The following is a 57,671-nucleotide window of genomic DNA, read 5'->3' as shown; positions in this document are numbered from 1 at the left end:
AGCGCCCTTCCGTATGCAACTCTATGGAGACTCTGCTCGTACATGAGCAGTTTGCCGAGCGCCATCTGACAGGATTGCTTGAAGGATTTGACACACATCGTGTTGAACTGCGCGGCTGCGAGCGAACAATCGCCTATGCGCCATGGGCTAAGAAAGCATCCGAACAGGATTATGCAACAGAATATAACGACTATGTACTGAACGTGCGCGTCATTGACTCGCTTGATGAAGCACTTGAGCATATCGCTCGCTATGGCACGAAGCACTCCGAATGTATCGTGACCGAGAACAAAGACCGTGCCAGCCGTTTCTTAAGGGAAGTTGATGCTGCTGCTGTCTACCATAATGCATCAACGCGGTTCACAGATGGGTTTGAATTCGGATTTGGTGCTGAGATCGGCATTAGCACACAGAAACTACATGCAAGAGGTCCAATGGGCCTACCTGCCCTAACGTCCACGAAGTATCGGATATATGGCAAAGGTCAAATTCGCGAGTAACATCGCACGCCAGTGCTATTTTCCATTTAAGTGTTGGCAAGAAGGGAGAGGAATGGACATCATGAATGAAATAAAAACACAAGAGAAGGACACATTCCGGTCTCTTCACTTTAGTATTTTCGGTGCAGGATCAATTGCCGAAGCGATTGTGAGAGGAGTACTTGCGAAGCAGCTGACTGAGCCTTCGCAAATCTCCATGATCAATCGCAGCAATAACGAACGGCTTCTGCAGTTGAAGCGAAAGTATGGCGTCACGATAGAGCTCTCATCAGAAGGCAAACAGCAGCTCTTGCAGGAAGCAGATGTCATTGTATTGTGCATGAAGCCGAAGGATGCCGCAGGAGCACTTCATGAGTTGAAGCCGCTTCTCCGTTCCGGAACGCTTATCATTTCTGTGATTGCTGGTCTATCGCTTCATGCCATTGAGCATATTCTTGGTCCAGTTGCCGCTGTTCGCACCATGCCGAACACATCGAGCACGATTGGTCTCGGTGCGACTGCAATCTGCTGTTCGGATGCGGTCAATGACACACAGCGCGCCATCGCGATGGCGATGTTCGAAGCAGTCGGCATCGCAGTTGAAGTTGAAGAGCAGTACATGAATATCGTGACCGGATTATCTGGCAGCGGCCCTGCTTATTTGTACTACGTCATGGAAGCGATGATACAAGCAGCTGTAGATGGGGGACTTACAAAAGAGGATGCGCGGGATTTAACCGTCCAGACTGTTCTAGGTGCGGCTGAAATGGTACGGCTAACGCAGGAAGAACCTGCTGAGCTGCGCCGCAAGGTGACCTCCCCTGGCGGCACGACACAAGCTGCAATAGACGTCATGAATACCCATCATGTAGGCAGAACCATCGTTTCTGCTGTGCACCGCGCTGCAGAACGATCTCAGGAAATGGAACACCAAATTGGGAGGGAAATCGAATGAAAGATCACTGCGTCGCCACCTATCGGCTGTTCGATGATCGTGCAGACTTTCATAAGAAGGCCGAAGGAATTGCCGTTGGATTGACGGTCGGGAGCTGGACCGAGCTCCCTGAGGCGAGAAAGGCCGAGATGTCGAAGCATCTCGGCAAGGTAATCTCGATTGAGGAACATCCATCAGATGTTCTTGGGGAACGCTACGCGGATATTGCAATTGCTTATCCGGACATTAACTTTAGCCCTGACATTCCTGCCCTGCTCGTTACAGCCTTCGGCAAGCTGTCCATGGATGGTCGGATTAAACTTCTGGATATTGATTTTTCCGATGCATTTACAGCTTCATTTCAAGGACCTAAGTATGGAATCGATGGGGTTCGCGAACTGCTGGGGGTCCATGACCGCCCACTGTTAATGAGCATTTTCAAGTCTGTCATCGGTCATGATCTAGCAGCTTTGAAGGAGCAGTTCTACCAGCAAGCACTTGGCGGAGTTGATTTGATCAAGGATGACGAGATTTTATTTGAAAATCCCCTCACACCGATCGACATGCGTGTCCGCGCATGTATGGAAGCTGCCGCTCGTACCGAACAAGTGACAGGCAAGAAATTGCTATATGCCGTAAACTTAACAGGGTCTACGTTCTCCCTTCGTGAACAAGCACTCCGTGCAATCGAAGCTGGAGCAAATGCCCTGCTCTTCAACGTATTAAGCTACGGGTACGATGTCCTGCATGGATTGAGCCAAGATCCTGATATTACCGTTCCAATCGCCGCTCATCCTGCACTTGCCGGTGCCTACTACCCAGCGAGGGAGCATGGAATTGCCGCCCCACTTCTGCTTGGCAAGCTCATGCGATTAGCTGGTGCCGATCTCGTTCTCTTCCCTTCTCCATATGGTTCGGTCACAATGCCGAAGGAAGAGACACAAGGGATCCGCCACGCTCTGACCAGTGTAAATGATTCATTTGGAGCGATACATAAGAGAAGCTTCCCTGTGCCATCCGCAGGTATACATCCTGGCTTGGTTCCGCTCATTCTTCAAGATTTCGGCAACGATGTTGTCGTCAATGCAGGAGGCGGTATTCACGGCCATCCAATGGGAACAGCTGCAGGCGGGCATGCGTTTGTCGATGCCATTGATGCCATCTTGAAGGGTGACACCTTAGAAGCACGAGCTGCTATTTCTGCACCATTGGCTGCCGCAATTGGATTGTGGGGTGTGAAGAAGTGAGCATCGAGAAGAAGCTTCGAGTTGTCTTTTGTGATTTCGACGGAACGATAACTGAAAATGATAACATCGTGTCGATTATTAGACATTTCGAACCGCCTGGATGGGACAAAATCGTGCAGGACGTCATCCATGAACGCAAGTCGATTCGTCAAGGGGTCGGGGAAATGTTCGCCTTGCTCCCTTCTTCATTGCAAGAAGAGGTTGTTCAATACGCCGTAACACAGGCACGTATTCGCCCTGGTTTCGAGCAATTTGTTCAGTTCTGCCAAGCAGAAGGGATCGAATTATATATTACAAGCGGCGGCATCGATTTCTTCGTGTATCCGCTGCTGAAGCCTTATCAAATATCTATCGATCACATCTATTGCAATGGCAGTGACTTTCGTGGTGATAAGATTCAGATTACATGGCCGCATTATTGTCAGCCGCCATGTACGAATGATTGCGGGATGTGCAAAACAACTATCGTGCGCCGCTTCCCTAAGGATCAGTATGAGCGTATTGTCATTGGCGACAGCGTCACTGATTTTACTGCAGCCAAGCTAGCTGATTTCGTGTTTGCCAGAGCGCAATTAATCGAACGATGCGATGAGCTTCAGCTCCCATATGCGCCGTTCCAGACGTTTTATGATATTATTGAACATTTGAGTCATTCCAATACACATATAACGCATCCGTAGATCGGATGATGAAGTGGATGAAGTGAAGGGAGCCAACCTATAGAATGAATACGCATACGCTCACTTTAGAGCAGAAGCAGCGAGCACTTGCAGAGCTGCGAACAATCAAAGAGCAATTTGCCAGCCGCCACTGGTTCCCAGGAACAAGCGGTAACCTCTCCGTTCGTGTTGGTGACATCCAGCAAGAACACTTCCAATTTGCCATCACAGCCAGCGGCAAAGACAAATCGATCCATACTCCCGAAGATTTCCTGTTCGTCGATGAGAATGGCCGTGCAACGGAAGCCACTCATCTCAAGCCTAGTGCCGAGACCTTAATTCATTGTGAAATCTATCGACTCACTGGATGTGGTGCCATCTTCCACATACATACGGTATTCAACACGATCGTATCTGATTTATATGGAGATCGTGGTGCTGTACCCGTCGAAGGCGTGGAATTAATTAAAGCGTTTAATATTTGGGAGGAAGACGCAAAAATTCACATCCCTGTTGTACCTAACTACGCTGATATCCCCCGTATCGTACCCTGTGTTACAGCGTCTCTTGACCCCCGTATTCCGGGTATTCTGCTGCGGAAGCACGGTATATATGCTTGGGGTGCCAATGCCTTTGAAGCCAAACGTCATCTGGAGGCATTCGAATTTTTGTTCGAATATGTATACCGCAAACAAGCACTTCATCAATAAATTCTAGCTATTGTTCCATAAAACTGATAAGGCCCTCAGTCACAATAGACAGAGGGCTTTATCATTCATGTGTAGGAATGACATCATTTATACGCAAGGAAACCACATATCCCAATAAGGTTGATACGTTGGAAATAAATCCAGCGTATCTGGTTGATAACTACGATAATGACGCATGTAGCCCGCTAAATATGAAAAGGATGAGGAATGTGGTCCAATAAAATAAGGAGCATGAATACATACAAGCCAATCGACCAGCGCTTGTTCCTCTAGACATAAGGAATCAAATTTCTGCTTCAGTTTTGGGCTTCCTTCTAACACTATTTTTTTATTATAAATCATAATATCCCCGTTTTTTTCCTGTATCCCTTTTGCGATCGCTGCATACTCTTCATCCAATAAACCGGATGCTAAATATATGGCTGATACCTTTTGCTTAGCCTCCATACAAGCATAAATACAGTGAAGCTGACTTTCCGCATAATGTTCTAGCCCCATACTTTTTATATCGGAAATTAGCAATAAATCTTTTTCAATTCTTAGATGAGCCGCTATCCACTGATGCTTCTCGGACATAGAAGCGATAATGAAATTAGATAATTCTACGATGTGCTTAGCGAAAGGAAAGGCATTGGCAATGAACAATCCGCTATTTTTATTTTCGATTGCTGACATCTGCCGGATCGGATACCTTTTACAGTTAACCGCTTGATTACGTACTTCTGCTTGTACTTCTTCAGCACGTTTCACATCAATCTGTCGACTTGACAGTAATTGCTGCAACGCATGTACATCAACGAAGCAATCGATTGCTATGCTTCGAAAATACGGAGTAACATCAAAATCAACCGAGGTTCTCGTTTGAACATTTTGTAAAAGGATTCCTGCAGGAGAGCCCTCGCTCGCATGATATAACGCTTCACCAACGGCACGAAAAACGGACATTAACTGATTGCAAAGTCCTTCTGATCCTTCTGCACTATTTTGAAAATAAATCATGCGTTGTTCCTCCATAGCGATCTAACAAAACTCACATATAAGCTGAATGAGAGCTCCAGATTGAATATATCGTCGTTTCGAATAACTAAAGGAAAGTCAACAAATAAAGGTAAAGATCCAGATAAGAACAATATATGTAGAGGCTATATCAAATGAGAAGTAAAAGGCGGAGATTTTTTAAACATTTCCATATCAAGGTCAATATCAAGCTATCCGTGTTCGTCCATTGATACATGATCGTAGAACCAGAACCGAATAAGATTATTATCTGAGATTGCCGCCGAAACACCATTACAGCCTCTCTGCAGCAACCTCAAAATTATTTTCCCATGCAAACTTACAGGAGCTCATACCTCATCTTCCACTAGAACGGAATTTCTGTGTATAAGCCTTCGCATCTTCAATCGAGCGAACGCGGTTGCGGCTCCATTCCAGCAGGATGCGATCCACATAGCGGAAGTGCACCTTGCCTGCAAAGACGGCTTCCTTCAACGCCAATAAGATCAGTTCCTCTGGATAGTGATCCTGATCAATCCACCCAGCTATCGTCTCACATTCCATTGGTGAAAGAGGACGACCGAATTCCTTCTCGAATATATTGAACAGATTCGGCTGATCCGAATCCGTTAAGGCAGATGATTGTCTGAGTCGCTGACGTTCCGTTCGTATCTCTTCCGTCAGGAGCACAGCCATTTTCTCCCATAATCCAGTCAGATTATAACGCTCATATTGAATATCCGTAGCCGCATCGATCTCCTCATCAATGCTGATAAAGCCATCTTTCAACAGGCGCTGAAGTGATTTGATCACAAGTTCTGGAGCTGTTCCCATTCGTTCCTGCAGCTCATCAATCGTCGGAAAGTCCTTCATTTCCTGCTGCTTAAAGCCTATAAGCTGAATGAGCAGCATAGCCTCCGTATCGTTCAGCTTCAACTGTCGATAACAGCGCAGCAGATGGTACGGCACACTGATGCTGCCTGATTGCATGCCTAGCGCCATCCCTTTAGCAAAGGTGCGAAAAGCGTCTCCACTCATACAATAAATCCCCTCTCCGCTTCACTACCCCTCTATTGTCTCATACGAACGGCTATTTGATAAGCACTAAATTGGCAACGTTTTCAAACAGTAGAAATAGGGCTTTGTCACTAGTGAAAAAAACGCCCCGCATCGCTGTTGCGATACGGGACGATCTTCATAAACTGTAAATCCAAGCAATATGCTTATGGGTACAAGCGATACAGCAAGCGAGGGAACGGAATTGTCTCACGGACATGATCCAACCCACAGATCCAAGCTACTGTACGTTCCAACCCGAGTCCAAATCCGGAATGTGGAACTGTACCGTATTTGCGCAAGTCCATATACCATTGGTACGCTTCTGGAGACAGTTCATGCTCCTTGAAGCGCTCTTCCATTAAGGCAGGATCATCAATACGCTGAGATCCACCAATGATCTCTCCGTAACCTTCTGGAGCGATCATATCCGCACACAGAACAACTTCTGGACGGTTCGGATCCGGTTTCATGTAGAACGCCTTGATGTTCGTTGGATAATGCGTGATGAATACAGGCGTCTCATACTTCTCAGCGATTGCCGTTTCATGCGGTGCACCGAAGTCCTCACCCCAAGGAATATCGTATCCTTGCTCTTGCAAGAATTTGATTGCTTCATCATACGTAATGCGTGGGAATGGCGCTACACATTTCTCCAGCTTGGAAGTGTCGCGGCCAAGCGTCTCCAGCTCTGGACGGCAGTTCTCCAGCACAGATTGTACGATATGCGATACGAATTGCTCCTGTACCTTCAGGTTCTGTTCATGATCGACGAACGCCATTTCCGGCTCGATCATCCAGAACTCGATCAGGTGACGGCGCGTCTTCGACTTCTCAGCACGGAACGTCGGTCCGAACGAGTATACCTTACCGAGTGCCATAGCAGCAGCTTCCATGTACAACTGACCACTCTGTGTCAAGAATGCATCTTCTTCGAAGTATTTGGTATGGAACAACTCTGTCGTCCCTTCACAAGAAGAAGGCGTCAGGATCGGAGGATCCACCAGTGTGAAGCCCTTCTCATCGAAGAATTGCTGTACCGCGCGAATGATTTCTCCACGGATCGTCAAGATGGCATGCTGCTTCGGTGCACGCAGCCACAAATGACGGTGATCCATCAAGAAATCAACACCGTGTTCCTTCGGTGTAATTGGATAATTCTCTGTAATCTGAATGATTTCCACATTCGTTACAGTCATTTCAAAACCGGACTTGGAACGTGGCTCTTCACGAACTGTCCCGGTTACATACAAGGAGCTCTCTTGTGTTAAGCTCTTCGCCGCTTCCCAGACTTCCTCCGGCACTTCACTTTTCACTACAACACCCTGGATGAATCCAGTACCGTCACGCAGCTGCAGGAATTGAATCTTGCCACTGGAACGCTTGTTGTGCAGCCAGCACCCCATGCGGACTTCTTCGCCCACATGACGGCTAACTTCGCGGATGACACAAGTCGTCGTCATCGATCGCTCTCTCCCTTACGCATTAATTATTTCGATCTTGTACAAGGCGGTAAGTATCCCGTGCAATCATAAGCTCCTCGTTCGTAGGAACGACAAGAACTTGAACCTTGGAATTCGGAGTCGAAATGAGACGCGGCTCTTTCGAACGAATCTTATTCAGCTCCGGATCAATTTCAACGCCCAAGAACGTCAGCTTCTCGCATGTTGCTTCACGGATTACGATGGAGTTCTCACCCACACCTGCCGTAAATACGATCACATCTACGCCGTCCATCGCTGCAGCATATGAACCGATGTACTTGCGCAGGCGATATACATACATTTCGAATGCCAAAGTAGCATTTGGTTCGCCCTCAGCCATTGCATCCGTAATTTCACGCATGTCGCTGGACAAGCCAGAGATTGCAAGCAAGCCGCTATGCTTGTTCAACATGGAGTTGACTTCGTTGACCGTCAAGTCTTCCTTCATCATTGTGAATGGTACGACAGCTGGATCCAAGTCACCGCTGCGCGTACCCATCATCAATCCTTCAAGCGGAGTCATCCCCATCGAAGTATCGATCGATTTGCCGCCTTCAACCGCTGTCAAGCTGCCGCCATTACCGATATGGCAAGTAATGATCTTCAAGTCTTCGAGCGGGCGTCCAACAACTTCAGCCGCACGTTGGCTTACATAGTTGTGGGAAGTCCCGTGGAAGCCGTAGCGACGAACTTTGTGCTTCTTATAGAGCACCTTCGGGATCGCGTACATGTATGCCTTCTGAGGCATCGTTTGATGGAAAGCAGTATCGAATACAACTGCTTGCGGTACGTCCGGCAAGTTCGTTTCTACTGCCTTAATTCCCATCATGTGAGCAGGGTTATGCAGTGGAGCCAAATCGAACAGACGACGGATTTCCGCTTTGACTTCGGAGTCAACCAATACGGAATTGCTGAACGATTCACCGCCGTGAACGACACGGTGTCCAACAGCTTCAATCTCATTGATCGTCTTAACTACGCCAACCTTAGCATCTGTCAGCTTGTCCAATACTTTACGAATCGCAATCGTATGGTCAAGAATTTCGCTTACTTCTGTAATTTCATCCGTGTGATGCGGTTCGTGAATGAGAATGGAGGAATCCATTCCGATACGTTCTACACGGCCTGCTGCCAGTACCGATTCGTCCTGCATATCATACAGCTGATATTTAAGTGAGGAGCTGCCTGCATTGATTACGAGTATTTTCATAGTCTATCCCCATCCTTATCATACTTGAAAAATCCGACGCCCGATTTCACGCCGAGGTGGCCTGCGCGCACCATTTTTTTCAGCAATACGGACGGACGATATTTAATATCGCCGAACTCGCGGAACATACGCTCCAACGCTGCAAGTATGGAATCCAAGCCGAAACGGTCAGCCATTTCAAGCGGCCCGTATTGGAAATTATATCCGATTCTCATCGCGCTGTCGATATCTTCTGCAGAAGCGACGCCTTCTTGCAATTCATGCAATGCCTCATTGATAAGAAGGCAGATCATGCGTGAAGTCACAAAGCCTGGCGACTCATATACCATGATGCCTTTCTTTTGCACAACTTCTTCAACGAAACGTTTTGTTTCATTGAAAGTAGTGTCAGAAGTTTTCAACCCGCGGATAATTTCCACGAGATCGACTTTGGAGACCGGATGAATAAAGTGCATGCCAATAACACGCTCAGGATACTTCGTTGAGCTTGCCATTTCTGTCAAGGACAGTGTTGATGTGTTGCTCGCCAAGATAATGCTGCTTGGACATACGCGATCCAGTTCAGCGAAGACCAATTTCTTCGCTTCCAGATCTTCAGATATTGTTTCAATTACCATATCGCATGCACTTAGTTCCGCCAGATGCGTCACTTTATGTATGCGCGAAAGAATTAATTTTTTTTCGGCCTGTGTGATTGCCCATTTTTCAAGCTGCTTATCCAGGCTCGTTTCAATCATTTCATACGCGTGGTCCAGCTTCTCCGGCGATTGCTCCACCAACAGCACGTCCAAGCCTTTGACAGCAAGCATTTCTGCAATGCCTTGGCCCATTGTACCGCCGCCGATGACGCCGATCTTTTTGAAAAACATGGTTTCTTCCACCTTTCTTGTTGCTATGCTCTGCATAGTGTACCCGAGATGATGGTTTCGTTATCAGTGCATAGGTACCTCACCTTATCTTATCATGAATATGAGAGCAAAAAAGAAAAACCAGCGTGAAATCACGCTGGTAATTGTTTCTTGTCACATAACAGACACCGGAACGTATCTCCGTTCACCAATTCCTCTTCCAACAGACGCTGCAAACATCGCTCAAAAGCATCTCGGTGCTGTTCCAACAATTCACGCGTTCGATAGGTCAAATCTACCATAATCGTCTGCGTTTCTTTTGTCAAGACATCTGGTGAGAGATGTTTCAAACGTACAATGCCGAGATCCGTCAATCCTGCATTCACCATCGTCTCTACAATGTTGAGTGCTTGATCGAAGTCCCCCTGTGAGCCCGTACTACGGTTGCCGTAGAACAACTCCTCTGCTACCGATCCGCCCAGCGCAATGATGATTTGCTCCTCAAGAAATGGCTTTGTATACAGGTAGCGATCTCCCTGTGGTTGATGTCGAACATAGCCTAATGCTTGGCCGCGAGGGCTTAACGCAACTTGAGATACGCTTCCCGGTCGGACAAGCTCTGCGGCTATCGCATGTCCAAGTTCATGAATCGCCACCCGGCGTCGTTCTTCCTCATTCGTCTCTCGATCACTCTTCTCTCCCATTAACGTCTTATCAATCGCAAGCGAGAGATGCTCCATCGTAATCGCCTCTTGCTCCTGACGCATTGCATAAATAGCCGCCTCATTCAGGACGCTCTCTAATTGAGCGCCTGAGAAGCCGAACGTTTCTTCTGCGATTTGCTCCAGACTTACTTCTTCCGCCAGTGGCTTATTCGTAGCATGCAGCTCCAAAATATGCTTGCGTCCCTTCTTATCCGGCATATCTACTTGGATATGACGATCAAAACGGCCTGGGCGCAGCAATGCACTGTCCAGCATCTCTTTACGGTTTGTGGCGGCCATTACCAGAATACGCGGTGACTCATCTGCGTACAGTCCATCCATCTCCGTCAACAGCTGGTTGAGCGTTTGATCATACTCTTTTTGTTGCCCACCTTCACGCTTGCCGCCGATCACATCAATTTCATCAATGAAGATAACTGCATTTTGTTTTTTCTCTTTCTCTGCACGCTGTCTTGCTTCCTTGAACAGCTCTCGTACACGTCCCGCTCCGACACCGACATACATCTCAACAAACTCACTGCCTGACACACCAATAAATATCGCGTCTGCATAATGAGCAGATGCTTTCGCCATTAATGTTTTCCCCGTCCCTGGGGGGCCTGTTAACAATATCCCTTTCATAGGACGAATACCGAATTTACGAATGTCATCTGGCCGTACCAGAAAATCAAGAGCTTCAATCAATTCATTCTTGGCTCTATCCTGCCCGCCAATACGCTCGAAGCTCATTTCACTAATCTGATTATTGCCTGACTTCACACGCCCTGACGAACGCGCCAAGCCAGCTTGTCCTCTGCGATTTACAAACAGCAGAAGAGCACTGATCGCGGCAACTGCCGCGATGACCGGCCATATATTAACTCCAAGATAACTGACAAATAATATCGCTGGGATTACGATCCCTAATGCCAATTCCCAACTACGAACGGATTTCCGTTGCTTTTTCATTAGGCCATACCCCCACAGGCGATGCTTGCAAAGGAAGCAATACGGTCTTGCTTCCTTTCTCATCCTTGAGTTGAATATACACATATCGTGAATCCATTTCCGTTTGGATCTGAATACCTGGATTTTGCTGCTGCAGTTCCTTCAACCTAACAGGAATATCGCTGTATTTCTGATGTACCATTGCATCTGCAATGTCGAACATTGCACGTGACCATAACTTATCGATAAGCGGCGTGCTCTCATCATTCAAGTATTCCAATTGTACTTTTTTCCCGCTCGAATTCTGTTGCAGCTCGTCCGACACTCTTTCAATCAGGGTGCTAATATTGGTGCCATCCTTGCTCTTCAGCTTCACTTGCAGCGCATCAGGATACCATTGAACATCATACTGCGTAATTTCAGCATGCTGCTTCAATACTCGTTCCACAGGCTGCTTCACGAAATTACGTTCATACAGTGTCCAACCTCCAAATAGTGCAACAGCTGTCGTGACCATAATGAGCAAAGTAGGCATGATTCGAATCTTTTTCGCCATGCTGAAACCTCCTGTTGCAAATATATATATCAATACCCCTAGTAATCTCTTTCTGATATATCAAGAGTATATCACATATGTTACTTCAACTATGGATGTAATGTGTACCATGATTGCCATCGAAATGGAGCTGCTACAATACAAAAAGCGCTGCTGCTTCGCATAGCGTACAATATGTACGTCATATGCAAAGCAGCAGCGCTGCAAAATCGCCTATTACTCGTTATTGGCTAACATTGAATACGTTATTTATTAGGCAGCGTATAGACATCCCCTATTGAGGAACCATTCGCAAATGAATAGAAATGATAGAAGTAATGAACAACCCCTTGTTCATCCTTGCGTTTGACCAATGCCTGCCATACATATTGATCATCCTTAAATGCTGGCGTAATGCGGATTACATCCGCATCCGGATATTGGGCTTCTATCTGGGCTTGAATCGTCTCTTTAGAGGTTGATTCCGCCATAGGAGTTACCTTATCAGGGAGTACCCACACGGTCTGCTCCTTACCATGTTCGTCAGTTCCCCGCACCATGTATACGACTTGATCCCATACACCCTTCTCCACTTCTGTCACATTTACGAGCTTCACTGCTTCATTCGCCCGCTTTATTATTTCCGCTTCCTTGACCCGTTCGTCCTTATTGATGTATTGCACATACTGATAAGTGGCGAAGAACAATCCGACTAGAAATAAGAGAACGAGTACCGGAATCAACCACTTCCAATGCGACCTCCGGCGTACGCGTCTTCTCTGCATGAATTCTCCTCCTGCCTATCTTGCCAGCAAGCCATCAAAGCATTGCTGCGCCTCGCGAAGGATTCGTTCTTCATCCATCGTCAAACATTCCCCATTCTTCACAACCTGCTTGCCGTCAACCCATACATGCTTGACATCTTTCGCAGACGCTGAATATACCATGTGGGATACCAAGTCGGTATGTGGCAGGAAATGAGGCTGATCAATATCTACCGCAACGAAGTCAGCCTTCATGCCTACTTCAAGCGCTCCAATATCGTCAAGACGAATGGTCTGCGCGCCATAGATCGTACCCATGCGCAGCGCCTCTGCAGCAGGAACCGCAGTTGGATCGCCGGACACCCCTTTATGAATCAAGGCCGTAAGGCGAATTTCTTCGAACATATCCAGATTGTTGTTGCTTGCTGCACCATCCGTACCCAAGGATACAACAACACCCGCACGCAGCATCTCAGGAACACGAGCGACACCGCTCGCCAGCTTAAGGTTGCTTCCTGGATTGTGGGACACCGCAACTTGATACTTCGCAAGCGTCTCAATCTCTTCGTCCGTCAAATGAACAGCATGCGCAACGAAGGAAGGACGGGAGAAGAATCCGAGCTTCTCCAAATGCGCAACCGGACGCAGTCCATAATCCTTCACATTCTGTTCAACTTCTGCCTTTGTCTCTGACATATGCGTGTGCAATGGCAAATCCAGATCATGAGCAGCCTGTACGAAGCTCTCAATAAAGGCTGGAGGACAAGTATACGGAGCATGCGGCGCCATAATCGTACGAATGCGGCCATCTGCCTTCCCATTCCAATCCTTCGCGAATTGAATCGCCTCATTCAGCTTCTCGCGCTGTACATCCTCTGGGCATAAGCCAATCGCACCGCGCATAAGCGATGCACGGATACCGGATTGCTCACATACCTTCGCTACTTCGTCCATGTAGTCATACATATCTACGAAGGTTGTTGTACCGCCCTTCAGCATTTCGATCACAGACAGAGCTGTTCCCCAATAGACATCATTGGCCGTGAACTTGCCTTCCATTGGCCACATTTTCTCCTGCAGCCATGTCTGAAGCGCCAAGTCATCCCCATACCCACGAAGCAGAGACATTGCAGCATGCCCGTGTGTATTAACAAGGCCTGGAATGAAAAATAGACCTTTGCCATCGATGATTTCAGCATCAGCTGCTGCATATTGCTCAGGCAGCTCCGATCCAATATGAACGATGCGATCATTCTCAACAACCATGAACCCATGGAATGAGGACTGCTTCGCAGTTGGAGACAAATCGGCGAACATGCCATTTTTAATAATGATTCGGTGTGTCATTCGGCGGGTACTTCCTTTCCATTATCAGATAAATAATAGGCCAAACTGAACAAATCCGTTGTAAAATCGGCAGTATGCACACGGATATTCGAAGGAACCCTCAAAATGACAGGCGCAAAGTTCAAGATCGCTTCTACTCCCGCCTCTACAAATTGATCAGCTACATACTGAGCTTCTGTAGCAGGAACCGTGATAATCCCGATACGGATTTGCTTCTCGCGTACCGTCGTAATTAGGTCAGACATCGGCTGAACTTTCAGGTTATTTATCTCGGTATTGATTTTGGATTCCTGTGCATCGAACACTGCAACGATCTTCATATTATCTTTCAAGTATACGGTGTAGTTACAGAGTGCGTGACCTAATTTACCTGCACCGACCAATCCAACATGGATAACTTGATCCAGTTTCAAAATATGTCTGATTTGTTGAATCAAATACGATACATCATACCCAATGCCCTTGCGGCCGAAGTCGCCGAAATACGCTAGATCCTTCCGAATTTGCGCAGGATTCAAGTTCAGCTTCTGTCCCAAATCTTGAGAAGAAACTGTGAGCACTTCTCGCTGCTTCAATTCCAATAGATGGCGTAAATACACGGGTAATCGCCGAACGACAGCTTCTGATATCTTTAGTGCTTTCATTCTAACAAGCCCCTCTCATCGCTCTCCAATGCCTCTTTGATTATGGTCTAGCCACGTATCAATACGTGGTACAAGTTGTTCTGTTGCCATATGCTCCATTTTTGGGCCAGGCAGCGAGTAAAGAAAATGTTTGCCGTAGCTTGTCTCTATTACACGAGTGTCATAAATGATGACAATTCCCTTATCCTGCGTCGTACGCACAAGGCGGCCGAATCCTTGCTTGAAGCGAATTACAGCCTGTGGGACGGAATATTTGCGGAATGGATTCTGATTCATCCGCTTCAGCCGATCGCACTTCGCTTCCACGAGTGGATGATTCGGTGGCTGGAATGGCAGCCGTACAATCGCAAGACATGTCAACGCATCTCCTGGAATATCAACGCCTTCCCAGAAGCTGCTCGTTCCTAGCAGGACTGAATTCGGCTGATCTCGGAATCGGCGTGTCAGCTTGCTTCGGTTGCCGCTGTCAATCCCTTGTCCCAGCACTTGAATGCCATGCAGGCTAAGCGCCTCCTTCAGCGGTTCATACACATCCCGCAGCATGCGGTATGACGTGAATAAGACAAGCATACGTCCTTCTGTTACCTTGGCTACATCAGCCAAGGACTGCATCAGCGTCGAGTTAAACTTGGCATCTGATGCTCCCTTCACACTAGGGAAGTCACGCGGGATGACAACAAGTGCTTGTTCCCGGTAGTTGAACGGCGACGGAAGTATGACCGTATTTAGACGGCCATCCCGCTGCGCATCCTTCAAGCCAAGCTGTTCAGCTACGAATTGGAATGATTTATCAACGGACAATGTAGCCGAAGTTAAGATTACGCTCTTCTTCGGCTCGAAGAAGTATCGCTTCAGCGCTTCGCTTACATCGACAGGGACCGCATACATTTGCATTGATTTATGCTTGTATTGGAGATTGCCTTCCATCCAGTAGACGGTATCCGCATCCTTGCCTTGCATAAATTCACGGAATTCATCGCGAAGCTGCCCTATGTCCTTGAATAAACCTGTCACATCAGCCGTGACGCCCTGCACTTCATCATCATCATAATCCTTCCATTCATTGACGAGCTTCTCCCCCGAACGAACAATATCACTTAAACGCGTGTGAATATCGCCTTCGAGCTCCGATACGGAGCTCCATCCATCAGGACGATTGCCAGATGGCAGCCGGAGAACAGCTTGCCCGCCTTCCGCCTGCCCCGCTTCATTCATGGAAGGAAGCATTTGATAGAGTAGCTCATGCAGCCGATCCCATTGATCCTTAACATCGACAAGCTGTGTTAACAGCTTCTCGATCCCTTCAGCCCATACGAGCGCTTTTTCATTGCCTGACAAGCGAAGACGCAGCTGCAGCAATACAAGCGCACCATTCTTGCTGTCTTTGAACAATTGGGTCAGCGGATGAATGAGTGAAAAATATTGCAAGTGAATGCCTAAATGTTTGCCTGCCGTTTCTTCGAAGTGATGTGCTTCGTCTACGACAAGCTGCTCGTATGCGGGGAGCAAACGATGCTCCGCAATCACGTCCGTAAACAATAGGGAATGATTCGTTATAATAATGTCCGATAAATTCGCATCATTCTTCGCCCGGTGGTAGAAGCACCGACGGAACCAAGGACATGCGCGATTCAGACAGGAATCACTATCACTGGCAACGGTATCCCAGAAGTCTGCACCCTTATGAACGAAATGCAGTTCTTCGTCATCTCCATGCTCCGTCTGACTGAGCCACACCAACATTTGGGCAGCTGTCAAACTATCATCGCGTGCATGTACATACTCTCTATTACTTATTTTATGTTCAAATTTTCTCAAACACAAATAGTGACTGCGGCCTTTTAATACGGATGCCTTAAATGGAACCGGCACAATCTTCTCCAAGAGCGGCAAATCACGCTGTCTCAGTTGTTCTTGCAGATTGATTGTGTGTGTGCTAACAATCACTTTGCTCTCTTGAGAAACACTCTGATATATGGATGGCAGTAAGTACCCAAGCGACTTGCCGGTACCAGTACCTGCTTCGATTAGCAGGTGATGCTCTTGTTCGAAGCACTCCATCACTTCATTGAACATCTGCTCCTGCGATTCGCGCGGCTCATAATTATCCAAACGGCTTGCCAGATTCGTCTTAACCTGATCTAGGAACTGAGCGAAGGTCACTCCCTTAAGTGGGTTCTCTGCTGAAGAATCACGCGGCGCCTCCGTCTCTGTCCAATCCGTTTGCTTCAACGTCAATTGGCGGAACGGATAATACCCTTCTTCTTCTGTCCAATCAGACACCTCACGCTCCTGAAGCTTCTCTGCAAGCAGCCATTTCAAATCCCGCTCCTCTTGATCGCCAAACACATCAACGACGCGCTGTAGCGTCAATAACGGAAGCTGGTCAATCGCTTCTAAGCAGCGAATAAATATATCTGCTGTCGCCCTCGCATCACTGTCTGCTTGGTGCGGGCGATCATGAACAATCCCCATCTCATGTGACACAGAACCAAGCTGGAAGGAAGGCAGCGATGGAAAGAGGATGCGAAGCAGTTCAATTGTATCTAATATACGACCTGTGAACGGCAAATATCCTGTCTGTTCCAGCGCCCTGCATAGGAATTGATAATCGAAGGCCACATTATGGCCGACCAGTACGACATCCCCTAGCAAAGGGACAAGCCCCGTCATGGCATCATCAATATCCGGAGCATCCTTCACATCTTCCCCGGTAATGCCAGTGAGCTGCGATATAAATTCCGGTATGGGAACAGTTGGCCGCACAAGCGTATGATATTCGCGTTCTATCTTCAAATCATGGCCAAGAATAACCAAACCAATTTGAATTATTTCATCGTTCGGCTGACTGCCGGTCGTCTCAAAATCCAAAACAGCAAATCTCATCTCAATAGCTTTCCTCTCACAATTTCTGTTCTTAGCATAACAGATGTTCAGGCGTTTGGAAATGACTAGAGGGAAACATCTGTGCGTATTTTTTCCACACAGTCGTTCCCCTCCGATGTCATGAATCATTGATATTACATGCATGTTATTGGATATGCATCATGTGCTCGCCGCCGAGTTCAAAATGACCGCTTTTGGACTGGCATACCTTCAAATTCATAATCGGTTCCGGCAGAGCCGGATCCCATTCATGCGCCTTCAGGAAGCATGCTTCTGCCTGTGCAAACTGATGCTGCTTCGCATGAATGCAGCCAAGCGCATTGCAGGCAATGGCCTTCATGCTGTTGTTGTCAGTCAAAGGTATGATAAGTTGAAAATGATGTCCTGCTTCCTGACAATTCCCTAAATGCAAGTGCGACATCGCCAAATACGCGCGCACCTCGATATTCTCTGGCTGAATCTTAGCCGCCTGTTCCAAAAACATAACTGCTTCCTTATACATCATGAGCAAATAATACCCCTGACCCCGCTGATAGGGATCCCCATAGTCCGGAATAGCTATTTTGCTCTCCTTCACTGGGCATGGCTGTACGGGTACTGAGCTTCCCTTGCCTGCTTTGGGCCTTAACAATGACAGACGCTCTTCGAAGCGCAGCCATTCCTCCACAATATGGTCACTCATGGAGCGAAGCAGCGACACTTGATGATCGAGTTCCTGTTTTTGCTTTCCCTTCGCATGCGGGTATTGAGCAATCACTTCATCCAACAGTTCATTCATGGTCTCGAATACATGTTGCAGCACGATTCCATCCCACCTTCACAAGTGTTGCGTATCGTTGTCTTATCGGCTCACGTTCATTGTGTGTCTCACAGCTAAGTTTCATTCGGTGCTCCAACGATTCCCGTGCGCTGGCTTCCGTTGTCAGCGAAGCAGAGCAGCAATACGTCCTGCATGGTAGCGCAAGCAAGCAATTCGGCCATAATCATGCCCCTAATTGAAATGCATTAACGAATGGTTGAATGCTCTTCTGTTAGATTCATTACTTCAACAGGCTTGTTATCTCCATCAACAAAAACAATATTCGGCTTGTATTGACGTGCCTCTTCATTCGTCATGGATGCGTAAGAAATAATAATGACATTGTCCCCTGGTTGTACCAATCGAGCTGCCGCACCATTCAAGCAAATCACCCCTGAATGCTTAGGCCCTGGAATCACGTAAGTTTCTAAGCGAGCTCCATTATAATTGTTTACGATCTGAACTTTTTCATTCGCCCAAATATCAGCCAGCTCCATTAAATGCTCATCGATCGTAATACTGCCAACATAGTTCAGATTTGCTTCTGTCACCGTAGCACGGTGAATTTTGGATTTCATCATTTCGCGCATCATTTAGTTCACCCTACTCTCCATGAGTTAACATACGATTATCAATTAATCTTGTCCGACCGAATTTGACTGCAAGTGCAATCAAAATATTGGTGTTTCGCTGATCTAGCGACATCTCCGGCGCCAGTGGCTCCAAATCTGGGAAGCTCAATACTTCAACATAGTCGATGTCTGCCAACGGCTGCTGTGCTATCATATCCTTCATCTTCTGCTGAAGCATTGGGGCTGTCAGCTGCGGATTCTCTTCAAGCCAGACGTCAACTTGACGCAGTGAGCGGGATAGTACGAGCGCTTGCGCCCGTTCTCCCTCAGACAAATACACATTGCGCGAGCTCATTGCCAGACCATCTGCTTCGCGTACAATCGGACATGGAACAATCTCAACTGGGAAATTCAAGTCCTCCACCATGCGCTGAATGACAGCAACCTGCTGTGCATCCTTCATACCGAAGAAGGCTTGATCTGGCTGCACGAGGTGGAACAGCTTCGTAACAACGGTTGTCACACCGTCAAAGTGAACCGGACGCGTAGCACCACACAGCGGACTTGTAATGTCATCCACATGCACTTTGGTTTTGGTAGGTGTAGGATACATCATGTCCGGTGTTGGCATGAATACGATATCCGCACCATGCTTCTTCGCTACCGCCAGATCCCGTTCTTCGTCACGAGGGTACTTCTCATAATCTTCGTTGGGCCCGAACTGTATCGGATTGACGAATATACTTAGGACTACAATATCGCATTGACTGCGAGCCTTGCTTAACAAGCTCGCATGCCCATCATGCAAATACCCCATCGTCGGAACGAAGCCAATGGTTGGGTCTCCGTCCGGACGTCTATGTTCAAGCTTCATGCGACGCAGCGCGTCTCTCAGCTCTTGTATGGAATGTACTGTGATCATGGTGTCTGCACCTTCCCACTTCCGTATAATTGTCCTGCCAATTCCTCATCTGCAGCGAATACATGCTCCTGGGCTGGGAATGTGCGCTGCTTCACTTCTTCTACATAAGAAGCAAACGCTTCACGAATGGTCGTTCCTACATCCGCATATGTTTTTACGAACCGCTTAGGACGATAGTCTGCATCATATCGTACGATATCATGGAATACGAGCACCTGCCCATCACATTTGACACCGGCTCCGATTCCGATTGTCGGAATCTCTAGCCGTTCTGAGATATAAGCAGCCACCTCATCCGTCACAAGTTCTAGTACAACACCGAAGGCTCCCGCCTCCTGCAGTGCTAGGGCATCTTCAAGCAATCGCTGTGCATCTTCCATCGTCTTGCCTTGGATTCGATATCCTCCAATTTGATGTACCGATTGCGGTGTCAAGCCGATATGTCCGAGTACCGGCACACCTGCCTGCACACAAGCCTTGACCATAGGTGCAATCTCCGCTCCGCCTTCCATTTTCACAGCTGTTGCGTGTCCTTCTTGCATAATGCGGCGAACCCCATTCAGCGTCTCAGCCACCGTGCTGTGGTAAGTCATGAATGGCATATCAGTCACAATAAACGTGTTCGGCGCTCCCCGGCGCACTGCGCGGGAGTGGTATACCATATCATCGATCGTAACTGGCAATGTAGAATCATAGCCTAGCACGACATTGCCCAAGGAATCACCGACGAGGATAATATCGACGCCCGCTTCCTCTGCCAATCGGGCAGTAGGATAATCATAGGCTGTCACCATGGCAATGGGTTCGTTTTGTTTCTTCATCGTTTTCATTTTGACAATACTTAGTGGCTGCTTCGGTTTGTTCATTCTTTCTTCATCTCCTTCAACGTCTCTTTGGCGCGTTTCAACACAATCTTCCATCATCTCTTTTGCCTGATAGCTGTTGCTGTGCGCATTTTTCTTAGTGTGTGCAAAACAAAAAACCTTTTAGCATTTCCACTAAAAGGGTCCATAAGAAAAAAAGAGGTCGCAAGCGGACGTCCTTCTGTCTCGGTCCCTTCGGCTCAGAGCAGAAACGTGCTACACGTTCGTCAAGGAATATGCACTTAACTTCATTCTTCCTTGCTGTGTGTGGCCGGTGTGGTTCCGCGAGGATACCGCCAAGCCGACACTTATTATACCAAAGTTTATTCCTACTTACATCACGTAAAGTGTACATCCCCGGAAAAAATTTTCCGGTAGCAACCATCCTCGCCCAGCACGATAAGCGCTCCGGAGTCATCAAGTCCCTGTGCAACCCCAGATACAATTCCGTTCGGGGTCGTCACCGACAGACTGCGTCCAATGGTTACGCTTTGCGCTTCCCATAGCGTACGGATCGGTGCAAATCCTTGCTCAACATACAGCTTGTATAACTGCTCTAATTCAAATAAGCACTCTGCAAGCAGTGAGGCACGATCAATTTCCTTACCCGAAGCAATTTTGAGCGATGTCACTTTAGACCTCAATTCCTCTGGGTAGTCATGCTCTTCCAAATTTACACTGATGCCAACCCCCGCAATAACATGAACAAGTCGTTCATCCTCAGCTGAAGATTCTGTCAGTATTCCGCATACTTTTTTATCTTCATACAAAATATCATTGGGCCACTTTATTCCTAAATCCACGTCCGTCATCCGCTTCATTGCGCGGCATAGCGCAACTGCGGAAAGCAGTGTCAACTGCGGCGTGAATTGTAGCGGAATTTGCGGGCGGAGGATCAGGCTCATCCATATTCCCTTGCCTGCGGGAGAGTGAAAGCTTTTTCCCTGTCTACCTCGCCCCCCTGTCTGTTCCTCCGCGATTATGACCGCACCGTCTGCTGCTCCTTCCAGTGCCCACACAGCCGCTTCGTTCTGCGTCGATTCCGTACGGGCAATGATACGTAGCTGGTGACCCAGCTTGCTCGTCTTCAGTTTCTCAAGCAGCGACAATTCATCCAGCTGCGTTGGCATTTGAACGAGTCGATAGCCCAGCTTCGGCACAGCTTCGAATTCGTAGCCCTTCGAACGAAGACGATTGATTTGCTTCCACACGGCGGTACGTGATATATCAAGTCTCCGGCTAATCTCTTCACCGGATATAAACTCTCCTGGATGCTCTTTGAACCATGCTAGTAATTGGTCACTCATTGTTCATTCCACGCTTTCCTTACATAGTCAAGCAGAGCTTCGCGCTCATTAGCAAGTTCCCCTAATGCTACGGAGAGCCATACCTGCTCCAAGCATTGGCGTAGCCATGGCCCTGCCATCCGTTCTGTGGCTTGCAACACATCCGAGCCCGTCAGGGCAATATCTCGCAAGCCCCGGACGGGAATGTCCTCCAGCCAAGCCTCGCCGTGCTGGAGGAACGGCTGCATTGCAGCCGCATACTCGCGCGCCGCCCCAACGCCCAGTAGGGCGCGGCGGCACGCGAGTGCATCGCGGAGACCTTGTTCACCGACAGCGAACAGGGTCTCCGCGAAGGTGCGGCGCCACGCGTCCAAGGCGCCGCTATCTTCCCCGGCCGCGGCCAAGGCGGCAGTGCCGCCAGCCGCGAGCCGGGCGTCCGCGCGCAGGACGGCCAGCATGGCGTCCTGCTGCGCGCCCGAGCAGCGCAGCGCCTGCACAATGCGCTGCGCCTCCGCTTCGTCGACCTCATGCCCAAGCAGCAGCAGCGCCATGCGCTTCTCGGCCGTATCCACCTGGCCGAGCGCGCACAGTAGCGGCTGCCACACGGCAGCATCGGTCGACGCAAGTGCTCCCAGCGGCTCCTTCGTATGACCCAGGAGACCGCTGCGTACGAGCAGCCCCCATCCGCGCGCCGGATTCGGTCCTGCTGTAAGCTTCCACAGCTCGTCCCGCACGCGTTCCATCGCAACGAATGCGAGCGTCTCCCTATTGACCCGCAGCGCCTTCCAAGTCGACTTGGCGAACACGCCGCCAAGCAAAGACGCAAAGCGCACACCCCGCATCATTCGCAGCGCATCCTCGCGGAAACGCTCCTCGGCTGTGCCGACACAACGGATGATGAGCCTTCTCAGATCGGCTTGTCCACCAAATGGATCATGAATGCACCCGTTCACATCCTTAGCCATCGCATTAATCGTGAAGTCCCGTCTTCTTAGATCCTCATCTAGATCATCAATAAATTCGACTTCCTCTGGCCGACGGTGCCCCTCATACGCCGCTTCCTTGCGAAAGGTGGTCACCTCATAGGTATTCTGCGGCATCACAACAGTTACCGTCCCATGCTGCAGCCCTGTTGGAATCACCTTTGGGAACAAAGCCACTACCTGTTCTGGGTGGGCGGATGTCGCGATATCCACATCATAGATCGGCCGCCCGATCAGCGGATCGCGGACACAGCCCCCAACCATATAAGCACTGAACCCCGCTTCCAGGAGACAGTTCATCACTTGTTCCGCTTCCTGGAACAGCGAATTATCGGTCAAGCCGCCCCTGCTTCCATATTCATCGCCCATCATCAGGTCTCCTCCCATCAATACATACAAGAGCGCGCAACGGAGATGGCCATTGCGCGCATTCGACGTGTGGTGGTAATGGGTACGGTATACAGCAGATCACCCTCAGCACACCGGCTTCGGATCCAACGCTTCCTTCCCAAGCACACGATAATAAATTTGTTCATATTGCCACGTAATGAGATCGTTGCAGAATACATGTCGTGCCCGATGCAGACATGCCTCATGCATCTTCTGCGACAATTGCGAATCAGACAGCAGTCGAATCGCATAATTGGCCATCGCCGCTGTATCTCCTGTTGGTGCTAAGAAACCCGTCTCTCCATGGCTCACCAGCTCTGGTATGCCCCCTGCTTCGGAGCCGATCGTAGGTACACCGCAAGCCATTGCTTCCAGGGCCACTAACCCGAAGCTCTCCTTCTCGGATGGGAGCAGCAGCACATCTGCCAGCGAAATCACCTGTGCGATTTCATCCTGCTTGCCGAGGAAATGTACCCGATCTTCCAGTCCTAACTCTCGGATGCGGCACTGCACCTTCGGCATGTCTGGCCCTTCTCCGACGAAGACGAGGCGTGACGGAACTTGCTCCTGAACCTGATTGAAAATATCCACCACATCACTCACCCGCTTAACAGGGCGGAAGTTCGAGATATGCATCAATATTTTCTCATTCGGGTAGGCGAAGTCGGCACGGAATTGAGCAACTTCCCTTGGATAGTACACACGCTTATCAACAAAATTGTACGTAAGATCAATCGGTCGTGTAATATCAAGCAAATCTCTTGTTTCTTTAATTAAATCATTCGATACAGCCGTAACCGCATCACTCTCATTAATGGCGAAGCGAATCATATCCTTGAGCGATTCGTCCTGAGCCAATACCGTTATATCGGTTCCATGCAGGGTAGTGACTACCTTCAGCCCTGGGTGGGCCATTTGCTTCGCCAAATAAGCGCATACCGCATGCGGAACCGCATAATGAACATGCAGCAAGTCAAGCTGCTGCATATTTGCCACTTGAGCCATCTTGCTTGCCAGAGATAAATCGTAAGGAGGATAACGAAAGACATAATAATCGTTAACATCGACCTCGTGATAATGAATATTCTTCTGAAAGCTTGCACCTAAGCGAAACGGAATATTATGTGTAATAAAATGAACCTGATGTCCCCGCTCAGCCAATAGCTTGCCAAGCTCCGTCGCCACAACACCAGAGCCACCGAGCGACGGATAACACGTAATGCCGATTTTAAGACCTTCCTTCATAGCTGATCCCCCTTTTCGCCATTCACTCACACGGATTACTACAAGAAAAGAGATACCGCAAACGGGCCTTTCACGACAAACCCTTCCGCATACTCAAATCCGCGAGTCTGACCAAGCAGCGAATCTCGTGCAGCAACCCGCTCCACATAATTCTGATTCAATGGAGTTGCGACAAATTCATTGTCGCCATCTGGCTTCATAAACTGAGAGCGATATGCTTGAAGCGACTTCCGCTTCTGATCATATACATCAGACACATCAACCAGAACTTGAGAAGCAGCAACATCATTAATAAAGTAATAATAGACTTGCTCAACCGTATGCGCAGGCAGCTCTGGCATATAACGCCGCAGCTTTGCATTGAACACTGCTTCCTGAACAATGCGACTGCAGGCAATATGATCAGGATGACGATCCTCCCAGTAAGGCATGAAGACAATACGAGGACGATGATTGCGAATAGCGGTTACCACCGCATCGATATGCTCCTTGCTTACCTGTAAGCCGCGATCAGGAAGGCACAAATTACCGCGTGCCGAGAGCCGCAAGATTTCTCCTGCTTCCCTCGCTTCCTCTCTGCGCAGCTCTACCGTACCATTCGAGGACATCTCCGCTTCAGTCAAATCACAAATGCCGACACGATACCCTTCCTTCGTATGCTTGGCAATCGTGCCCGCCATGCCGATCTCGACATCATCAGGATGCGCTCCGAATGCAAGAATGTCGAGAGTATTCATCATTCTTCCGTTCCCGGCTTATATTTATGTGTCAGTTCACGCCATGCGAAGTCGCCGCGTTCAAGCGCCTTAACAAGAATTTCTGCTGTCGCAATATTCGTTGCAACTGGAATGCCCTGCACGTCGCATAGGCGAAGAAGAGCAATAATATCCGGCTCGTGAGGCTGAGCCATTAACGGATCGCGCAAGAAGATAATGAAGTCCATTTCATTTTGCGCAACAAGTGCGCCGATCTGCTGATCGCCGCCGAGCGGGCCAGACTGGAAGCGATGAATATCCAGGCTTGTCTGCTCCATAATGCGCAGCCCTGTCGTACCCGTTGAATATAATTTATGACCTTGGAACACTTTTTCATATGCGATAACAAAATTAACGATTTCATCTTTTTTGCGATCATGTGCAATAAATGCGATATTTAGCATGTCTATCCCTCCGTTGTGTGTCCCCTGCTCACATTCATTTCGAGCTATCTAAAAATACAAATGCATACAGCATTAAGCGAAATCGAAGTCAATTGATCAGTCATCAAGTAGGTGCTCGAAGCCGTATACCAATTGCTCCAGATTCATTACCTTCTTGACTGCCATATTCACACCTGGCATATACCCTGCACGCTCATAGGAGTCGTGACGGATTTTAAGAGATTGCCCATAGCCCCCGAAGATAACTTCCTGCTGAGCAAAGACCCCTGGCAAGCGAACACTATGAATGCGGAATCCGTTGTAATATCCGCCGCGGGAACCTTCGATCTTCTCTTCTTCATTCGGATTGCCTTGGCGATGCTCCGCTCTTACCTGAGAGATCAATTCTGCTGTCTTTACAGCGGTTCCGGAAGGAGCGTCAAGCTTCTGATCTCCGTGATATTCAATGATCTCGAGATCCGGGAAATACTTGGCCGCTTGCTGTGCAAATTGCATCATAAGAATTGCCCCAATAGAGAAATTCGGCGCAATCAGACCACCAAGCTTCTTCTCTTGGCAAAGTTGCGTCAATTGCTCAATCTCTTCCGGCTGGAAGCCTGTTGCCCCAATAACAGGGCGAACTCCATACTCAATTGCAAGCATCGTATTCTTCATTACGGCCTGCGGGATCGAGAAATCAACCATGACATCTGCTTCTACCTTCTGCAGTGTCTCTTCAACATCTGCTGTAGTTGTAACACCGCATGCAGGTAGACCTACTAGCGTGCCCGCATCGACAGCGCCCGCTGACGGTGCAATTGCTGCAACCAGTTCCAAGGACTCGTCCTGCAGTACCATTTTCACAACTTCTCTTCCCATGCGTCCGCTTGCACCCGAGACGGCTACGCGAATTCGTTTCATTTTATGTCCCCCCAACTGCTCCAATAACGATATGTTTTTTTTCGATTATGATTCGTTTGATGTCTGCTCATCAATCCGTGTCCATCGATTCGCGTCACGTGTATTGAACTTGTGCATGCAGGCATCATGAGCCTTCGTCAAGTCGATACCGAGCGAGTTCGAGAAGCACAACAGAATGAACAATATATCTCCAAGCTCCATCTCAATGGAGTTGTCTTCTTCTGAAGCCTTCTTCGGCTTCTCCCCATAGCGATGATTCACTTCACGCGCCAATTCCCCTACTTCTTCAGACAATCGGGCAAGCATCGCAAGGGGGCTGAAGTAGCCTTCCTTAAACTGTGATATGTAGTCATCAACTTCCTGCTGCATTTGCGCGAGTGGCTTGCTTCGCAGGGAAGTGAGGAAAGACTTCATCTCTGGATTTGTCATACGATCCCCTTCTTTATTCATGCAAAAGTGGTTTGAAATGAATGAAATCTGCTAACCTATTAATGAGGGTAACGACTTCGTTACTTTCTGCTACTATGTTATCGTATCACCGTCTGGAAAACAAATGCTTTTTATCTGCTTCGTAATCCGATATACTAATGAACGAATGAGCATCTACCTGCCTAAAGGAGCCTGAATTTTTGTGAAATCGACCATTGTTCAACGCATTTGGAATACGTTTCTCCCGATAACGGTTGGAACAGCGATTTTTGCATTTGGATTAATTTACTTCATTATGCCCAATCAGTTGATGGAAGGCGGCGTTACTGGAATTACCGTCCTATTGAATTATGCAGCAGGAATTCATCCATCAATCTCTACACTAGTTTTGAATATCCCACTGTTCATCATCGGATGGAGAGCACTTGGCATGAAGCAGCTGGCACTTAGTTTTTACGGTGTTCTTAACCTCACATTCTTCCTATGGTTATTCGAGCGTGCGGTCTCCATGCATTGGATTTTACCATTTCAAACTTCGAATGACTTCATTTTGGCCACCTTGTACGCTGGCGTTACCGTAGGAACTGGACTCGGTATTGTCTTTCGATTTGGCGGTACCACAGGTGGCGTCGATATTATCGCCCGGATTGCGAACCGTAAATTCGGTATCAGCATGGGGCAATTCATCCTTATCCTCGATATATTCATCATAGGGGCTGCTTTGTTCTATATTCCGAAGGAAAAAATTCTATATACGCTTGTTGCTGTATTCATTTCCTCTAAAGTCATCGATTTTATTCAAGAGGGAGCATATGCAGCCAAAGCATTTACCGTTATCTCTGATCATTCGGAGGAGATTGCGGATGCGATTACAAAAGAAATGGAACGCGGGGTCACACTTATTCCAGCAGTAGGAGCATATTCCCGCTCCCAGAAGCAAATGGTGTACTGTGTCGTTAGCCGCACAGAAATTCGCCGCTTCAAAACGATCGTAAAAACAATCGATCCACGGGCATTTATTGTTGTGAACGATGTACATGATGTGCTTGGTGAAGGATTTCGAGAGGAGTAAGTAGAAGCTCTGCCTTCGCGAACACTGGGAATTCCCCTCCCACCGCCTGCTCACCGTTCTACTCAAGTCATATCTTAATTACAATAAACAGACCTCGAAGCAAGCCTGCTGTCGCTGGCTTATATCGAGGTCTACTGTAAGATAGGCATTCCTAGAAGAATTCGCCCATCCCATCCTTCATTCTTTTTTTCATTCCTTGCCTGTCCGAACGACATACTGATATTACTGCCTTCTACCTCTTACTATTGCGGAAGTTCCCTGGACGAATAGCATATTGTTCATAGCGATACTTCTGAAAACCTACATAAGCCAACATCATGCATACGATAAAGGCCAGCATAAAAATCCACTGAAACGGCATCGGTGTATAAGCAAGCGGCCCTAATGTCGGGTTCGCCTTACTCGAACCAAATAACTGGATCAACACCGAGTCCCCATATTTATTTAATGCCTGATTTGCTTCCTTAGGACTGTGTTTTCCCATTATTGATTCACGGATAAGTTGGCTTAACGACTCCATCATCTCAATCGTCTGTACATCTCGCTGGATGGTCGCAGCAGGACGAATCCGATCAATATGCTCCAACCAGCGGTTGGCATAGGGAATCCATTCTCTCTTATTATCCGTAGCAAGCAATCGTGCCATATCATCACGCAGCACCTGCTCGTATTGGAGCCACATCGGTTGCTTCGGATTGGTTAAAGCGTCCGTAGCAAGGCGCAATCTGGCCGATGCACTCATCATTTCCTCTTGCTTCAATTGAATGGAAGGCAATATCCGCTTCACTTGTACGATTGCATCGCTAAGTGCACGTACACCCTCAACACTTGTCACATCATTAAATGTTGTCTCCGTGAACAGCTTGCCCATAGCATGAACCGCTTGCTGTATTTTCTCGATCTCTCCTGCAACGCTCGCCCGATAAATCTGTTCTGCATACTGATCTAGCTGCTTCCACTTCTCGCTCGCCGTCTGAACCGGATCAGCAGCAAGTCGAGACCCCGCATATGTAAAATCGGGCAGTCCTAGGAATCCGAGAATACATAACACAACCATTACCGCACGCATGTACATCCCTCCCCCATCATCGTATGGGAGGATGTCCACATTTAGAACATAGCTTCCTTCGATATGTTCGTTCTTTGGTCTCGATAGCGCATTGCTAGCCAAGTCATAACGACACTAATCCCTGTCCATGTAAAAGTAAAAATACATACTGCAGGCAGTTCATTTACTAGCGTATACGGAAGCCATGGGTACACCCCAGCACTGTAATCAACGGTATCATTAAGCCATGTCCAGCACGCTGCCAGCGTCAGCGCTGCACTGCCAAATGCAAACAACCGGACAAATAACAGCCCTTCAACCGCCATCGCCAAGTGTGAACCAATTAGCATCCAATCCTGCCATACCATTGGCGAACCCAAATAAGCTCCAGCGACAATCATGACACATGCCCAAATCCCATATTTAATCGACGTAACAACACCTAACGCTTCAATTATACGTTTTGCAATCATGCCGAATATGGTTCGAGGCTGCGGCCGAAATAGCAAAAATCCAATACTGATCGTAAAGAACAGACTTGCCGTAGGACTATCTGGAACGAAGATCAATTGCCATGCAGGATGATGCTCCCACGTATAGATCAACTGGTTTTTATACCAGTAGTAACCGTAAATTGTTCCAAGAAGATTGCTCCAAAACAATAACCATAATACCCATCGCTGCGAAAGAAAACGTGTGCTCATTACTGATAACAAGTTCATAATTGCTCTGCTCCGATTATTAGGAATATTAAGTTCGTATGCATTTCTAGGGTGTCAATTTCTATGTAATATTAGAATAAGACCTGACTGCACTTTTGGCAATCAGGTCTGTCACACGTTTGAATCTATTGTTTTGCTGCCTTCTGCTTCGAGAGCCAGTCGGCAATATGTTCGATATCTTGGTCATTCAGGCCTTCCTTCTTGGCTGCTTCCACCATAGAAGGCATTCCGCCTTTACCATCCTTAATGACCGTTAAGATCTCATCCTTGCTGAGCTTGTCGCCAATACCAACAAGGGCAGGGCCCGCAGCACCCTTCATATCAACTGCGTGGCAGCTTAAGCAGCCAACCTTCTTCATGTTCGCAAATGCTGAATCATCCTTTTCAACGATGGCGATGCCTTTGCTTGGTTTTGGCTGGTTAGAAGCCTCACCCTTCTCAGCAGCCTCACGTGCCTTTTCCTCACGCTCGACATGCTCTGGTATCATATTCTTCTCAGCCATCTCGGCCTCATAGTGAACCCAAGCGACTCTTGTCAAATATACACATGCGATCAATGTCAAAATCATCATTGAGGATGCGATTGGGCGGCGATAGAATCTGCGTTCCTTCCCTGTATCGAGGAATGGAGCAAGCAGCAGGCCTCCGAATGCAAGACCAGGGACTAACACCGTACCGATAACAACATAACTTCCTGATGCATATGGATACTTCAAGAACTGATAGAGAAATAAGAAATACCAGTCTGGAATCGGAACGAACGCCGCGTTATTCGGGTTCGCCGGATAACCGAGCGGTGCAGCTTCCGAGATCGTTAATACTAGAAAAGCGACCAGTGCCACACAGCCAACCATCCACTCTTTCAACAAGAAGTTAGGAATGAAGGCTTCGGATTTCCCCGGAAATGAGGTGTAATCCGGTTGTTTGATTGTGGTTGTTCTCTTCTTAACACGAGAGTCGCCAACAAAGACGACTTTTTCTTCTTTGGAATTCCCATGTGCCATCTCGTTTCCTCCTCCCTTATAGCGGTCCCGAAATGCCTTGGCGTCTAATCATGAAGAAATGCGCTCCAAGCAAGGCAAGAAGTGCCCCTGGCAGGAAGAACACATGAATCGCGAAGAATCGCGTCAATGTCTGCGCCCCGACGACCGTTCCGCCCTGCAGCAATTCTTTCAAATACGGACCGATATATGGTACGGTATCCGCGATCTCCATGCCGACCTTAGTTGCAAAGTAAGCTTTGTTGTCCCAAGGCAGCAAATAGCCCGTGAAACCAAGTCCGAGCATGACGAAGAAGATAAGCATGCCAACTACCCAGTTCATCTCGCGTGGTGCCTTATAGGAACCAGTAAAGAATACACGAAGCGTATGTAATAACATCATAACGATAACTAAACTTGCTCCCCAGTGGTGCATACCGCGAACAATTTGTCCGAAGGCAACCTTCGTCTGCAAATATTCGACACTGTAGTATGCGTTCACAATATCAGGGACATAATACATGGTCAGGAACATGCCTGACAGAATTTGAATGACTGTAATAAAAAACGTCAAGCCACCGAAACAGTACACGAACGCAGAAAAATGGTGTGCAGGGTTAACATGCTCAGGCACCTCATGATCCGCCACATCGCGCCACATCGGCGTTATATCCAGACGTTCGTCAATCCAGTTATAAACACCTTTAAACATCTGTTATTTACGCCTCCTCGTTATTGCACGTGTTGGTTCGCAATGATATCGCCCAAGTATACAAAGCCATCCTTAACCTGCACTTTGTATTCGTCGAGCGGTGCACGAGCAACTGCTAACTGCTTGCCTTCTTTCGTATAGTGCGCACCATGGCACGGGCAGAAATATTGATCCTTGTATGCCGGATTCTTATTCCAGTCAACCGTACATCCTAAGTGCTTGCACACCGGAGACAATGCAAATATATTGCCTTCCTTATCCTTGCTTATCCATGCCGTGAGCGTTGGAGTACTCTCATACCAGCCATCGACTTGCTTGATTTCGAAGGTAAATTCAGTAGGTGATTCTGAAATCTTGCTCAATTCAGCAACCTTAATGTAATCGCCTTCTGACTTCTTCTGAAGCAACGGATCAACTGCAAACCGGACCATCGGCAGAGTAGGACCAACAAACATGAATGCACTTGCCCCACCCAGCGTGTATGTAAGAAATTGTCGACGGGACATTTCTTTTCGCGGCTTTTGAGGTGGATGCTCGTTATTCTGCGGTTTACTCATATACTGTCTAACCCCCCTTTACACAACCGTTCTGAGAGCTTGCTATGACGATAATCACATTCTAACTAGGACATCACTATAATATCCCAGCACTATGAAAGCGTCAAGAATTTACCAATATAATTACCAGAATGAACCTTTTTCTTATGTAAAATGTTTGAATATTGTCACATTTATCCTTGAGTTTGTGTGACGCTCCACATATTTTGCACACATATCTTCATCGCAGAACGTACTTGCCCAGCCTCTTCTTCCATCAGCTCAGCAGGAGTAATGACTAGATCCGCGGCCGGAAGCTTGTCTGAAGTAAGCGGCAGTTGTGCCGATACGACGACAATATACGCAAATCCCTGGCGTCGGAGTCTGGTGCACAATCCATTCAATAGCCTCAGCTCATCATCATCAAGCTGCTGAGATACGAAATGGTATGCAGGATAGGTTACCGTTCTTCCTCGGAAAGGTATCTCAATGCCATCCAGCCAGTCGCGCAGCTTCTCCAGACGATACCCAGCTTCGATTGGGGATTCAGTCCCGTTCAGCCCTGTAACTGGCAATATGCACGTGTCCAGATACGGCCCCCATTCTTCCCATTGTTCTTCGGTCAGTTCACTAAATTTCACGACGTCTCCCCCATCTTTTTCCTTGTCATTACTCCCCATTATACTGAAATGAACAAAAAAATGAAGAACCGCAAAATTGCGCTCTTCATTCATAACGATTTGTAAGGCATCCTTTTGGACAAGTTCTTAGAAGCTACTGCAATGTTTTCAATTCGTCCGTCAAGGTTCGGAACGAGGATTCATCCCCTGTTGCGAGTGCTTTGTCGATTTGTTCATATATTTTTTCCGTACGGTATTTCCGTATGGCATCGTCCCATATCATCTCCGCTGTTAAACTTAACATCGCCTCATACGATACCTTCATTTTATCCATAGGATACACCTCCAACCAACACGATTAAGAGATCCTATATTCCTTTCCTTTCACCACATAGTTCTGAGTTGTCCGTTTCATTCGCTCTACATCTTCATCTGTCAGTTCGCGTATGACTTTTGCGGGTGAACCTAGAGAAAGAGTATAGGCCGGTACTTTTTTATTTTCTGTTACGACAGAACCTGCTCCTATTAAAGCATATTCACCAATGTCAGCACCGTTCAGTACAATAGCCCCCATGCCAATCAATGTACCGTTGCCTATCCGGCAGCCATGTATAATTGCACCGTGGCCTACCGATACATCATCTTCAACGATTAGCGGCTGATTGGCATTCACATGTCCGATAACGCCATCCTGGATATTCGCTCGCTTGCCAATCCGTATGGGTGCCATGTCTCCACGAAGCACCGCATTGAACCACACACTGGATTCAGCGCCAATCGTCACGTCTCCAATCAGCTTAGCGCCTTCTGCCACATATACGGAAGCATCAACAACTGGCAATATGCCTTGATAAGGTATGTACATTCGATAACATCCTCCCGATCGACCATTCCCACATAGCTCTAGCTTCAAATTCACTAGGCATAGGAAATTTTTGGACCCATCGTATCAATGAGAATGCCTCTTGTCAACATCTAGCTGAATTTTGTCCTCATGCGCGACATAAACACTATCAATAATAAGCTGCCCTCTGCGAGTCGTCTGTATGACCGAACCATACTGCTCATCTTCACCGAATCGAATGACGCCTAGATGAACCAGCATCATAATAATTCGCTGTCTGAATACGGCCTGTGACGAGTCGAAGAAGAATGGTCGCACGAACGGAAGTAGAGCCCGCTCCAAGGAATCTAACGTTGTCCACTGCTTGGTACATAACTGAATCCAATGCACGATGGATAACAAATTCGGAATCGCATTCTTGTACAGCTTCAACCAAAATCGATACAACGAAGCAGACGACTCTATCCCCCCGTTAGCGATACGTTCAATACCCTTTGGTGTACAGCTTAACCGTCCATCGCCTTCCTCCAGCCACCCTTGATAAAAGGCGTAGTCATATAAAAGCGACATACGGTTCGGATAATCATGGAATCTTCTCCCGTATCCAAATCTCCATTCACCACGGGCAATAGGGGCTTCTTGTACGCCAAAGTAATCGAGAAGCTGCTGCTGCGTTTTTTTGTACATAACACCTTCCGCATTCAGCAATACATTTCCGTCCACGATGAATTTCAGAAGCTGTAACACGTCCTCCGCCATTCTTCCATCTTCATCCCGATATGAGGAAGGGGTATCCGTTTCTGTCAAATGCATCGCGAATGACTGCCTGAGTACATCAATTAATCTCATCTTCAAATCGCTCGGCACTTGGAACAAATACTTGGTTTGATGCGAGCAGCCATTGAACAGCCATCCACTATGCTTAAATTTAGAAATCGTTTCACGTGGATGCGGCATTGACGTCACCGCCTGCTGTTCAGCACCAGCATGTTCTAAATCGAACTTTGTCTGCTGCACTCGAGCGATCAATTCCTCCAAGCTAAATGAAGCACGTTTATCAAACAAAATGGAGTTAAGGAACCTAAGCTCTTCAAGCGTCATCTCGTTCACATGCTGTTCGAACACATCCCTTCTGCCTAACACTGACAGAATGGACTGAATCAGCTCGTGCTTGGAATGTTCATTGCAGACGCACCCATAACGCTGAGCAATTCGAGTTAGTTGATTAATATCCGCGTAACTGAGCATATCCGCTAAATTCATGCATGACCTCCGTTTCCGTCAGACGTAATGTGCCGAATCCTCGATGTCCATTACTCATTATTGGAATATTTATCACATTTATTCACATTGTCGTAGAAAACATCGAATATTATATAACGAGGAGATTCTCCTCATAGCCCTCAGGCATTTGCTCATGCAAACACAAAAAAAGCAGTTCGCTTCACTTCACGTGAAGTCGAACTGCTTATTAAGATATCCTTAATTATCGCGGTTTTGCTGTCAGATCCAAATGGCGGATATGCTCCATGCAATTATAGAGCAGCGGGTGCCAGCCTTCCGAACGTTTTTCTAATATTGAATAGGATAAGTTCCCAATGTGTCCTTGTCTGTCGCTTCCAAATAGAGCAATGTACAATTGAGCCAGCCAGCTCCCATGAGAGACTACTAAGAGATTAGATCCCATATGCTGATTTGCGATATGCTCTAGCGTTTGAACGGCGCGGTACTGAAGTTCTTCATCTTTTTCCTGGCCGAGATCCATCTTCCGCCACTCTGCACCCCAGCGCTGCTCTCGCTCTTCCGGCGTCGTGCCTTCTACGAGACCATAAGCTCGCTCACGAAGTCCCTCTACGGGTGATAGTAATGGAATTTGGAGTGCATCTGCCAGAATCGATGCAGTCTCTTCTGCTCGTTGTAATCCGCTGGATATGACATAGTCGAATGGTGCAGTCTCTTGGACGAGGCGCTCTGCCAGCAGCCTTGCCTGTTCACGACCTGTTTCATTCAACGGTATATCCGTCTGTCCTTGTATTTTCCCCTGCGCATTCCAATCGGTTAACCCATGGCGTACCAAACCAATATGTTGTTTCATTGTTACTCCTTCATAGTCATCCGTTATTGACGCACTCGTGTCAACCAGTTCAACAGCAGTAATGCAAACGTCACCCCAAACAATGACAATGCAATCCAATAATGAGGAATCGTCGGAACAACCCGCAATATTGTCGGTTCACTTACATTGCTTGCAACCGGCAATTCAATATCAAATGCATCCAGGCCAGAATGATCACTGCCTGCCAACGCAGTCGGCAGTATCCCACTAACTGCATGAATATTAGACTGTTCATTGCGAATAAGAAGGAAAACAAGAGCACAGAGGAACATGGCCATACAAAAAGCGATTATCCCCGCAATCACTTGACGTGAGCGCAGGGATAACGCATGAGAACGTCTATGTACAGGCATCAGCCAATCTTGTTCCTCATATATGCGATCCATAACGCGACTCGCTGCTGAGCTGCTCGCTTGTTCCGCATCAAGCTCCAACTCAACTTCATCTTCCATCCAATCCATGCTCGCAGACCATACTGCGAACTGCTCCGCACACGCTTCGCATCCTTCCAGATGTCGATCGATAGCTTCACGTTGCGGATCGTCAATAGGCATATCGACATAATCCGATATCCATTCGAGCGCTTCCGCACATTTCATGTTAGTTCATCCCTTCAAGACCAGGCTCCCTTATGTATGGTTCTAACTGGATCTTTACACTAGCTCGAGCCCGGAACAACAACGATTTAACCGAACTTACGGTTTGCCCTAATACTTGGGCAATTTCTTGATAGTCCAGTTGGTCGTATTCTCGAAGAATGAGAGCGGAGCGTTGTTTGTCAGGCAACTTGCTGATTGCCTCACGCACCAATTCTACCTTCTCATGCCGCAGCAATGCATATTCAGGCGCCGCTTCCTTCGGCGCTTCCGGAACGATTCCTTGCTCTTCATCAAGTGATACTTGAATGCTTCTCTGCTTACGAAGTTCGCTTAACACGGTGTTGCGCGCAATCGTATACAGCCAAGTCGAGAAAGAGGCATCTGATTCCCTGAACGTATGCAGGCTTCGATATGCCTTGTAAAATGTCTCTGCACACAAATCTTCTGCCAACAGCTCCAACTGGGAATTTTTCAACATATGATAAATAAATGATAGCAATTTGCGTTGATAACGATTCATCAATTCCGCGAAACAGTCTGTGTTGCCGTCCTTGATTTCACGGATGATTTGGGAATCGGTCATGGATTCAAGTCCTCCTTGCTTTCCATATCCATCCCGATGCGCTACCTGAATGGTTATACTCTCGAAGTTAAAAAAAGTTGCGAATCGGAGAAAAATGTTATAAAAGCCTCTATAAGCCTAATGATACGTACTATGGGTATGATCCGTGTCATGAAAACATGACACTCGAGCTTTATCATTTCAAGTCGTATTTTAGCATAATAAAGTCGAAAATTGATTAAAAATTTTTTAAGATTCAGATTTCATTAAAAAATCACCCCCTCAGGAGTGATTCAAGCCAGCCTTACAACGCCGCATTCCGCTGTTTCATCGATTGATAAGTCATGCTAACAAAAGTGATACAAGCCATTGCAAATACGAGCAATGAAATAAATTGAGAAGTCGAGAGCATGCCGACACTTCCACGAATAATATCACCACGGTAGAATTCGATGATAAATCGGCCAAGACTGTAGAGCAGCAGATACAGACTCGCAATGACACCAGCCGTCTTACTGCGCTTCGCTGCATAAAGTAGAAGGAAAAAGAGCGCAAAACTAAATCCACTTTCCATGAGCTGTGTAGGGATCAGGTTCACACCATTAGGCGCGATTTCGGATTCGTGAAACGTAATGCCGAACCATCCATTTGTCTCCTCTCCATAGCAGCACCCTGCCAAAAAGCATCCGATTCTGCCAAAGCCCTGTGCCAAAGCAATGGAAGGAACAAACAGATCAAGATGCTCCATGAAGGACAGACCCTTCACCTTACAATACACATAGCCTGCAAGCACGCCACCAATAATCCCGCCATAGACGACGAACCCCGATGACAAATCCCATATCATCTCAGGATGATCAATGAGATTCTTGCCTTGGGTTATCCAAAATAAGAGCTTAGCTCCCATAAACCCGCCAAGCAGCCCCCAGAGCGTAATCGAAGATATATGGGAGTGCTCCATGCGCTTCTTCTCTGCTCGCCTAACCAATACTTGATATGCAGTAAAAATTCCAATTGCAATCATTAGTCCATACCCATATATGGTGATTGGGCCAATATGGAGCAGATCATTCTTCATCGCAACCCTCATCCTTTCCCCTTCATTCAAGCATATTTATTGAGGCAGACATACATGTTCTCACAGCAAATGATGCTGCTCCCCCTGCATTACTGGTACTTTTACACAATTATAGAGAGCCGAACACCTACCTGTCAAAAACCTTAAACGAAGCTGTTTTTCAGCGGTTTATCCTTAGTTGCTCGCAGGACGCTTAGCACCATTTCCATTTCAATACAAAAAAAATACCACTCCGATTGGAGTGGCTGCACACTTGTGCAATTCTATTGGATAGGAGTGGAGAGAAACCATACTGTACTGCTATTATAATGTATACGTTTTCATGCCGTCAATAGGTTTCCGTAAAAAATTTTCTTCAATTCACAAATTTTTCCGTTAGATGAATATTTCATAATCTTTGGAGCTTAACAGCTCTCTCGCACGATCCCAGTCATCCTGCTGTCGGAATGACAATCGGAGCACACCAGGTACATCTTCACGGCTTTCAATTATTTGAACATTGCTCAAGTTAATGTGATGATTCCCCAGCTCTGTCGCAATGCTGCCAATAATGCCCGGATGGTCAGGAACATTCACGTACAGTTCATAGAGCGATTGAATTATACCTTTGCGGCGTTCCGGCATACGGCTTCGGAATTCGCCAGCTTCTGTGAACTGCTGAATAATTCCTTCACCGTCCTGGCGCTGCAGCATATCAATAAATCGCTCCGTAGACGCTTTCCAGTCCTGAAGTAAATGGAGAACAACATCCCTATTGTTAATCAAAATATCTCTCCAGATGACCGGATCGCTTGATGCAATGCGGGTAATATCCCGGAACCCGCCGGCAGCGAGCAGTTCGTACAGCTCATTGCTCTCATTATAGGATCGTACTTGATTAACCAATGCTACAGCCACTACATGCGGCAAATGGCTGATTGCGCCAACCACTTCATCATGTTCCTCTGGATTCATCCGAATAATGTGCGCTTTCGTATAGCGGAGCAGAGATACAAGTCTGCTGTAAGCTTCTTCATCCGCCGAATCGTCAGGAGTGAGCACGTAGTAAGCATTTTCGAACAACAATGTCGTTGCCGCTTCAACCCCTGAACGCTCCGAGCCTGCCATTGGATGCCCGCCTATAAAATGCACATCGTCCCATGAAAGAGAACGTGCGCAGCGTGCGACCGAAGCCTTGGTACTCCCCACATCAGTTACGATACAGCCTGCCTTAAGCGGTAAATTCCGCAAATCACTCAGCATCGATTCCAGCATTCCAACTGGACAGCATACGAATATGTAGTCCGCATCCTCTACCGCTTCGTGCAAGGAAGTCGTCGCTTCGTCTACAACGCCGCGCTGCACATACTTCTCTGTTGAAGACGGGCTCGGAGAGTAACCAACTACATGCATGCCAGGTCTATTTTTGAAACAGAGGGCGAGGGAGCCTCCGATTAGTCCCACGCCCAATATAGCTATCTTAGTTCTCATGAAGTCACCTTAATCTCGGCCAGCGCTTCTTCCAAGGCTTGAATCATTGCCTCATTTTCTTCTTGGCTGCCAATTGTAATACGTAAATGATTTGGGTATTTATGATGCCCCGCACGCGCTATAACGCCACGACGCAGGAGCGCGTTAAAGACTTCTATTGCAGAAAAGCCTACGTCAACCATAATGAAGTTGCCGTGAGCCGGGAAGCTCTCCAAATTCATACGCGCAAATTGCTGCTCTACATATTGAATGCCCGCTGCATTCTTCTGTCTGCAATCTTCAATGAACCCTTGGTCTTGAACGGCAGCCAATGCTGCTGCTTGTGCGAAGCGAGTCGTATTGAACGGTTCACGCACTTGATTAATCGTACGGATCACGTCAGCATGTCCAACCCCGTAGCCGATACGTAGGGACGCAAGTCCATAAATTTTCGAGAACGTGCGCAAGGACACGACATTGGGATAACGACGAACCAGATCTAATCCATCACGGAAGGAAGGATCTGTCACGTACTCACAGTAAGCTTCATCCAATACAACCATGACATTTGCAGGCACTTTTGCAACGAATTGCTCCAATTCTTCCGCACTTACAATTGTGCCTGTCGGATTGTTCGGATTGCAGATCCATACGATCTTCGTCCGCTCGTTTACGGCAGCAAGCATTGCTTCCAGATCATGCGCTCCTTCTTTTAAAGGAATCTCTACTGTGACAGCCCCTTCAATCTCTGCATTATGCTTGTATTGAGGAAACGTCTGATCTGCGATGACAATCTCATCACCTGGAATCAGGTACGCACGGCATATCATTAATATAACTTCATCGGAACCTGCGCCGAAAATCAATTGATTGTGCTCAACGCTCAAGTGTGCCGCAACAGCATCTGTCAGTGCTCTAGCCGCTCCATCGGGATAAATGCTCGTATTGTTCACTTCATTCAATATTGCTTGCTTCGCATGCTCAGAGGATCCGAACGGATTCTCGTTGGAAGCCAGCTTGATAATACGATCCAAGCCAAGCTCCCGCTTCACTTCATCAACAGATTTGCCTGGCTGATATACAGGCAGGTGTACAACACTGTTCTTCGGCTGCATATGGGTACCACCTTTCTCATCTACATAGATCATTGCAAAAAAATTAATGTTTTAATTGTCGCACAAAATCACAAATTTGCAAGATCCCTTCTTCAGATGAATCAGGATGCTCCAGAAGCGGCAGAGCTTCTTCAATGCGCCTTACAATGGCACTACCTACAATCACACCGTCGCAGCGTTTCGCAAAATGCTTCACATGCTCTGCTGTAGAAATGCCGAATCCGATCGCAATAGGAAGCTCTGTACTGCGTCGCACCAGTTCAATAAACGCATCTACTTGTGAGTCGAAAGTGTCTCTTACACCCGTAACGCCAAGCGAGGATACACAATAGATAAAGCCTCTTCCTTCTGCCACAATGGAGCTAACCCGAGATTCCGAAGTCGGCGCAACGAGTGGAATGAGATGAATGCCCATTCGGTCAGCAGCTTCACGGACTTCATGACTCTCTTCATAGGGCAGATCAGGAATGATTATGCCGCTAATTCCGGCATCCCTAGCCTGGTGTAAGAAGCTGTCCAGTCCAAATTGCAGCACTGGATTATAATAAGTAAACAATACATAAGGAATTTGTGCACCTTGTTTCCTAGCCTGAGCAGCAATGCGCAGTCCATCAGCGATCGATACATGATTGCGCAACGCGCGTGCCGATGCTCGCTCAATAACCGGACCGTCAGCCAGCGGATCGGAATACGGTATGCCAAGTTCAATAATGTCTGCGCCGGCTTGCTCCATCTGCAGAAGAAGCCGAAGAGTGATTTCACAGGTTGGATCACCTAGCGTTATAAATGGCATCAATGCGGACTTGCCCTGTGCTTGTAAAGTACGGAATGCATCATCCAGTAAATTGCGGCTCGCTAGTGTCTGACTCATAGCAGTTCCTCCCCCAATCTCTCCATAATGGTGGCAACGTCTTTGTCCCCACGGCCTGACAAGCAAATCACAATTAGATCATCCTTATTCATGCCAGGTGCTGATTTGATCGCCTGCGCAATCGCGTGTGACGATTCCAATGCGGGTATAATGCCTTCTGTACGGGTAAGAAGCTGCAGCGCATCCATGGCTTCATCATCTGTAATAGGCACATACGATGCTCGTTCCGAATATTTCAAATAGGCATGTTCTGGCCCTACTCCCGGATAATCCAATCCAGCGGAGATAGAATGTGCCGGCTGAACTTGACCAAACTGATCTTGAAGCAGATAGCTCATCGATCCTTGGAAAACCCCTGGTGTCCCAAGTGTCATCGTAGCCGCATGATAAGGGGTATCAATTCCTTTGCCTGCTGCCTCAACCCCAAGAAGTTGAACCGACTCATCCTGCAAAAACGGATAGAACATCCCCATGGAGTTGCTCCCTCCGCCAACAGCAGCGATCAGCAGATTCGGCAAACGCCCTTCCAGTTCAAGGATTTGCTTACGTGTCTCATCTCCGATAATTCGCTGGAAATCCCGCACAATCATCGGATACGGATGCGGCCCCACTACGGAACCAAGAATGTAGAACGTGTCCTGCACATTGCTAACCCAGTAGCGCAGCGTTTCATTCCCTGCATCCTTCAACGTTCTTGTACCTGACATCACAGGCACAACCTCTGCACCGAGCAGCTTCATACGGAACACATTCAGGCTTTGACGCTTCATGTCCTCTTCACCCATAAATACTTTGCACTCCATGCCCAGCAGCGCTGCGACTGTTGCAGTGGCAACACCATGCTGTCCCGCCCCTGTTTCAGCAATCACCTTCGTCTTGCCCATACGCTTGGCTAACAAGGCTTGACCGATGGTGTTGTTGATTTTATGGGCACCGGTGTGGTTCAAATCCTCACGCTTCAAATAAATCTTGGCTCCGCCCAGATTCGCAGTAAGCCGCTCTGCATAATAGAGCGAAGTAGGTCGCCCTGAGTATTGAGTCAGCAGCTTGATCAATTCTGCTTGAAATTCTGGATCCTTCACATGTGTACGATAAGCCTCTTCCAGTTCCAGAAGCGCACTCATCAATGTCTCGGGCACAAAACGGCCTCCAAATGGTCCGAATCTGCCTTTTTCGTCCGGTAGAACCGTTGTCGCTGCTGTTGCTGTCGCACTACTCTTTTCCATGCTCATTTCCCCTCACCCTTTCGATAAACTCCTCAACCTTGGATATATCTTTTACTCCATTTGTTTCAACACCACTCGATACATCAACGCCATCTATATCGTACTCTCTCACAACTAGACCGACATTATCAGGAGACAATCCGCCAGCGATATAGAGAGGAAGCCTTAATGAAGCCAATTGGTCTGCATAAGATGGGATTACCGTCCAGTCGAACACTTTGCCAGAACCACCGCCCTGAATCGGACAATGTGTATCTAACAGGACAACATCTGCATATTGGACATCCAACTCATATGCCGCCGCAGCTGCTGCTATAGACTGGCGAGGTTGGTGCTCGTCAGCACGAATGATAGGAACCGTCTTCCATATTTGAACATCATAATGATCCTTCATCCATTTCAACAATGCCGTATCGCCCTTCCCATGGAGCTGAACACTTGTTAGCGGCACTTCATCCAGCACTTGCTTCAGCTCTTCACGAGTTGGATTCGCGAACACACCTACAAGGTCTGGAAGTGCGTCTCCTTCCTCTCTCAGCTTCAACAGCCACTGCTTAACGCAAGACGGCTGCACCTGTCTTCGACTCGGTGCGAAGACAAATCCGATATAATCTGGTATCAGCTTGACAACTCGACGCGTCATCTCGAAATCCGTTAGGCCGCATATTTTCACTTTCGTTGCACGATCAGCACATGAACGTACACTCGCTGTAGTTGACGATTGTTCCCTTGATGCTTCGACTTCCATCTTCTTCACTCCTTACGTCTGTTTACGAAGCAGTGTTCGAATTTAGAAGACCGCTCATCAAGTGCTCTACTGCATCCTTTACATTGTCTTGTCTCATGAAATGTTCCCCTACCAGCACCGCATCGACATGCAGCTCATCCATGCGACGGAGATGCTCCGGAAGATGGATACCGCTCTCGCTGACTAAGATACAACCTGACGGAGCCAAATCGCGAATACGATGGGTCTGCTCGATATCGGTCTCGAATGTATACAAGTTACGATTGTTGATGCCGACTAACTTGATTCCTTCAATTCTGCCTACACGCTCCATTTCAACTTCATCATGGACTTCCACGAGAACGTCCATGCCAAGTTGTCTAGCTGTTCCGTGCAGATGCTGCAATTGGTCGTCACTCAAGATCGCTGCAATCAGCAATATTGCATCCGCACCTATTAATCTTGCTTCAAGCACTTGAAGCTCATCGATAATAAATTCCTTCCGCAAAATCGGAAGTTCTGTCAGCGCACGCACCTGCTGCAGAATGTCATTGCCGCCTTGAAAATATGCGCGATCTGTAAGTACGGACAATGCATCAGCACCTGCCGCCTCATATCCAGCTGCAATCTCAGCGGGATTGAAATGCTCGCGAATCAGCCCTTTGGATGGCGATGCCTTCTTTACTTCAGCAATCAAGGCAACCGAACGGTTCTTATTTACAGTAAGTGCCCCAATGAAGGAGCGGCAAGGTGAAAGCGCTGCCGCCTCTAGAATTGCCTCATTCCGATTCATCACTCGTCTAAGCGCTTGTATCTCTTCTTCCTTCGTTCGTACAATCCGTTCAAGAAACATGACTTAGCCCTCCTGTTGCTGCGATCCATTGCTCCAGCTTCTGATTCGCCAGCCCATTATCGATTGCATCAGCTGCAATCCGCACGCCTTCTGCAATGGAGCTCGATTGTCCCGCAACGTAAATACATGCGCCCGCATTTGCAAGAACAATATCGCGATGTGCGCCTTGCTCTCCGCGAAGCAGACCTCTTATAATTTGCGCGTTCGTTGCGGCGTCTCCACCCAGCACACTAGTCAACGGCTGCGTGTGTAGACCAAGTGTTTCCGGTGTAATGGTATATGTGAATACTTCTCCATTTTTCAGTTCACTAACTTGTGTTGGTGCCGACAGACTGATCTCATCCAATCCATCTTCGCTCGCAACAACGAGCGCACGCTTCAACCCTAATTCACGTAATACAGATGCGATAGTACCCGTCTTGGTGCGATCATAGATCCCAAGGACTTGTCGATCAGCTCCCGCTGGATTCGTCAACGGGCCGAGCATGTTGAATACGGTGCGTATCCCTAGTTCCTTGCGTGGTGCAGCCGCATGTTTCATTGCAGGATGATAGACTTGCGCGAACATAAAGCAGATGCCGATTCGTTCCAAGCACTGTGCAGCTTCCTCGCTCGTCAGCTGAATATTTACACCCAGCGCCTCCAGTACATCCGCACTCCCCGAGCGACTGGAAGCCGATCGGTTGCCATGCTTCGCAACCCGCACGGATGCGGATGAGGCGATGATGGCAGCAACTGTGGAGACATTCAACTTATGAATGCCCGATCCGCCTGTTCCACATGTATCAAGCAGGCGCTCATGCGAAGTGACCACTTGATGGGCGCGGCTGCGCATCGCTTCAGCAAAGCCCGCAATCTCATCAACTGTCTCCCCCTTCAAACGCAGACCTGCAAGCAGTGCTCCAATCTGAGCCGAAGTCGCATGGCCATCCATAACATCTGCCATTACATCCCTCGCTTCTGAGCGGCTTAAGTGATGCCCTGACAGCACTTGAGCAAGCGCCTCCTTCATGAGTGCACTTCCGATTACAAGTTGGCTCGTCATCCTAAATTCCTCCCTTCGGCGACGGGAATCGAAGCAGCCCGTTCTTCCGTTCCGATATAATAGTCCCAGTTCGCCGGCATCATCGAAGTATAGGATGCCGCGTATCCAACCGCACTTCCCTCAGCTGCGTTCGTTAGCTTGCTCTCATTGACACTGTCCTCTTGCCCTTCAGCGTCACCTTCGCGGCTGAACATCTCTTCTGTCATCCGAATCGCCAGCAGCAGTGCTTTCGCCTTGTTAATCGTTTCTTCGTATTCCATCTCCGGAACCGAATCCCATACAACACCAGCACCTGCCTGTACGTAAGCATGACCTCCTCGGAAAATAATTGTACGTATCGTAATACAGGAATCCATATTCCCATTGAATCCTAAATATCCGATAGCACCCCCATATATCCCACGTGACTCTTCTTCCAACTCTGCAATAATCTCCATTGCACGAAGCTTCGGCGCTCCGGACAATGTACCAGCTGGCAAGCAGGAGAGGAAGGCATCGAAGAAATCCTTGTTCTTGCGAAGCTTGCCAGAAACGTTAGATACAATATGCATGACATGGGAATAACGCTCAACATTCATGTACGTATCACAACGGACGCTGCCGAACTCGCATACGCGGCCGAGATCATTCCGCCCGAGATCAACAAGCATCACATGCTCGGCTCGCTCCTTCTCATCCTGCATCAGATCTACTTCCAGTGCTGCATCAACTTCAGCTGTGGCGCCACGTGGTCTTGTTCCTGCAATCGGCCGCGTCTCTACCCGCTCGTCTTTAATACGCACAAGCATCTCTGGAGAAGTGCCGACAATCATGTCGTCCTCTGTCTTGAGTACATACATATACGGGGAAGGATTCGTCATTCTCAGCACCCGGTACACATCAAGCGGGTCTGCTTGTGTCTGCCGTTCGAAGCGCTGTGACAGCACCACTTGAAAGATATCTCCTGACCGAATATATTCCTTGGCTCGATCCACCTTCGCAACGAATGATTCCTTCGTCTCCGAGGATCGAACCCCCTGCAGTACCTCTTCAGCCGCAGATGCTGCCGTTGCTTGCTGTACCGGTCGGGTATTGCTCACTAGAGGTGCTGTCAGCTTCATTTGCAGGCTGCGCAGTTTCTTTCTCGCTTGCTCGTAGCGATGCCGTATCACATCTACCGAACTTCCTGGTTCCACATGAATGTTCACAATAAACTGCATTTGCTGCTTCATATGATCGAAGGCAACAAGCTGATCGCAGAACATAAATCGGATGTCGTCCATTTGCAGCGTGTCGTACTTATGACGCGGCAGGCGTTCATACTGCTGAACCAAATCGTAGCCGAAGCAGCCAATTGCCCCTCCTGTCATTGGAGGAAGTCCATCTAGCGCAGGGCTTCTATATTTATGCATCAAGTGCTTCATCATCTCGATTGGGCGCTCTCGCACCTCGGTGATATGGCCATGCTCTATCTTCCGCAATCGTCCACTCTTCCCTTGAAGGAGCAAGAACGGATCCGTTCCGATAAAGGAATAGCGGGCCCATTGGACGCCACCCTCCACACTCTCCAACAAAAAAGCATATGGTTCATTGCGCAATCTTTGAAATAATCGAATTGGGGTTTCGGTATCAGCCATCATCGTCTCGGCAACAGGTATGACATTATACTGCCGGGCGAGATGGATTACTTCGTCCAATTGGGGATACATCGCTTTCCACTCCTTTCAACTTCGTTATGCAGCCGTTAAGACGATTACATACCGCGTGATGAACGAGAGCGTCTACCAACCATTTCTTATTCACTTGTTTACGCTTGTTGCAGTGCCTTATCGGAATCAGGCGAATCACAATGAAAGGCACTACTGAAAAATAACGTGTACGAATAAAAAAGCCTCTGCGCAAGGCAGAGGCTTGTTGGTATACGATGAAATTGTGGATGAGTAATTCAATTCATGAGGATATGGATCGCCTTATATAAGGCCTCCTATTGTGCCGCTGCAATAAATCAATGTACAGCAAATACAATAGGCGCTAGCCTATATAGACATGATGTCCATATTCTATCTCGTCTCAGCTCAACTCATCTCAATCTCAAACTCAACTCTGCTCAACTATGCTGATATCAATATAACCGGAAATGTCGGCTTCGTCAATCCAGCAAAATAAATTTCAGACATAAACGATCTTCAGACTGGGTTTCCCACATCTCTATTTACTAGACAAATCAGGTCTCAGAGCTATCGCCTCATTCAAGTAGACATGGCGAATCTCGTGCTGCTCCTTGTCCGTGTTGATCGTTACCATTAGGCGGATGCACAATGGCAGACTGCCCTTCACTGGAATTTCAATGGCACACATGAGTGGCACTAGATCCCAGCCTTCCATGGCACGTATCGCACGTGCTGGAAAAGTAGCATTCAAATCCTCTGTCATCGTGATCCAAATATTTGCGATCTGTTCAGGTTGAACCGTATTTTGGGCAACTATCTCCTGGAGCAGCTTCGTAGTCGCATGCAGAATCTCTTCTGCATCGTTGCGGGTTACCGTAGTCGCTCCGCGAATTCCTCTTGCATACATGGTCACGCCTTCTCTCCTTTCAACTCCTCGATGATATCTCGTACTAGGCTGACCGGTACATCCTTGCGAATTTCTACATGACCGATTGCAGTAGGCACAATAAATACGGTGTGCCCTTCCTTAAATTTCTTGTCATGCATCATGGCTTGAATAATATCATCCGAATTCATATGCTGTGGCACTGCCACCGGCAGGCCGTATTTCTTCAATATCGCTTCTGTTCGAACAGCAATCTGCTTATCTTCACCCAACCGCTCTGCAAGACGCGCAGAACCAACCATTCCAATTGAGATGGCTTCGCCATGCAGCAATTCTCCGTAGCCGGCAACTGCCTCTAGAGCATGGCCAATCGTATGTCCCAAATTCAATATCGCTCTTAGATCATGCTCACGTTCATCCTGAGAGACGACCTGCGCTTTAATCGCGCAGCCCTTAAGCAGTCCATACGTGAGTGCTTCCTCATCCTTAGCAAGCAAGCGTTCAGCTTGTGCTTCGCACCATGCTGTGAACTCTTCATCCCAGATAAGGCCATGCTTAATCATTTCAGCCAGTCCTGCGCGGACTTCCCGATCAGGAAGCGTAAGCAAGGTAGCTGTATCGTACAGCACCATTTCTGGTTGATGGAAAGCCCCGATAATATTCTTGGCGAACGGATGGTTAACCGCAACCTTGCCGCCGACACTGCTGTCATGAGCCAATATCGTCGTAGGCACCTGAATGAAGCGAATTCCTCGCATGTAAGTTGCCGCCACATAACCTGCCAAATCCCCGACTACGCCACCGCCGAGGGCGACGATGGAAGAATGGCGATCACAGCCCGCATCAAGTGCTGCAGTGATGCACTGTTCGTACACCTGCAGCGACTTGGAGGATTCACCAGCTGCTACTACAAAGGAAGAAACCTGATAGCCAGCCTCACGCAGTGCTGCTTCCGTGCGCTCTAAATATAGCGGAGCCACATGATCATCCGTGATGATCACAATTGGACTGCGAGTGGGGATGCTGCGCATTTGAAATGCCTCACCGATTCGACCGAGAAGACCACTGCCAATCCAAATTGGATAAGAGCGTTCTCCTAGTTCAACAGTAAGCTCTGCTGCATCTAAAGTGAGATTCTTGCTCATGACGTTCCCCCCTTTTAATATCGGGACACTTGTTCCAAATAGTGCTCATAGTTGGCGCGAATTTCTTCCATCGAATCGCCGCCGAACTTCTCCAGGAACGCCTTCGCAACTTCCCAAGCGACTACATGCTCCATGACAACACTCGCAGCCGGCACTGCACACGCATCTGAGCGTTCCACTTGTGCAGTGAACGGCTCCTTCGTATCGATATCAACACTGCGCAATGGCTTATAAAGGGTCGGAATAGGTTTCATAACCCCACGCACGACGATTGGCATTCCGTTCGTCATACCGCCTTCGAAACCGCCAAGTCGGTTGCTAGCTCGTGTATATCCCGATTCCTCGCTATATAGAATTTCATCATGAACTTGTGATCCGCGCAGTTGACCTGCCTCGAAGCCAATACCGATCTCAACACCTTTGAAAGCATTGATCGACATCACTGCTTGCGCAATGCGTCCATCCATCTTGCGATCATATTGCACATGGCTGCCTAGTCCAACCGGCAGCCCCTCCACGATGCACTCGACAATACCGCCGATCGAGTCGCCTTCGCCTTTGATTTGATCGATGTACGCTTCCATCTTCTTCTCCGTATCGGTATCGACCACACGAACAGAAGAAGCCTCCGTACGTTCAATAATCTCGTCAACTGACAAATTGTGAGCAGGAGCTTCGATTTCACCAATGCGAATAACTTGTCCTGCAATCTTGACGCCGAATGCTGCAAGGAACTGGCGCGCTACTGCACCCACAGCTACGCGAGCAGCTGTCTCCCTAGCGCTTGAACGCTCCAATACATTGCGCAGATCCTTCAATTGATATTTCAAGCCTCCGTTCAGATCCGCATGACCTGGACGCGGGCGATGAACACGACGCTTCTCTTCATCTGTCCCTTCAATCGGCTCCACATTCATAATATTCGTCCAATGCTTCCAATCGTTGTTCTCCACTACAATAGCAATTGGAGCACCTGTCGTACGTCCATGACGCACACCGCCGACGATCGTTGCTGTATCTTTCTCAATTTGCATACGTCTGCCGCGGCCATACCCCTTCTGGCGGCGATGAAGTTGGAAATTGAGTTGCTCGAAATCAATAACCATGTTGCTAGGCATCCCTTCAACAATGGCAGTTAGCTGCGGTCCGTGTGTTTCTCCTGCAGTCAAATAACGTAGACTCACAAGTTGCTCCCCCTTTAACTGTGATGCTGTAAATGGCTAAAACCCTTAACTTTTTTCTCATTATAGTATAGGAGGCAACGTTTGACAAGAAAACAAAACGCGCCCTTGCCGCTTTGTTTCAAGCATTAGGGCGCATCTTTCGTTATCGACGTGTAGTCTGTCTATGTTCAATTTAGCCATTCGATGGTATGTAATTCCAGTATGACTGAAATAGTCGAATACAGTCTTTAAGTTCAAGCAGCTATAATTTCCGATAGAAGAACGTCTCCATCGTTTCAAGCTGATACTGCTGTGGATTGAATATTTGCTCAGTGCTTCCGACGAACAATACCCCACCCGGCTTAAGCGCATTGGCAAACTTTCGATACAACTCATGCTTCGCTTCTTCCGTAAAGTAAATCATCACATTACGGCAAATAATCAAATCATGCTGAGTAGCAAAAGTATCGGTTAATAAGTTCTGCTTGCGGAATCGAATCGATTTCTTCAAGCGATCAATGATATGAAAACTGTTCGACTGCTGCATAAAGTACTTTGACTTGAATGATGGGGGAACGTCTTTCAAAGAGCGCTCAATATAGGAAGCTTGCTGTGCTCTTGCAAGTGCATTCTCGTCAATATCCGTAGCAGAGAGTTCTGTCCGATCAAGCAAGCCCATATCATCGAGAATCATCGCTAGTGTGTAAGGCTCCTCACCCGTCGAGCAAGCGGCACTCCAGCACTTCAGCTGGCGCGTTCGCTGCGACAGCTCTGGAAGCACACGAGTGCGCAGGGTATCCCAACGCAGCGGATTACGCCAAAATTCAGATACATTGATCGTCATACGATCCAGCATTTCATCAAATAACGAAGAATTAGCACTCATCGCCTTGGCATAGGAGGCAAATGTCGAGTAGCCATTCTTCATTCGTAACGTAGACAAGCGTCTACGCATCTGGGTCTCCTTATACTGTGATAAATCGATGCCTGTAGTTGATCGGAAATATTGGACAAAATCCGCATAATCTTGATCATCTCCATGATCCACGGCTGCCCCTTGGCCGAATCCGTTAGCAGCAGGGAAAATGGTGGCTGCATCCCATAAGGTCGTCTTGCGCTCTGACAATTGTGCTCACACCTTCTAAGTTCGTATATATGCTGCAACTGAGTTCCTGATCGACAACAAGCATAGTCCAAGATCGCTCAGCAACACCGCAACATAAAAAAACACGGTCGAATATTACTATTCGCCGCGTTCTTTCATAGTCCTGCCCTATGTAAGCTCTTACATCAGAAATCAAAAAAATAATTATTATGTTTCTGCGTGTGTGAGCCGCGCTCATGGCTGCCGATTAAATCCATGGCTCCAATGCCCGCTCGTAACGAAATGAATCCACTTCTGAGAATAAGTTTGCGATTTCACGTTCAGCACTCTCTGGTGAATCCGAACCGTGAACCACATTGAAGTTCGTATGACTTGCATAATCTCCGCGTATCGTCCCTGGTGCAGCTTCAGTCACTTTCGTCTTGCCGATCATCAAGCGTGACAAGCTGATAACATCGTCACCTTCCCATATCATAGCGAATACTGGACCAGAGGTAATAAAGTCGACCAGTTCGCCAAAGAAAGGCTTTTGTGCATGTTCTGCATAATGATGTTCAGCTTGTTCACGCGAGACTTGCATCAATTTTCCAGCTACAAGTTTAAAGCCCTTCCGCTCAAAGCGACCTACTATATCTCCTATGAGGCCTCTTTGTACTCCGTCAGGTTTGACCATGATGAATGTGCGTTCCATACGATCACTCCTACTCAAATGTGAAGTCGTCCAACACACGCATTATACCAGATTTTTCTTCAAATGGCACTCGATTTTTTCACCATAGTTCAAATCAATGATTGCGATTTGCAATAAAGTAAGCAATATCGCGCAGGTTGCGGCGAGCACGGATGTTAGGCAGATGCTCTAATACCGCAAGCGCCTTCTCGATATACCGATTTGCTATCTCTTCAGCCCGCTTAATACCATCACTTTGGCGAATCATATCGAGCGCAGCAGATACATCTGTATCTCCATTTCGCTCACGGATACGTTCAATTTCACGAAGAAGAGACTCGCGAAGCTTCGTGTCCTGCAGCGCAAATATTACTGGAAGCGTCAAATTCCCTTGACGAATATCATTCCCTGGCGGCTTGCCTATTTGCTCTTCAGTACCGGTTAAGTCAAGCACATCATCTCGAATTTGAAATGCCATGCCCACATTGTAGCCAAAGCGATACAGCGCATAGCCAATCTTCGGCTCTGCATGTGCGGCAATTGCCCCCAACTGACAGCTAATCGCAATCAGCAACGCTGTCTTTCGACGGATCCGAAGCATATATTGACGGATCGTCTGCTTTGTATTGAAGAAGTCACGAATTTGCTCCATTTCACCGATGCACATTTCAACCATTGCTTTGGAAAATATGCGATGAATCTCTGGCTGCTTCAATTCTGTAGCTACAACCAGCGCTTGGCCATACATATAATCGCCGGCATACATAGCAACGCGATTATCCCATTTGGCCTTAACGGTCAGTTGCCCTCTCCGAGTTTCAGCGTCATCAATGACATCATCATGCACGAGTGAGGCCATATGAATTAATTCCAGGGGAACAGCAACGCGCTTCAACTGTTCTATATCGTATGTACCGAATTTCCCTGCAAGCAGAACGAATACCGGACGTATTCGCTTCCCGCCCGCCTTCAGCAGATGCAGCGACGCTTCCGTAAGGAGCTCGTGATCGGAGCGGATGTTCCGCTCCAATTCACGTTCAATATACGCTACATCTTGTTTCATTGTCGCATAAATGTCCCACAGTTTCATGCCTTCACCTAACCAACTGTATTTTCCGACCCAAGTTCCAAGTGAACCTCAAGATCAATAAGTCCCAACTCAAATGCAATTTAAAAATACAGACACGAAAAGATAAAAGATCGGCCACACATTTGTGTTATCCATTCGGCCGATCCGAATCTTCGGCAGTCTGTACTTCCGAATTCCCCCACCTTGTAAACAACTGGTGATCGATATCCATGCAGTCCAACACCTTGCCGACAAGGAAATTAATGATGTCATCCAGAGTCTGCGGATGATAATAAAATGCAGGCATCGCCGGCACAATACGTACACCCATATTCGCAAGCTTCAGCATATTCTCCAAATGAATCGCATGCATCGGCGTCTCGCGCGGAACGATTAGAAGCGGACGGCCTTCCTTCATCATAACGTCAGCAGCTCGGCCCATCAAATTATCGGAAGCGCCGTGTGCAATCGATGATAAGGTTCCCATGGAGCACGGCATGATCACCATGCCGTGCACCCGAAATGAACCGCTTGCTATGCTTGCCCCAATATCCTGGTTCGGATGATACGTAACCCGATCCGCCAAATCGCCGAATGCCAGCTCAATCGCTTGCTGACGCTTCGTAACATTCCATCCGAGTTCTTCCTTTAGTACGCGCCATCCAGCATCTGATACGATGAGATGAACCTCATAATCGGCTTCCAACAGACATTGAATCAATCGGACACCGTATATAGCACCACTTGCCCCTGTAATACCAACTACATAATGCGTGCGAGATGCAGCACTCATTACTTCATCACCACCATGTCAATAAGCGTGAAGCAAAATACAACGATGCTGAGCACACCGTTCATCGTGAAGAAGGCTGTGTTCAGCTTGCTCAAATCGTACGGCTTCACAAGCATATGCTCATAAATAAGCAGAGCACTTGCAATAACCGTACCTATGATATACCACCAGCTTAATTGAGTTAAAAATAATAGCAGTATAAATCCAAACGCTGTAGCGATATGGAAACCTCTTGCAATCCAGAGTGACTTCGCAATTCCGAAACGTACCGGAATCGACTTCAAGCCTTCCTTCTTATCGAACTCATAATCCTGGCATGCATAAATAATATCGAACCCGGTAGTCCAAAACGCAACGGTTAAATAAAAGGTGAGAGCTGCCCAATCGATTCCATTCGTTACAGCCACCCATCCTCCGAGCGGTGCCAATGCAATCGTAAGTCCCAGCACAACGTGGCATAGCCATGTGAAGCGCTTGGTAAACGAATAAAATACTAACATAAAGACGGCAACCGGAAGCAAGTATACAGATAATGGCTCCAGATGAGCCGCTGCCCAAAATAAAAGACCGAACGACACGGCCGTAAATAACAGTACTTCTCCTGCCTTCAGCAATCCTGCGGGTATTGCTCGATTTGCAGTTCTTGGGTTCTTCGCGTCGATGGCAGCGTCAATTAACCGATTGAGCGCCATTGCCGCGCTTCGAGCTCCGAACATCGCCATGAGGATCCATCCCCATTCAGGGAGCGTTGGGAAGCGTTGATGAACAACCATTCCTCCCAGCAGTGCGCCCATAAACGCAAATGGAAGAGCAAATATCGTATGCTCGAACTTAATCATTTCTAAGAAGATACGTACTTTTTTAAGCATGACCATTCCCCTTCGTCCCGATGTGAAGAGCGGCAATGCCACCGAAGAACGAATACGCTTGTACGCGATCAAGTCCATTAACTCTAAACATCTGTTCTAGCTCCTTCCGGCCCGGGAACGTAACAAGCGACTCTGGAAGCCACTTATACTGCTCATACCGCTTCGCAATCAGCTTGCCAAGCAATGGCAGCACATGGCGGAAGTAGAAATAATAAATGCCCTTGAACGGCTGCCATGTTGGCTTGCTCAGTTCAAGACATACAACTTGTCCACCCGGCTTGACCACTCTGCGCATTTCACGAATGACTTGCTCAAAATCCGGAACATTGCGCAAACCAAAACCAATCGTCACATAGTCAAAGCTGTTGTCGGGGAATGGAAGCTCCATTGCATTTCCTTCAACAAGCTCAATTTGGCTGTGCAGGCCTGTTTGATCCACCTTCTTCTGACCTACCGCCAGCATATTCGAACTGAAGTCCAGCCCTGTAATCTTGCCTGTGCCGCTCGCTTGCGCCAACTGAATCGTCCAGTCACAAGTTCCACAGCACAGATCAAGCGCTGTCTCCCCCTGCTTCATGTCCATCTTGCGCATCGTGAAGTTGCGCCAAGCCTTGTGACGTCTGAAGCTCAGTATATCATTCATAATATCGTACTTCGGAGCTATGCTCTGAAATACTTCTTGAACATAATGTTCTTTGGTCTTGCCAGTCTTAGGCGAATGTGTCTCCACGATCTGTCACCTATTCCTTTCTTCGCCGAACGTATCGTCGATCTATTGGAGGTTGAACGCTCACTATCATTTACAGACGAGGTAAGGCAAGAAATGTGTCAAGACGTTGTCTGGTGCTCTCATCAAGCGGCAATGTCACCGCTAGCGTATGCAATTTATCCCGTGATGCACGAACTTGATAAGCCAGCTGCTCCCTCACCTCATACTTGGACATGAGCGCATTCCAGAGCATCTCGTCAACCAATTTCTGCTTCAATTTTCTTCGTTCCTCATCCGTGCCTTGCTGCCATACATGCCAGTAAGACCAGCTGCCTTCGAATCGTTCGAAATGATCCGCTCGCTCTTGTTCTCTTTCTAGTACTTCGAGCTCTGTCAACGAATCAAGCAGTTCCTCCCATGTGGAGATGTCTTCTTGATTCATCTGAGCGTTGAAGGACTGGAACAACGACTTCTTCAGCGTAACGCTCGCCCGTAAATATTCCTCTGCGGTCATTGTCCAATGCTTCATCTTGTCCACCATCGTCATCTTCAGACGATTAATATCGCATACGGATTGGCTCAAAGCCCTTACCGTATCAATCTGACCTTGCTGCGCAAGCAGGTTATAGAAGCGACTGCTGAAATAGTCTCCAGCCAATACTTTCAGCTGCCTTGAACGCAAGTTGCGGTCGTTATGCTGCACCGCTGCCAGTTCAATCGTATCATGCGTGTCTAATCCAACCTGCACGAGCGATGTAACTAGCGCAAATAATTCACTATGTTCCGCTATTGGCTTACTGCGGTTTAAAAAGGCGAACATCAGTTCCACTCTTGCGTTTGGAAACGCAGGCAGTTCCGTGTGCGCCTGGATCATGTCATGTTCAACATACCGCTTAGCCAATTGCGAGATATGATAACCATTCATCTGCTGCCTCCGACTGTACCGGTTAGTCATCCTTACGGATGTCGCAATCTAAATCATTATAGCATATGTTTAAAGTGATAGGACAACATTTCTTCGTTCTCCTATTTCTTATGACCAAGACCCTTACTCTCATCTGACTGCCGGAAACTGACGCTCCCAATGCGGTGTATAAATAATCCGCCATGCTTCTTCAAGCTCCTTCGGCATTGTTCCTTTCGATTTCTGGAGAAGCTTCAAGCTTTCCACATCTACTTGAGAACGCTGCGCATCCATACCAAGCAATACATATCTCTTTTTAGCCATGTCATCCTGTATAACGACACGGAGCTGCAGACGTTCGACATTGCTTGTTTGTATGAAGGCGAAGCGAAGAAGCTCATGGATATCATGATAAATAATTTCTGGATGGACAATCGTTGCAGCCACTTTTACATCAATCACCAGTTTATCTGACTCCCAAGTAACCCGACTAAACTTCAACTGAAGTGGAAGCTCTGATAAATAATCCACGATCTCCTCGGAACTGAGCTTGACCATACGTGGTGAAGGGGTAAATACAGCTACATCTTTATTGGCGTCCGGCATCCGCTCACCCAGTGAATACAATAGCCCTAATCCTAGCGGAAGCATAATCGTAACGCAAAGCACGATGACCAGAGTTCTATAGCGATGCATATTCTTCATTCTGAACCTTGCACCTCCACATATTGTAGATCAAGTCAACACTCCAGATAACAGACAGTGTCGACGTTCCAGAGTATGTCCATACCTCATGTCTATAATGAAAAAAAGCAGGCTATGCCTGCTTCCCTCATGAAAACAAAAAATTTCATTCCTATTCGTCTGTATCGGTATGAATTACACCGTGTTTTGTCATAACAACTGCTTTGCCGCGAATTTTAATTGCGGACGTATGATCCGTGAACTGGGCGACAAGCACTTCATTCTTGTCCAGCTTCTCCGTATGATGAAACTTCGTATCTGTTCCGCGTGTCAGACCGATCACCTGAACTCCCTGATCTTTGGCCTTTATTACGATAAAGTCATTTTGTGTTTCCAACTGCTTGACCTCCTTGCATATGTATTGGCTTCCTTGCAGCGTCAACCATGTGAATCACCATTCTTCGGGCATACTACTAGTGTAGCACGTTTCATCTAAAAGGAGCTAATGCGATGCACCCAGCACATTTACAATCTAACCAGCTACAGCTGCTTCAGCAGTGGGAAGAGCAATTAAGTCAAGTAAGTGGTCAGCGTATTGTACTGGTCGCCTACAGCGGCAGTGCACAGAGCTCTAGAGCAGCTAAGAGTAATCTAGAGCATCCTACTCCACAACTTCCCCTCTGAAAAGGAGCAGAAGCCGCGACATTCATGTCGCGGCTTCTACCTCACTTGCGTTCCCCTATTAGACAAAAGTATGTAAGTTCACTTATTTGATGCCATCTTTAAGTGCTTTGCCTGGTTTGAACGCAGGGATTTTGCTTGCAGGAATTTCAATCTCCTCGCCCGTTTGC

General features: G+C 47.7%; 63 protein-coding genes (2 of these 63 running past the window's edge). 7 read left to right on the top strand and 56 right to left on the bottom strand.

Translation table 11 applies throughout. The features are described 5' to 3' along the window. The 5 genes from BLS15_RS05815 to mtnB form a co-directional block, all read left to right on the top strand. Positions 1-500: the 3' portion of a glutamate-5-semialdehyde dehydrogenase gene (locus tag BLS15_RS05815; RefSeq protein ID WP_021254635.1), read on the top strand. Its footprint begins 748 nt before the window's first position; the window shows 500 of its 1,248 coding nt (coding positions 749-1,248); the start codon falls outside the window, past its left edge; it ends in the stop codon at positions 498-500. A gap of 61 nt (positions 501-561) precedes the next feature. After that, the gene (gene proC / locus BLS15_RS05810) at positions 562-1,434 is read left to right on the top strand and encodes a pyrroline-5-carboxylate reductase (RefSeq protein WP_051614162.1); all 873 of its coding nucleotides are present in this window, start codon (positions 562-564) and stop codon (positions 1,432-1,434) included. Further along, positions 1,431-2,660 (top strand): 2,3-diketo-5-methylthiopentyl-1-phosphate enolase, encoded by a 1,230-nt coding sequence (locus tag BLS15_RS05805; RefSeq protein WP_090510438.1) that lies wholly within the window; start codon positions 1,431-1,433, stop codon positions 2,658-2,660. The genes proC and BLS15_RS05805 overlap by 4 nt, the downstream gene beginning before the upstream one ends. Next, the gene (locus BLS15_RS05800; RefSeq protein ID WP_028533085.1) at positions 2,657-3,340 is read left to right on the top strand and encodes a 2-hydroxy-3-keto-5-methylthiopentenyl-1-phosphate phosphatase; all 684 of its coding nucleotides are present in this window, start codon (positions 2,657-2,659) and stop codon (positions 3,338-3,340) included. Before BLS15_RS05805 ends, BLS15_RS05800 begins: the two co-directional genes overlap by 4 nt. 44 nt (positions 3,341-3,384) lie before the next feature. Next, positions 3,385-4,029: a methylthioribulose 1-phosphate dehydratase gene (mtnB, locus tag BLS15_RS05795; RefSeq protein WP_021254639.1), complete on the top strand. Its 645-nt coding sequence runs from the start codon at positions 3,385-3,387 to the stop codon at positions 4,027-4,029. 87 nt (positions 4,030-4,116) lie between these two features. On the opposite strand, the gene BLS15_RS05790 is transcribed toward mtnB, so the two are convergent. The 22 genes from BLS15_RS05790 to BLS15_RS05685 form a co-directional block, all read right to left on the bottom strand. After that, positions 4,117-5,028, bottom strand: a complete 912-nt coding sequence (locus tag BLS15_RS05790) for an O-fucosyltransferase family protein (RefSeq protein WP_021254640.1) — start codon at positions 5,026-5,028, stop codon at positions 4,117-4,119. Positions 5,029-5,382: 354 nt separating this feature from the next. Then, positions 5,383-6,063, bottom strand: a complete 681-nt coding sequence (locus tag BLS15_RS05785; protein WP_028533086.1) for a DnaD domain-containing protein — start codon at positions 6,061-6,063, stop codon at positions 5,383-5,385. Positions 6,064-6,248: 185 nt separating this feature from the next. Then, positions 6,249-7,544: an asparagine--tRNA ligase gene (gene asnS / locus BLS15_RS05780; RefSeq protein WP_021254642.1), complete on the bottom strand. Its 1,296-nt coding sequence runs from the start codon at positions 7,542-7,544 to the stop codon at positions 6,249-6,251. A gap of 22 nt (positions 7,545-7,566) precedes the next feature. Further along, positions 7,567-8,775, bottom strand: a complete 1,209-nt coding sequence (locus BLS15_RS05775; RefSeq protein WP_021254643.1) for an acetate kinase — start codon at positions 8,773-8,775, stop codon at positions 7,567-7,569. Continuing rightward, entirely contained in the window at positions 8,772-9,644 is an 873-nt protein-coding gene (locus BLS15_RS05770) for a 3-hydroxyacyl-CoA dehydrogenase family protein (protein WP_021254644.1), read from the bottom strand. Before BLS15_RS05770 ends, BLS15_RS05775 begins: the two co-directional genes overlap by 4 nt. 131 nt (positions 9,645-9,775) lie before the next feature. Beyond that, on the bottom strand, positions 9,776-11,296 hold the full coding sequence (locus tag BLS15_RS05765) for an AAA family ATPase (RefSeq protein WP_090510434.1): 1,521 nt from the start codon (positions 11,294-11,296) through the stop codon (positions 9,776-9,778). After that, positions 11,268-11,831 carry a quinolinate synthase gene (locus tag BLS15_RS05760; protein ID WP_254777290.1) on the bottom strand — a complete coding sequence of 188 codons (564 nt, stop codon included), beginning with the start codon at positions 11,829-11,831 and terminating at the stop codon, positions 11,268-11,270. The genes BLS15_RS05765 and BLS15_RS05760 overlap by 29 nt, the downstream gene beginning before the upstream one ends. Before the next feature lie 245 nt (positions 11,832-12,076). Continuing rightward, positions 12,077-12,595 carry a hypothetical protein gene (locus BLS15_RS05755; protein ID WP_021254647.1) on the bottom strand — a complete coding sequence of 173 codons (519 nt, stop codon included), beginning with the start codon at positions 12,593-12,595 and terminating at the stop codon, positions 12,077-12,079. Between the two features lie 15 nt (positions 12,596-12,610). Then, positions 12,611-13,921, bottom strand: coding sequence for an amidohydrolase (locus BLS15_RS05750; RefSeq protein ID WP_021254648.1), 1,311 nt, complete (start codon positions 13,919-13,921; stop codon positions 12,611-12,613). Next, complete coding sequence (locus tag BLS15_RS05745; protein WP_021254649.1) at positions 13,918-14,565, bottom strand: redox-sensing transcriptional repressor Rex; 648 nt, start codon at positions 14,563-14,565, stop codon at positions 13,918-13,920. The genes BLS15_RS05750 and BLS15_RS05745 overlap by 4 nt, the downstream gene beginning before the upstream one ends. A 15-nt stretch (positions 14,566-14,580) precedes the next feature. Continuing rightward, positions 14,581-17,451 carry an ATP-dependent DNA helicase DinG gene (dinG, locus tag BLS15_RS05740; protein ID WP_021254650.1) on the bottom strand — a complete coding sequence of 957 codons (2,871 nt, stop codon included), beginning with the start codon at positions 17,449-17,451 and terminating at the stop codon, positions 14,581-14,583. 145 nt (positions 17,452-17,596) lie between these two features. Further along, entirely contained in the window at positions 17,597-18,253 is a 657-nt protein-coding gene (locus tag BLS15_RS05735) for a tetratricopeptide repeat protein (protein WP_021254651.1), read from the bottom strand. A 203-nt stretch (positions 18,254-18,456) separates the two neighbouring features. After that, entirely contained in the window at positions 18,457-18,843 is a 387-nt protein-coding gene (panD, locus tag BLS15_RS05730; RefSeq protein WP_021254652.1) for an aspartate 1-decarboxylase, read from the bottom strand. A 10-nt stretch (positions 18,844-18,853) separates the two neighbouring features. Further along, positions 18,854-19,744, bottom strand: coding sequence for a pantoate--beta-alanine ligase (panC, locus tag BLS15_RS05725; RefSeq protein WP_021254653.1), 891 nt, complete (start codon positions 19,742-19,744; stop codon positions 18,854-18,856). Then, a complete protein-coding gene (gene panB / locus BLS15_RS05720; RefSeq protein WP_021254654.1) occupies positions 19,741-20,610 on the bottom strand; it encodes a 3-methyl-2-oxobutanoate hydroxymethyltransferase in 870 nt (289 codons plus the stop codon). Before panB ends, panC begins: the two co-directional genes overlap by 4 nt. Positions 20,611-20,945: 335 nt before the next feature. Further along, positions 20,946-21,914, bottom strand: coding sequence for a biotin--[acetyl-CoA-carboxylase] ligase (locus BLS15_RS05715; protein ID WP_021254655.1), 969 nt, complete (start codon positions 21,912-21,914; stop codon positions 20,946-20,948). Further along, a complete protein-coding gene (locus BLS15_RS05710) occupies positions 21,911-23,248 on the bottom strand; it encodes a CCA tRNA nucleotidyltransferase (RefSeq protein ID WP_254777289.1) in 1,338 nt (445 codons plus the stop codon). Before BLS15_RS05710 ends, BLS15_RS05715 begins: the two co-directional genes overlap by 4 nt. A 102-nt stretch (positions 23,249-23,350) precedes the next feature. Further along, positions 23,351-24,511 (bottom strand): N-acetyl-alpha-D-glucosaminyl L-malate synthase BshA, encoded by a 1,161-nt coding sequence (gene bshA / locus BLS15_RS05705; protein WP_090510429.1) that lies wholly within the window; start codon positions 24,509-24,511, stop codon positions 23,351-23,353. 38 nt (positions 24,512-24,549) lie between these two features. After that, positions 24,550-25,248, bottom strand: coding sequence for a bacillithiol biosynthesis deacetylase BshB1 (gene bshB1, locus BLS15_RS05700; RefSeq protein ID WP_090510932.1), 699 nt, complete (start codon positions 25,246-25,248; stop codon positions 24,550-24,552). Then, on the bottom strand, positions 25,248-25,670 hold the full coding sequence (locus tag BLS15_RS05695; RefSeq protein ID WP_021254659.1) for a methylglyoxal synthase: 423 nt from the start codon (positions 25,668-25,670) through the stop codon (positions 25,248-25,250). Before BLS15_RS05695 ends, bshB1 begins: the two co-directional genes overlap by 1 nt. Positions 25,671-25,766: 96 nt before the next feature. Continuing rightward, positions 25,767-26,570, bottom strand: coding sequence for a 4-hydroxy-tetrahydrodipicolinate reductase (dapB, locus tag BLS15_RS05690; RefSeq protein ID WP_090510426.1), 804 nt, complete (start codon positions 26,568-26,570; stop codon positions 25,767-25,769). Between the two features lie 45 nt (positions 26,571-26,615). Continuing rightward, positions 26,616-26,999 (bottom strand): MazG nucleotide pyrophosphohydrolase domain-containing protein, encoded by a 384-nt coding sequence (locus BLS15_RS05685; RefSeq protein WP_021254661.1) that lies wholly within the window; start codon positions 26,997-26,999, stop codon positions 26,616-26,618. Positions 27,000-27,201: 202 nt separating this feature from the next. On the opposite strand from BLS15_RS05685, the gene BLS15_RS05680 reads away from it, so the two are divergent. Continuing rightward, positions 27,202-28,071, top strand: a complete 870-nt coding sequence (locus BLS15_RS05680) for a YitT family protein (protein WP_090510423.1) — start codon at positions 27,202-27,204, stop codon at positions 28,069-28,071. 232 nt (positions 28,072-28,303) lie between these two features. Here the strand turns inward: BLS15_RS05680 and BLS15_RS05675 are convergent, their stop codons facing one another. The 33 genes from BLS15_RS05675 to mtrB all read right to left on the bottom strand — a co-directional run bounded on the left by BLS15_RS05675 (position 28,304) and on the right by mtrB (position 57,217). Further along, a complete protein-coding gene (locus BLS15_RS05675) occupies positions 28,304-29,140 on the bottom strand; it encodes a sporulation protein YpjB (RefSeq protein ID WP_090510419.1) in 837 nt (278 codons plus the stop codon). Between the two features lie 41 nt (positions 29,141-29,181). After that, a complete protein-coding gene (locus BLS15_RS05670; RefSeq protein WP_090510414.1) occupies positions 29,182-29,841 on the bottom strand; it encodes a DUF1405 domain-containing protein in 660 nt (219 codons plus the stop codon). A 125-nt stretch (positions 29,842-29,966) separates the two neighbouring features. Continuing rightward, positions 29,967-30,845: a menaquinol-cytochrome c reductase cytochrome b/c subunit gene (locus BLS15_RS05665; protein WP_090510410.1), complete on the bottom strand. Its 879-nt coding sequence runs from the start codon at positions 30,843-30,845 to the stop codon at positions 29,967-29,969. A 16-nt stretch (positions 30,846-30,861) separates the two neighbouring features. Then, entirely contained in the window at positions 30,862-31,533 is a 672-nt protein-coding gene (gene qcrB / locus BLS15_RS05660) for a menaquinol-cytochrome c reductase cytochrome b subunit (protein WP_005546984.1), read from the bottom strand. 20 nt (positions 31,534-31,553) lie between these two features. Beyond that, a complete protein-coding gene (locus BLS15_RS05655; RefSeq protein WP_065290862.1) occupies positions 31,554-32,090 on the bottom strand; it encodes a Rieske (2Fe-2S) protein in 537 nt (178 codons plus the stop codon). A gap of 173 nt (positions 32,091-32,263) precedes the next feature. After that, positions 32,264-32,710: a DUF2487 family protein gene (locus tag BLS15_RS05650; protein WP_090510927.1), complete on the bottom strand. Its 447-nt coding sequence runs from the start codon at positions 32,708-32,710 to the stop codon at positions 32,264-32,266. Between the two features lie 133 nt (positions 32,711-32,843). Beyond that, the gene (locus BLS15_RS05645) at positions 32,844-33,023 is read right to left on the bottom strand and encodes an IDEAL domain-containing protein (RefSeq protein WP_021254668.1); all 180 of its coding nucleotides are present in this window, start codon (positions 33,021-33,023) and stop codon (positions 32,844-32,846) included. Between the two features lie 24 nt (positions 33,024-33,047). Beyond that, a complete protein-coding gene (locus tag BLS15_RS05640) occupies positions 33,048-33,554 on the bottom strand; it encodes a gamma carbonic anhydrase family protein (protein ID WP_021254669.1) in 507 nt (168 codons plus the stop codon). 84 nt (positions 33,555-33,638) lie between these two features. After that, the gene (locus BLS15_RS05635; RefSeq protein WP_021254670.1) at positions 33,639-34,796 is read right to left on the bottom strand and encodes a hypothetical protein; all 1,158 of its coding nucleotides are present in this window, start codon (positions 34,794-34,796) and stop codon (positions 33,639-33,641) included. 223 nt (positions 34,797-35,019) lie between these two features. Next, positions 35,020-35,628, bottom strand: coding sequence for a histidine phosphatase family protein (locus BLS15_RS05630; RefSeq protein ID WP_065290860.1), 609 nt, complete (start codon positions 35,626-35,628; stop codon positions 35,020-35,022). Positions 35,629-35,651: 23 nt separating this feature from the next. Then, a complete protein-coding gene (locus tag BLS15_RS05625) occupies positions 35,652-36,248 on the bottom strand; it encodes an anti-sigma factor family protein (RefSeq protein ID WP_021254672.1) in 597 nt (198 codons plus the stop codon). Position 36,249: 1 nt separating this feature from the next. Further along, positions 36,250-36,831 (bottom strand): RNA polymerase sigma factor, encoded by a 582-nt coding sequence (locus tag BLS15_RS05620; RefSeq protein WP_021254673.1) that lies wholly within the window; start codon positions 36,829-36,831, stop codon positions 36,250-36,252. Positions 36,832-37,114: 283 nt separating this feature from the next. Further along, positions 37,115-37,888: a prolipoprotein diacylglyceryl transferase gene (locus BLS15_RS05615; protein WP_090510407.1), complete on the bottom strand. Its 774-nt coding sequence runs from the start codon at positions 37,886-37,888 to the stop codon at positions 37,115-37,117. A 375-nt stretch (positions 37,889-38,263) separates the two neighbouring features. Then, entirely contained in the window at positions 38,264-39,358 is a 1,095-nt protein-coding gene (locus BLS15_RS05610; protein ID WP_090510403.1) for a prephenate dehydrogenase, read from the bottom strand. After that, positions 39,355-40,452 carry a histidinol-phosphate transaminase gene (gene hisC, locus BLS15_RS05605; RefSeq protein ID WP_090510398.1) on the bottom strand — a complete coding sequence of 366 codons (1,098 nt, stop codon included), beginning with the start codon at positions 40,450-40,452 and terminating at the stop codon, positions 39,355-39,357. The genes BLS15_RS05610 and hisC overlap by 4 nt, the downstream gene beginning before the upstream one ends. Before the next feature lie 43 nt (positions 40,453-40,495). Further along, positions 40,496-41,323, bottom strand: a complete 828-nt coding sequence (gene trpA / locus BLS15_RS05600; RefSeq protein WP_090510394.1) for a tryptophan synthase subunit alpha — start codon at positions 41,321-41,323, stop codon at positions 40,496-40,498. Next, a complete protein-coding gene (trpB, locus tag BLS15_RS05595; protein ID WP_090510389.1) occupies positions 41,320-42,549 on the bottom strand; it encodes a tryptophan synthase subunit beta in 1,230 nt (409 codons plus the stop codon). The genes trpA and trpB overlap by 4 nt, the downstream gene beginning before the upstream one ends. Then, positions 42,536-43,297 carry a phosphoribosylanthranilate isomerase gene (locus BLS15_RS05590; protein WP_090510384.1) on the bottom strand — a complete coding sequence of 254 codons (762 nt, stop codon included), beginning with the start codon at positions 43,295-43,297 and terminating at the stop codon, positions 42,536-42,538. The genes trpB and BLS15_RS05590 overlap by 14 nt, the downstream gene beginning before the upstream one ends. Positions 43,298-43,319: 22 nt before the next feature. Then, entirely contained in the window at positions 43,320-44,129 is an 810-nt protein-coding gene (gene trpC / locus BLS15_RS05585) for an indole-3-glycerol phosphate synthase TrpC (RefSeq protein ID WP_090510381.1), read from the bottom strand. Next, a complete protein-coding gene (gene trpD / locus BLS15_RS05580) occupies positions 44,119-45,174 on the bottom strand; it encodes an anthranilate phosphoribosyltransferase (protein ID WP_065290853.1) in 1,056 nt (351 codons plus the stop codon). The genes trpC and trpD overlap by 11 nt, the downstream gene beginning before the upstream one ends. Further along, complete coding sequence (gene trpE, locus BLS15_RS05575; protein ID WP_090510377.1) at positions 45,171-46,862, bottom strand: anthranilate synthase component I; 1,692 nt, start codon at positions 46,860-46,862, stop codon at positions 45,171-45,173. Before trpE ends, trpD begins: the two co-directional genes overlap by 4 nt. Before the next feature lie 499 nt (positions 46,863-47,361). After that, entirely contained in the window at positions 47,362-47,730 is a 369-nt protein-coding gene (aroH, locus tag BLS15_RS05570; protein WP_021254683.1) for a chorismate mutase, read from the bottom strand. Between the two features lie 2 nt (positions 47,731-47,732). Further along, positions 47,733-48,854, bottom strand: coding sequence for a 3-dehydroquinate synthase (gene aroB / locus BLS15_RS05565; RefSeq protein WP_065290851.1), 1,122 nt, complete (start codon positions 48,852-48,854; stop codon positions 47,733-47,735). Positions 48,855-48,868: 14 nt separating this feature from the next. After that, positions 48,869-50,038, bottom strand: coding sequence for a chorismate synthase (gene aroC / locus BLS15_RS05560; RefSeq protein ID WP_090510372.1), 1,170 nt, complete (start codon positions 50,036-50,038; stop codon positions 48,869-48,871). A gap of 241 nt (positions 50,039-50,279) precedes the next feature. After that, positions 50,280-51,104 (bottom strand): CheR family methyltransferase, encoded by an 825-nt coding sequence (locus BLS15_RS05555; protein ID WP_302621941.1) that lies wholly within the window; start codon positions 51,102-51,104, stop codon positions 50,280-50,282. 265 nt (positions 51,105-51,369) lie between these two features. Next, on the bottom strand, positions 51,370-51,813 hold the full coding sequence (gene ndk / locus BLS15_RS05550) for a nucleoside-diphosphate kinase (RefSeq protein WP_021254687.1): 444 nt from the start codon (positions 51,811-51,813) through the stop codon (positions 51,370-51,372). Between the two features lie 94 nt (positions 51,814-51,907). After that, entirely contained in the window at positions 51,908-52,882 is a 975-nt protein-coding gene (hepT, locus tag BLS15_RS05545) for a heptaprenyl diphosphate synthase component II (RefSeq protein WP_021254688.1), read from the bottom strand. Positions 52,883-53,009: 127 nt separating this feature from the next. Next, complete coding sequence (locus BLS15_RS05540; protein WP_090510368.1) at positions 53,010-53,654, bottom strand: UbiX family flavin prenyltransferase; 645 nt, start codon at positions 53,652-53,654, stop codon at positions 53,010-53,012. Continuing rightward, entirely contained in the window at positions 53,654-54,523 is an 870-nt protein-coding gene (locus tag BLS15_RS05535; RefSeq protein WP_090510364.1) for a UbiA-like polyprenyltransferase, read from the bottom strand. Before BLS15_RS05535 ends, BLS15_RS05540 begins: the two co-directional genes overlap by 1 nt. After that, a complete protein-coding gene (locus tag BLS15_RS05530) occupies positions 54,516-55,253 on the bottom strand; it encodes a demethylmenaquinone methyltransferase (RefSeq protein ID WP_021254691.1) in 738 nt (245 codons plus the stop codon). Before BLS15_RS05530 ends, BLS15_RS05535 begins: the two co-directional genes overlap by 8 nt. A gap of 70 nt (positions 55,254-55,323) precedes the next feature. After that, positions 55,324-56,157: a heptaprenyl diphosphate synthase component 1 gene (locus BLS15_RS05525; protein WP_090510361.1), complete on the bottom strand. Its 834-nt coding sequence runs from the start codon at positions 56,155-56,157 to the stop codon at positions 55,324-55,326. Positions 56,158-56,286: 129 nt separating this feature from the next. After that, positions 56,287-56,841 carry a hypothetical protein gene (locus BLS15_RS05520; RefSeq protein ID WP_065290847.1) on the bottom strand — a complete coding sequence of 185 codons (555 nt, stop codon included), beginning with the start codon at positions 56,839-56,841 and terminating at the stop codon, positions 56,287-56,289. Between the two features lie 151 nt (positions 56,842-56,992). Then, positions 56,993-57,217 (bottom strand): trp RNA-binding attenuation protein MtrB, encoded by a 225-nt coding sequence (mtrB, locus tag BLS15_RS05515; RefSeq protein WP_021254694.1) that lies wholly within the window; start codon positions 57,215-57,217, stop codon positions 56,993-56,995. Positions 57,218-57,330: 113 nt separating this feature from the next. Between mtrB and BLS15_RS28880 the strand changes: the two genes are divergently transcribed. Then, complete coding sequence (locus BLS15_RS28880) at positions 57,331-57,504, top strand: hypothetical protein (protein WP_155987316.1); 174 nt, start codon at positions 57,331-57,333, stop codon at positions 57,502-57,504. An 82-nt stretch (positions 57,505-57,586) separates the two neighbouring features. Here the strand turns inward: BLS15_RS28880 and BLS15_RS05510 are convergent, their stop codons facing one another. Next, a protein-coding gene (locus tag BLS15_RS05510; protein ID WP_021254695.1) for an HU family DNA-binding protein crosses the window boundary here: on the bottom strand, positions 57,587-57,671 show its 3' end. Its footprint extends 188 nt past the window's final position; the window shows 85 of its 273 coding nt (coding positions 189-273); the start codon falls outside the window, past its right edge; its stop codon occupies positions 57,587-57,589.

The sequence above is a fragment of the Paenibacillus sp. cl6col genome (assembly GCF_900102125.1).
In the GTDB taxonomy this organism is placed as follows: Bacteria; Bacillota; Bacilli; order Paenibacillales; family Paenibacillaceae; genus Paenibacillus_B; species Paenibacillus_B suaedae.
The sequence above is the reverse complement of the archived record's forward strand: the minus strand, read 5'-3'. Positions and strand labels throughout refer to the sequence as shown.

Bases quoted from the DNA above. Each gene is read 5' to 3' on its own strand.
- BLS15_RS05805 (WP_090510438.1), top strand. From the start codon at position 1,431: ATGAAAGATCACTGCGTCGCCACCTATCGGCTGTTCGATGATCGTGCA.
- BLS15_RS05760 (WP_254777290.1), bottom strand. From the start codon at position 11,831: ATGGCGAAAAAGATTCGAATCATGCCTACTTTGCTCATTATGGTCACG.
- BLS15_RS05535 (WP_090510364.1), bottom strand. From the start codon at position 54,523: ATGCTTAAAAAAGTACGTATCTTCTTAGAAATGATTAAGTTCGAGCAT.
- dinG (WP_021254650.1), bottom strand. From the start codon at position 17,451: ATGAGATTTGCTGTTTTGGATTTTGAGACGACCGGCAGTCAGCCGAAC.
- BLS15_RS05630 (WP_065290860.1), bottom strand. From the start codon at position 35,628: ATGAAACAACATATTGGTTTGGTACGCCATGGGTTAACCGATTGGAAT.
- BLS15_RS05665 (WP_090510410.1), bottom strand. From the start codon at position 30,845: ATGGCACATGGGAATTCCAAAGAAGAAAAAGTCGTCTTTGTTGGCGAC.
- BLS15_RS05610 (WP_090510403.1), bottom strand. From the start codon at position 39,358: ATGAGAACTAAGATAGCTATATTGGGCGTGGGACTAATCGGAGGCTCC.
- BLS15_RS05525 (WP_090510361.1), bottom strand. From the start codon at position 56,157: ATGAATGGTTATCATATCTCGCAATTGGCTAAGCGGTATGTTGAACAT.
- BLS15_RS05695 (WP_021254659.1), bottom strand. From the start codon at position 25,670: ATGCTAAATATCGCATTTATTGCACATGATCGCAAAAAAGATGAAATC.
- hisC (WP_090510398.1), bottom strand. From the start codon at position 40,452: ATGCAGCCGAAGAACAGTGTTGTACACCTGCCTGTATATCAGCCAGGC.
- BLS15_RS05685 (WP_021254661.1), bottom strand. From the start codon at position 26,999: ATGACAAATCCAGAGATGAAGTCTTTCCTCACTTCCCTGCGAAGCAAG.
- trpB (WP_090510389.1), bottom strand. From the start codon at position 42,549: ATGGAAAAGAGTAGTGCGACAGCAACAGCAGCGACAACGGTTCTACCG.
- BLS15_RS05520 (WP_065290847.1), bottom strand. From the start codon at position 56,841: ATGAAGAATATGCATCGCTATAGAACTCTGGTCATCGTGCTTTGCGTT.
- BLS15_RS05620 (WP_021254673.1), bottom strand. From the start codon at position 36,831: ATGACCGATTCCCAAATCATCCGTGAAATCAAGGACGGCAACACAGAC.
- BLS15_RS05645 (WP_021254668.1), bottom strand. From the start codon at position 33,023: ATGGATAAAATGAAGGTATCGTATGAGGCGATGTTAAGTTTAACAGCG.
- mtnB (WP_021254639.1), top strand. From the start codon at position 3,385: ATGAATACGCATACGCTCACTTTAGAGCAGAAGCAGCGAGCACTTGCA.
- BLS15_RS05640 (WP_021254669.1), bottom strand. From the start codon at position 33,554: ATGTACATACCTTATCAAGGCATATTGCCAGTTGTTGATGCTTCCGTA.
- bshB1 (WP_090510932.1), bottom strand. From the start codon at position 25,248: ATGAATACTCTCGACATTCTTGCATTCGGAGCGCATCCTGATGATGTC.
- dapB (WP_090510426.1), bottom strand. From the start codon at position 26,570: ATGAAACGAATTCGCGTAGCCGTCTCGGGTGCAAGCGGACGCATGGGA.
- BLS15_RS05770 (WP_021254644.1), bottom strand. From the start codon at position 9,644: ATGTTTTTCAAAAAGATCGGCGTCATCGGCGGCGGTACAATGGGCCAA.
- hepT (WP_021254688.1), bottom strand. From the start codon at position 52,882: ATGAAACTGTGGGACATTTATGCGACAATGAAACAAGATGTAGCGTAT.
- BLS15_RS05745 (WP_021254649.1), bottom strand. From the start codon at position 14,565: ATGAAAGCACTAAAGATATCAGAAGCTGTCGTTCGGCGATTACCCGTG.
- trpA (WP_090510394.1), bottom strand. From the start codon at position 41,323: ATGAGTCAGACACTAGCGAGCCGCAATTTACTGGATGATGCATTCCGT.
- panC (WP_021254653.1), bottom strand. From the start codon at position 19,744: ATGATCACAGTACATTCCATACAAGAGCTGAGAGACGCGCTGCGTCGC.
- ndk (WP_021254687.1), bottom strand. From the start codon at position 51,813: ATGGAACGCACATTCATCATGGTCAAACCTGACGGAGTACAAAGAGGC.
- BLS15_RS05635 (WP_021254670.1), bottom strand. From the start codon at position 34,796: ATGAATTTAGCGGATATGCTCAGTTACGCGGATATTAATCAACTAACT.
- BLS15_RS05750 (WP_021254648.1), bottom strand. From the start codon at position 13,921: ATGACACACCGAATCATTATTAAAAATGGCATGTTCGCCGATTTGTCT.
- BLS15_RS05755 (WP_021254647.1), bottom strand. From the start codon at position 12,595: ATGCAGAGAAGACGCGTACGCCGGAGGTCGCATTGGAAGTGGTTGATT.
- BLS15_RS05715 (WP_021254655.1), bottom strand. From the start codon at position 21,914: ATGAGTGACCAATTACTAGCATGGTTCAAAGAGCATCCAGGAGAGTTT.
- BLS15_RS05765 (WP_090510434.1), bottom strand. From the start codon at position 11,296: ATGAAAAAGCAACGGAAATCCGTTCGTAGTTGGGAATTGGCATTAGGG.
- BLS15_RS05625 (WP_021254672.1), bottom strand. From the start codon at position 36,248: ATGAAATGTGCGGAAGCGCTCGAATGGATATCGGATTATGTCGATATG.
- aroH (WP_021254683.1), bottom strand. From the start codon at position 47,730: ATGTATGCAAGAGGAATTCGCGGAGCGACTACGGTAACCCGCAACGAT.
- proC (WP_051614162.1), top strand. From the start codon at position 562: ATGAATGAAATAAAAACACAAGAGAAGGACACATTCCGGTCTCTTCAC.
- panB (WP_021254654.1), bottom strand. From the start codon at position 20,610: ATGAACAAACCGAAGCAGCCACTAAGTATTGTCAAAATGAAAACGATG.
- BLS15_RS05790 (WP_021254640.1), bottom strand. From the start codon at position 5,028: ATGATTTATTTTCAAAATAGTGCAGAAGGATCAGAAGGACTTTGCAAT.
- trpC (WP_090510381.1), bottom strand. From the start codon at position 44,129: ATGTTTCTTGAACGGATTGTACGAACGAAGGAAGAAGAGATACAAGCG.
- BLS15_RS05670 (WP_090510414.1), bottom strand. From the start codon at position 29,841: ATGAACTTGTTATCAGTAATGAGCACACGTTTTCTTTCGCAGCGATGG.
- BLS15_RS05590 (WP_090510384.1), bottom strand. From the start codon at position 43,297: ATGGAAGTCGAAGCATCAAGGGAACAATCGTCAACTACAGCGAGTGTA.
- bshA (WP_090510429.1), bottom strand. From the start codon at position 24,511: ATGAAGGAAGGTCTTAAAATCGGCATTACGTGTTATCCGTCGCTCGGT.
- panD (WP_021254652.1), bottom strand. From the start codon at position 18,843: ATGATGCGCGAAATGATGAAATCCAAAATTCACCGTGCTACGGTGACA.
- qcrB (WP_005546984.1), bottom strand. From the start codon at position 31,533: ATGTTTAAAGGTGTTTATAACTGGATTGACGAACGTCTGGATATAACG.
- BLS15_RS05655 (WP_065290862.1), bottom strand. From the start codon at position 32,090: ATGAGTAAACCGCAGAATAACGAGCATCCACCTCAAAAGCCGCGAAAA.
- trpD (WP_065290853.1), bottom strand. From the start codon at position 45,174: ATGACGAGCCAACTTGTAATCGGAAGTGCACTCATGAAGGAGGCGCTT.
- aroB (WP_065290851.1), bottom strand. From the start codon at position 48,854: ATGAGCAAGAATCTCACTTTAGATGCAGCAGAGCTTACTGTTGAACTA.
- BLS15_RS05675 (WP_090510419.1), bottom strand. From the start codon at position 29,140: ATGCGTGCGGTAATGGTTGTGTTATGTATTCTCGGATTCCTAGGACTG.
- asnS (WP_021254642.1), bottom strand. From the start codon at position 7,544: ATGACGACGACTTGTGTCATCCGCGAAGTTAGCCGTCATGTGGGCGAA.
- BLS15_RS05775 (WP_021254643.1), bottom strand. From the start codon at position 8,775: ATGAAAATACTCGTAATCAATGCAGGCAGCTCCTCACTTAAATATCAG.
- BLS15_RS05540 (WP_090510368.1), bottom strand. From the start codon at position 53,654: ATGAGTGCTGCATCTCGCACGCATTATGTAGTTGGTATTACAGGGGCA.
- BLS15_RS28880 (WP_155987316.1), top strand. From the start codon at position 57,331: ATGCACCCAGCACATTTACAATCTAACCAGCTACAGCTGCTTCAGCAG.
- BLS15_RS05710 (WP_254777289.1), bottom strand. From the start codon at position 23,248: ATGATGGGCGATGAATATGGAAGCAGGGGCGGCTTGACCGATAATTCG.
- BLS15_RS05615 (WP_090510407.1), bottom strand. From the start codon at position 37,888: ATGAAGAATGATCTGCTCCATATTGGCCCAATCACCATATATGGGTAT.
- trpE (WP_090510377.1), bottom strand. From the start codon at position 46,862: ATGTATCCCCAATTGGACGAAGTAATCCATCTCGCCCGGCAGTATAAT.
- BLS15_RS05785 (WP_028533086.1), bottom strand. From the start codon at position 6,063: ATGAGTGGAGACGCTTTTCGCACCTTTGCTAAAGGGATGGCGCTAGGC.